At 44.3% G+C, this 57,671-nt stretch carries 45 protein-coding genes and 2 pseudogenes (2 of these 47 cut by a window edge); 10 read left to right on the forward strand and 37 right to left on the reverse strand.

Translation table 11 applies throughout. The features are described 5' to 3' along the window. From BLR82_RS09520 to BLR82_RS09535, 4 genes and pseudogenes are all read right to left on the reverse strand, one after another. A pseudogene (locus tag BLR82_RS09520) lies at positions 1-1,181 on the reverse strand (IS110 family RNA-guided transposase) (it extends 55 nt beyond the left edge of the window). A 147-nt stretch (positions 1,182-1,328) separates the two neighbouring features. Beyond that, positions 1,329-2,104 (reverse strand): annotated as a pseudogene (locus BLR82_RS09525) (recombinase family protein). Positions 2,105-2,166: 62 nt separating this feature from the next. Next, positions 2,167-2,991: an IS110 family transposase gene (locus BLR82_RS09530; protein WP_074598753.1), complete on the reverse strand. Its 825-nt coding sequence runs from the start codon at positions 2,989-2,991 to the stop codon at positions 2,167-2,169. 131 nt (positions 2,992-3,122) lie between these two features. Next, positions 3,123-3,899 carry a recombinase family protein gene (locus tag BLR82_RS09535; RefSeq protein ID WP_074598754.1) on the reverse strand — a complete coding sequence of 259 codons (777 nt, stop codon included), beginning with the start codon at positions 3,897-3,899 and terminating at the stop codon, positions 3,123-3,125. Positions 3,900-4,064: 165 nt separating this feature from the next. Here BLR82_RS09535 and BLR82_RS09540 point away from each other — a divergent pair, with 165 nt between their 5' ends. Continuing rightward, positions 4,065-4,265 carry a helix-turn-helix domain-containing protein gene (locus tag BLR82_RS09540; RefSeq protein ID WP_074598755.1) on the forward strand — a complete coding sequence of 67 codons (201 nt, stop codon included), beginning with the start codon at positions 4,065-4,067 and terminating at the stop codon, positions 4,263-4,265. 315 nt (positions 4,266-4,580) lie between these two features. On the opposite strand, the gene BLR82_RS09545 is transcribed toward BLR82_RS09540, so the two are convergent. From BLR82_RS09545 to BLR82_RS09600, 12 genes are all read right to left on the reverse strand, one after another. Next, positions 4,581-5,048 (reverse strand): DUF600 domain-containing protein, encoded by a 468-nt coding sequence (locus BLR82_RS09545; protein ID WP_083334784.1) that lies wholly within the window; start codon positions 5,046-5,048, stop codon positions 4,581-4,583. Positions 5,049-5,058: 10 nt separating this feature from the next. Continuing rightward, positions 5,059-6,771 (reverse strand): DNA/RNA non-specific endonuclease, encoded by a 1,713-nt coding sequence (locus tag BLR82_RS21305; protein WP_245693743.1) that lies wholly within the window; start codon positions 6,769-6,771, stop codon positions 5,059-5,061. A gap of 3 nt (positions 6,772-6,774) precedes the next feature. Next, positions 6,775-7,113: a DUF5344 family protein gene (locus BLR82_RS09555; protein ID WP_083334785.1), complete on the reverse strand. Its 339-nt coding sequence runs from the start codon at positions 7,111-7,113 to the stop codon at positions 6,775-6,777. Further along, a complete protein-coding gene (locus BLR82_RS09560) occupies positions 7,114-7,815 on the reverse strand; it encodes a DUF5081 family protein (protein WP_074598756.1) in 702 nt (233 codons plus the stop codon). Beyond that, positions 7,812-8,111, reverse strand: a complete 300-nt coding sequence (locus tag BLR82_RS09565; protein ID WP_026571204.1) for a WXG100 family type VII secretion target — start codon at positions 8,109-8,111, stop codon at positions 7,812-7,814. The genes BLR82_RS09560 and BLR82_RS09565 overlap by 4 nt, the downstream gene beginning before the upstream one ends. A gap of 30 nt (positions 8,112-8,141) precedes the next feature. Further along, the gene (locus BLR82_RS09570; RefSeq protein ID WP_037329432.1) at positions 8,142-8,477 is read right to left on the reverse strand and encodes a hypothetical protein; all 336 of its coding nucleotides are present in this window, start codon (positions 8,475-8,477) and stop codon (positions 8,142-8,144) included. After that, entirely contained in the window at positions 8,461-12,999 is a 4,539-nt protein-coding gene (gene essC, locus BLR82_RS09575; protein ID WP_074598757.1) for a type VII secretion protein EssC, read from the reverse strand. Before essC ends, BLR82_RS09570 begins: the two co-directional genes overlap by 17 nt. A gap of 45 nt (positions 13,000-13,044) precedes the next feature. Next, entirely contained in the window at positions 13,045-14,343 is a 1,299-nt protein-coding gene (essB, locus tag BLR82_RS09580) for a type VII secretion protein EssB (protein ID WP_074598758.1), read from the reverse strand. A gap of 29 nt (positions 14,344-14,372) precedes the next feature. After that, positions 14,373-14,630 carry an EsaB/YukD family protein gene (locus BLR82_RS09585; protein WP_074598759.1) on the reverse strand — a complete coding sequence of 86 codons (258 nt, stop codon included), beginning with the start codon at positions 14,628-14,630 and terminating at the stop codon, positions 14,373-14,375. Between the two features lie 11 nt (positions 14,631-14,641). Next, the gene (essA, locus tag BLR82_RS09590) at positions 14,642-15,142 is read right to left on the reverse strand and encodes a type VII secretion protein EssA (RefSeq protein WP_074598760.1); all 501 of its coding nucleotides are present in this window, start codon (positions 15,140-15,142) and stop codon (positions 14,642-14,644) included. Further along, a complete protein-coding gene (esaA, locus tag BLR82_RS09595; RefSeq protein WP_074598761.1) occupies positions 15,117-18,716 on the reverse strand; it encodes a type VII secretion protein EsaA in 3,600 nt (1,199 codons plus the stop codon). The genes essA and esaA overlap by 26 nt, the downstream gene beginning before the upstream one ends. A 246-nt stretch (positions 18,717-18,962) precedes the next feature. Further along, positions 18,963-19,259, reverse strand: a complete 297-nt coding sequence (locus BLR82_RS09600; RefSeq protein ID WP_026571199.1) for a WXG100 family type VII secretion target — start codon at positions 19,257-19,259, stop codon at positions 18,963-18,965. Between the two features lie 498 nt (positions 19,260-19,757). Here BLR82_RS09600 and BLR82_RS09605 point away from each other — a divergent pair, with 498 nt between their 5' ends. Next, positions 19,758-20,945, forward strand: coding sequence for an MFS transporter (locus BLR82_RS09605; protein WP_074598762.1), 1,188 nt, complete (start codon positions 19,758-19,760; stop codon positions 20,943-20,945). A gap of 331 nt (positions 20,946-21,276) precedes the next feature. On the opposite strand, the gene BLR82_RS09610 is transcribed toward BLR82_RS09605, so the two are convergent. From BLR82_RS09610 to BLR82_RS09675, 14 genes are all read right to left on the reverse strand, one after another. Beyond that, positions 21,277-23,046, reverse strand: a complete 1,770-nt coding sequence (locus tag BLR82_RS09610) for a glycoside hydrolase family 2 protein (protein ID WP_074598763.1) — start codon at positions 23,044-23,046, stop codon at positions 21,277-21,279. Positions 23,047-23,063: 17 nt separating this feature from the next. Next, on the reverse strand, positions 23,064-23,897 hold the full coding sequence (locus BLR82_RS09615; protein ID WP_074598764.1) for a carbohydrate ABC transporter permease: 834 nt from the start codon (positions 23,895-23,897) through the stop codon (positions 23,064-23,066). Continuing rightward, positions 23,894-24,829, reverse strand: coding sequence for a carbohydrate ABC transporter permease (locus BLR82_RS09620; protein WP_074598765.1), 936 nt, complete (start codon positions 24,827-24,829; stop codon positions 23,894-23,896). Before BLR82_RS09620 ends, BLR82_RS09615 begins: the two co-directional genes overlap by 4 nt. Positions 24,830-24,925: 96 nt before the next feature. After that, entirely contained in the window at positions 24,926-26,212 is a 1,287-nt protein-coding gene (locus BLR82_RS09625) for an ABC transporter substrate-binding protein (protein WP_074598766.1), read from the reverse strand. 57 nt (positions 26,213-26,269) lie between these two features. Beyond that, complete coding sequence (locus tag BLR82_RS09630; RefSeq protein ID WP_139186930.1) at positions 26,270-27,283, reverse strand: family 43 glycosylhydrolase; 1,014 nt, start codon at positions 27,281-27,283, stop codon at positions 26,270-26,272. A 222-nt stretch (positions 27,284-27,505) separates the two neighbouring features. Next, positions 27,506-28,429 carry an ArsR/SmtB family transcription factor gene (locus tag BLR82_RS09635; protein WP_074598768.1) on the reverse strand — a complete coding sequence of 308 codons (924 nt, stop codon included), beginning with the start codon at positions 28,427-28,429 and terminating at the stop codon, positions 27,506-27,508. Positions 28,430-28,755: 326 nt separating this feature from the next. Next, entirely contained in the window at positions 28,756-29,142 is a 387-nt protein-coding gene (locus tag BLR82_RS09640; protein WP_175486786.1) for a PH domain-containing protein, read from the reverse strand. A 210-nt stretch (positions 29,143-29,352) separates the two neighbouring features. Beyond that, positions 29,353-29,922 carry an isochorismatase family protein gene (locus BLR82_RS09645; protein ID WP_074598770.1) on the reverse strand — a complete coding sequence of 190 codons (570 nt, stop codon included), beginning with the start codon at positions 29,920-29,922 and terminating at the stop codon, positions 29,353-29,355. Beyond that, entirely contained in the window at positions 29,919-31,100 is a 1,182-nt protein-coding gene (locus BLR82_RS09650; RefSeq protein WP_074598771.1) for a hypothetical protein, read from the reverse strand. The genes BLR82_RS09645 and BLR82_RS09650 overlap by 4 nt, the downstream gene beginning before the upstream one ends. A 309-nt stretch (positions 31,101-31,409) precedes the next feature. Then, positions 31,410-32,189, reverse strand: coding sequence for an SDR family NAD(P)-dependent oxidoreductase (locus BLR82_RS09655; protein WP_074598772.1), 780 nt, complete (start codon positions 32,187-32,189; stop codon positions 31,410-31,412). A 37-nt stretch (positions 32,190-32,226) separates the two neighbouring features. Continuing rightward, on the reverse strand, positions 32,227-32,874 hold the full coding sequence (locus BLR82_RS09660; protein WP_074598773.1) for a YesL family protein: 648 nt from the start codon (positions 32,872-32,874) through the stop codon (positions 32,227-32,229). Positions 32,875-32,919: 45 nt separating this feature from the next. Then, entirely contained in the window at positions 32,920-33,228 is a 309-nt protein-coding gene (locus BLR82_RS09665) for a cupin domain-containing protein (RefSeq protein WP_074598774.1), read from the reverse strand. A 108-nt stretch (positions 33,229-33,336) separates the two neighbouring features. Further along, complete coding sequence (locus BLR82_RS09670) at positions 33,337-35,142, reverse strand: cache domain-containing sensor histidine kinase (RefSeq protein ID WP_074598775.1); 1,806 nt, start codon at positions 35,140-35,142, stop codon at positions 33,337-33,339. Beyond that, positions 35,142-36,182 (reverse strand): response regulator transcription factor, encoded by a 1,041-nt coding sequence (locus tag BLR82_RS09675; protein ID WP_074598776.1) that lies wholly within the window; start codon positions 36,180-36,182, stop codon positions 35,142-35,144. The genes BLR82_RS09670 and BLR82_RS09675 overlap by 1 nt, the downstream gene beginning before the upstream one ends. 230 nt (positions 36,183-36,412) lie before the next feature. Between BLR82_RS09675 and BLR82_RS09680 the strand changes: the two genes are divergently transcribed. The 5 genes from BLR82_RS09680 to BLR82_RS09700 all read left to right on the forward strand — a co-directional run bounded on the left by BLR82_RS09680 (position 36,413) and on the right by BLR82_RS09700 (position 44,941). Continuing rightward, positions 36,413-37,321, forward strand: coding sequence for an ABC transporter permease (locus BLR82_RS09680; protein WP_074598777.1), 909 nt, complete (start codon positions 36,413-36,415; stop codon positions 37,319-37,321). A 14-nt stretch (positions 37,322-37,335) separates the two neighbouring features. Continuing rightward, positions 37,336-38,217 carry a carbohydrate ABC transporter permease gene (locus tag BLR82_RS09685; protein ID WP_074598778.1) on the forward strand — a complete coding sequence of 294 codons (882 nt, stop codon included), beginning with the start codon at positions 37,336-37,338 and terminating at the stop codon, positions 38,215-38,217. Positions 38,218-38,364: 147 nt separating this feature from the next. Further along, positions 38,365-39,918, forward strand: coding sequence for an extracellular solute-binding protein (locus BLR82_RS09690; protein WP_074598779.1), 1,554 nt, complete (start codon positions 38,365-38,367; stop codon positions 39,916-39,918). A gap of 139 nt (positions 39,919-40,057) precedes the next feature. Further along, a complete protein-coding gene (locus BLR82_RS09695; RefSeq protein WP_074599109.1) occupies positions 40,058-42,352 on the forward strand; it encodes a DUF4962 domain-containing protein in 2,295 nt (764 codons plus the stop codon). Between the two features lie 93 nt (positions 42,353-42,445). Continuing rightward, positions 42,446-44,941: a CBM96 family carbohydrate-binding protein gene (locus tag BLR82_RS09700; protein WP_074598780.1), complete on the forward strand. Its 2,496-nt coding sequence runs from the start codon at positions 42,446-42,448 to the stop codon at positions 44,939-44,941. Positions 44,942-45,089: 148 nt separating this feature from the next. Here the strand turns inward: BLR82_RS09700 and BLR82_RS09705 are convergent, their stop codons facing one another. Further along, entirely contained in the window at positions 45,090-46,775 is a 1,686-nt protein-coding gene (locus tag BLR82_RS09705; protein WP_074598781.1) for a glycoside hydrolase family 13 protein, read from the reverse strand. A gap of 80 nt (positions 46,776-46,855) precedes the next feature. Beyond that, positions 46,856-47,866: a LacI family DNA-binding transcriptional regulator gene (locus BLR82_RS09710; RefSeq protein WP_074598782.1), complete on the reverse strand. Its 1,011-nt coding sequence runs from the start codon at positions 47,864-47,866 to the stop codon at positions 46,856-46,858. A gap of 303 nt (positions 47,867-48,169) precedes the next feature. Here BLR82_RS09710 and zwf point away from each other — a divergent pair, with 303 nt between their 5' ends. Next, a complete protein-coding gene (zwf, locus tag BLR82_RS09715; protein WP_074598783.1) occupies positions 48,170-49,645 on the forward strand; it encodes a glucose-6-phosphate dehydrogenase in 1,476 nt (491 codons plus the stop codon). A 255-nt stretch (positions 49,646-49,900) separates the two neighbouring features. On the opposite strand, the gene gndA is transcribed toward zwf, so the two are convergent. Beyond that, positions 49,901-51,319, reverse strand: a complete 1,419-nt coding sequence (gene gndA / locus BLR82_RS09720) for an NADP-dependent phosphogluconate dehydrogenase (RefSeq protein WP_074598784.1) — start codon at positions 51,317-51,319, stop codon at positions 49,901-49,903. A 416-nt stretch (positions 51,320-51,735) separates the two neighbouring features. On the opposite strand from gndA, the gene BLR82_RS09725 reads away from it, so the two are divergent. Next, positions 51,736-53,271, forward strand: coding sequence for an alkaline phosphatase (locus tag BLR82_RS09725; RefSeq protein WP_074598785.1), 1,536 nt, complete (start codon positions 51,736-51,738; stop codon positions 53,269-53,271). A 31-nt stretch (positions 53,272-53,302) separates the two neighbouring features. Then, a complete protein-coding gene (locus tag BLR82_RS09730) occupies positions 53,303-53,947 on the forward strand; it encodes a class D sortase (RefSeq protein WP_074598786.1) in 645 nt (214 codons plus the stop codon). Between the two features lie 440 nt (positions 53,948-54,387). On the opposite strand, the gene BLR82_RS09735 is transcribed toward BLR82_RS09730, so the two are convergent. The 4 genes from BLR82_RS09735 to BLR82_RS09750 all read right to left on the reverse strand — a co-directional run. Next, entirely contained in the window at positions 54,388-55,380 is a 993-nt protein-coding gene (locus BLR82_RS09735; RefSeq protein WP_074598787.1) for a LacI family DNA-binding transcriptional regulator, read from the reverse strand. Between the two features lie 84 nt (positions 55,381-55,464). Next, the gene (locus BLR82_RS09740; protein WP_074598788.1) at positions 55,465-56,226 is read right to left on the reverse strand and encodes an alpha/beta hydrolase; all 762 of its coding nucleotides are present in this window, start codon (positions 56,224-56,226) and stop codon (positions 55,465-55,467) included. Positions 56,227-56,250: 24 nt separating this feature from the next. Then, entirely contained in the window at positions 56,251-57,072 is an 822-nt protein-coding gene (locus BLR82_RS09745; RefSeq protein WP_074598789.1) for a carbohydrate ABC transporter permease, read from the reverse strand. Positions 57,073-57,090: 18 nt separating this feature from the next. Continuing rightward, on the reverse strand, positions 57,091-57,671 hold the 3' portion of the coding sequence (locus tag BLR82_RS09750; protein WP_074598790.1) for a carbohydrate ABC transporter permease. The gene runs 298 nt beyond the window's last position; only the last 581 of its 879 coding nucleotides appear in the window; its start codon lies off the right edge, out of view — the gene reads right to left on this strand; it ends in the stop codon at positions 57,091-57,093.

Here is a 57,671-nt window from a genome sequence, read left to right on the forward strand (position 1 = left end):
ATCATGCCATAGATAATATTCACAAGCCTTCTCATTATACAAACCAATGCTTGCCCCTTTGTTTTGCCTTCTCTAAGCTTCCGTTGGTAATATGCATAAAACACTGGGTTCCTTGGTAACTTACTTCCTTTAGCTACTTGCACTTGTTGTACTGCTAGGTTGTAAAATAAAGCGTGTAGCGCCCGATTTCCCTGTTTGCTTTTTTGTTCCTTACCTTTCCCACCAGACCCAAAGTAAACTGGCGCAATCCCCCCAAGTCGTGCTAATTTGTTGGCATTTGGAAAGCGTCTTACGTCACCTATCTCTGCAATTAAAGCCGAAGCTGTCACAAGGTCAATTCCTGGCATGGAGTTTAGTTGAAAGTCTAGTAAATTCATTAACTGTTTTAATTCGCCTTCCACATAGTTCATTTCCTTCTTTTTAAACGCAATGTCTCGGACGATGCTTCTTACTAGAAAGTCGCGTGTTTCTTGGTGTTCTTTCTGTGTATGTCCATCCTCTTTCACTAGCTTTAATATGTCATTCGCTTTTTTCACTGAACATGTATTGTTACTGGCTTCTAATAAAAAAGTAGTCAATTTCTCAACACTTACACCGTCTAAACTTGAAGGTGACGGGTATTGTTTCCAATATGCCAATGCCGTTTCTCCATCCACTTCTGAGAAAAACCTTTTATAGCTTGGATAGTGGTGGCTTAATTGAATGTGCAATTGGTTCTTTAAAGCACCTTGAGCTTTCACCAATGCATTTCTTCTAGTGACCAATTGTTGTATCGACCAAAATAAATCATGTGGTTTAGCGTCAGGCAATTGGCTAAGTTATCTTACCAATATTCTAGCCACACATTCTGCATCCCAGCTATCACTCTTTTGTGTGGTCATATGGCTTTTTCGTTCAGCGTACGAAAGTGCGGGGTTAACCTCTTTGACAACTTGTCCATGGTCCGTTAGATATTGTGCCAGTGCTCGACCGTGACCGCCCACATCTTCTAAACCAAATACAGGTTTCAACCCTTCTTCTGTCATTTTATCAATATCTAGTAAAAACGTAGAGAAAGCAGAAGGTTTATTTTCAAACTTTATTTCAACCAACTTCTCCTGCCAACAGTTAATAACCACAGCTACATGGTGTTGCTTATGCAAGTCAACTCCAACATATAAATATTTCTGTTTTTCATGCATGTTCTCATCCCCTATTCAATTAAATGAAAATGCCGGCAACCTTAGTTCGAGCGTTCACCATTCGGTGCGCATTGGTACGAAAGCCTATCCATTTTCAACCTTACAGAAGAACTTATAAGAAAATGAGTCCCTTTTTTAAGTAATCATTTAAATTATTGCTTGATGTTTGCCATTTGCTTGTATTTGTCCATATGTATAAATCCCTTGATAAAACTTTCTCGGTCTAATATTCGCTTCACTTGTACTTTCGTAAATGCTTTCCCATGCGTTGTTTGATACCCTTCTTCATTCAATGCTTCTGCCAACCTAGACAGTGACCATTTCCTATGTAGTTGTCTAAGCTCAAACAACCGTTTAACTACTTCTGCATGATTGTTATGTATCTTTAGTTCCTTTTCACCCTTTTGTTTCATATAGCCAAATGTTATCCTTCCTCCCGCATACCCACCTTCCTTCGCTTTTTTATTTCTCCCTTTCGTTAGCTTAAGGGCAATTTCAAGCCGTTGATATTGGTCTAATAACTCCATTAAGCCATTCACCAGAAAGTCATTCGGGTCTTTCTTATGGATACTGTAAAATGGCTGTTCAATGCTTTTAATGTCACATCCATATTTCTTTAACTCTCGTTGTATCAACACCTTTACTATATCCGACCTCCATAATCGGCTTGTGTTCAGTACTACCACATGATCAATTTGGACAGACGAAAGGTGAGCCAACATTTCCTGTAAGCCCACCCTGTCTATTTCCAATGCCTCTTCATTTAGTTTGGCACCACTAATTCCTTCATCTCTAAAAATATGTATCAAGTTCCAGCCTAGTTCCTTACAGTATGCTTTGATTTCATCTTCTTGATATCTCAAGCTGTAACCATCTTTTGCTTGCCCTTGAGTCGAGACTCGTATATACCCAACAACTTTCAACTTCTTACCCTCCCGTTACATAAATTTTAATTTTCGTAACGTTTTTTAACGAATAGCGAGTATTATACGACCCCTAGAGATTTCACTAGCCCTTTAAGTTCCTTTTCCACCCTCTTGATTTCCTCTTGCTTAAATCGGATGTCACGAACAAGACTTTGAATAATAAAGTCTCTTTGCGATTGATAGTCACGTTTCGTCTCACCATCAAATTCTACAAGAGAAAGAATAGCCTTTGCTTTTTTCATAGATAAGCTATTGTTACTTGCATTAAGCAAGAACAGTCGAAGTTCTTCCATTGTTATCCCCTCCAAATGGTGAGGTGAAGGATACTTCTCCCAAAAGGCTAATGCGGTTTTGCCCTCTACCTGTGAGAAGAATTGACGATAACTTGGATAGTGGTGAGAAAGCTGGAGGTGTAGCTGATTTTTCAACGAACTAAATGACTTTACAAGAGCATCTCTACGACCAACTAATGTAGAGATTGTCCAATAAACATCTGATGGGGCTGCATCAGGAAGTTGTGTAATCTTTCTTGCTAGAATTTCTGCAATACACTCGGCATCACAACTATCACTCTTTTTTGTCATGGCATGACTTTTTCTTTCTGCATAAGACAAAGAAGGGTTGACTGCTTTTACAGTATATCCTCTTTCTAACAAATAGACTGCTAGAGAACGACCATAGCCATTGACATCTTCTAATCCAAATACAGGAGTGATACCTTTTTCCGCTTGTTCTTCTACAAATCGTGTAAAATCAGGGAATAACGAAGGTTTGTTCATGAAGGTTGTTTCATTTAGCTTCTCCCCCCAACAATTTACAACCACCGCTGTATGTCGGAATTTATGCAAATCGACACCTACGTAAATAAATTCATCTCTTTTCAAAAGACCTCACTCCTATCTTGGATTATGTACGAGAGGAAGAAAAAGAGAATGTCGGCAACCTTAGTTCGAGCGTTAGTCTCTTAGAGACTCGCAAGGGTACAAAAGCCAATCCATTCTCTATTTCTTATCTCTTATAAAATCGCTTGATGCTTTCCATTAGCGATAATGTCACCATATTGATACTTACCTGAATAGAAATTCCTTCTATCCAATATTCGCTTTACTTGAACTTTCGTAAACAACTTTCCTTGTTTCGTTCGATGTCCTTCTTCATTCAATCGTTCTGCCAGTTGTGTTAATGTCCATAAAGGATACTGTTCCTTTAGGTCAAACACTCTTTGAACGGTTTTCGCTTGTCTATCATCTATGACAAGACTTTTCTTACCTTTTTCCACCTTGTAGCCTAATGCGACATTTCCTCCTGCATAGCCACCCTGTTGGGCTTTCTTGTTTCTCCCTCTCCCTAGCTTTAAAGAAATTTCTAATCGTTGATATTGGTCTAATAACTCCATTAAGCCATTGATTAAAAAGTCGCTAGGGTCTTTCTTGTAAATGCTATATTGAGGTTGCTCAATACTCCGAATGTCCACTCCATACTTTTTCAACTCACGATGAACCAACACTTTCACAATGTCTGACCGCCATAAACGGCTTGTGTTCAGTGTAACCACATAATCCACCTCATGGTGGGAGAGATACTCCAACATCTCCTGAAAGCCTAATCTGTCCACTTCTAACGCTTCTTCGTCTACTTTAGCCCCACTAATACCCTCGTCCTTAAACAAGCGTAAAAGCGTATATCCTTGAGCCTGACAATATGCCTTTATTTCATCTTCTTGGTAAGCAAGGCTGTATCCATCCCTTGCTTGACCTTGTGTAGATACTCGAATATATCCAATAACTTTCATGGTATTTTCCCCCTCCGTTACGCAAATCAGGATTAACGTAACGCTTAGACGCTACATTTAATATAAATTCATTGTATGCGGCTATAGCGATACAATCAACCCCTTTACCGATACAAATTTATTGTGTATCGTAAAAGTAACATGAAAAAGAGGAAGGGAACTATCATGCCAATTTCAATCAAACTAAAGGAAATCCTTAAAGAACGTAACCTTTCACAGCGTGAATTGGCACGTATGACTGGGCTTCGTCCTAATACAATCAGCCATTTGTGTTCAGACAATGTAGACAGGGTTTATCTATCAACATTAGAAACGGTATGCAAAGTGTTAGACATCGACATTCAGGAGTTAATCGAGGTGGAGTAGTCCTCTCGATAAAGTAATCGTTCTTTTGTGCGTAAAAGTTGCGAAAAATTTAAAAGGCAGGGAGAAAGCAAAGGGTAATTATTTGAGGATAAGTATGGTGGTATCTGATGATTTTAGGTTATTTCACAACAAAGGAAATTAACTAGATAGGGTACCCTTTTAAAGGTATTATACGTACTAAAGAATTTGTTAATACATCATAAAGGGATTACAAGGCTTATCTATACTCTGAAAATAATAAGTGTTTCATTCGGCACTAGGTAGCCCACAAAAAAACAAAACCTTGAAAGGCATATAGCCAATCAAGGTCTTGCTTTACAAATTATTTCCCTTAACTTCTTCGAACCATAAATCAAAAATATCATCCGGTAATAGTTCGTCATCAATCGAATAAACTAACTCATATCTATATTTTCCTTTTAAGCTATTTTGCTTTACATTATAATACAATTTCATTTCTGTTGGCATATCTTTATTGAACTCTTCACATTTTTTATGAATAAGCTTTAAATTTTGATTACCTATTCTTAGTACAGCCTTCTGTCTTTCTCTCGAAACATCGTAAACTTGATTGTGTGGACTATCCAATTCTTTTACAGCTTCATTTAGTTGATGTTTATGAACAACCTTTCCATTAATTTTATAGAAAAAATCAAAAACATACATTTTGGGTTCATATGAACAATACATAAAGATTTCATCTGCTTTATTATCGACATACTCTAAACAAATAGCCACCATGTCTGTTTGTAATTCTGAAAAATAATCCTCAAATACCTTCACATAATCACCTCTAGTTCTCTAGACTTGTAAACCTCATACGACCATCTATTTCATATTCTATATCAAAGCTGCTCGGTCTTAAACTATTTCCTTCGTAATTAACTTTAACATTAACTGAAACATCTTTTCCTTCTTTTATTGCTTTAGCCCATTGATTTTCTAACTTTTTGTATTTACTCAAGTTAACGCTACTTGATTGAGACACAAGATTATCCAAAACAGGAGAACCACCAAATCTATCAGCTGCTAGGTGTCCTGCGTGGTCTCCTTGTTCTTTTCCAGGTGTATTGGACTTATGAGATAATCTATTATCACGTTTTGTTAATTTTAAATCATCTGCATTAAAATCAGTTAGTCTTCCTAATTCATCTGTCTTATATTGATAATTATATTCACCTGATTGATATTTAATATTTGGTTTTAATGTACCATCTTTGTTCAAATGACTACCATCCCTAATGATATTATCCGATACCCGACTTGTACCATTATCTATACCCTTAGCCCCTGAACTAACACTAACCCCTTCTGCCTTACTCAACGTATCTTTCACTTTATTCTCAAGGAAGTGGGTGTTTTCTGCAGGCATATGGACCTTGCCCAATTCATCCATGGCGACTACATTTCGGGTAGAGGTGATATTTTTGGCAGAGGTGACCATGCTGTCTGCTGCTTTGCCCGCAGAAATAGCATCCCGTATGGCCCGGTCCTTCACGGCTGCCCCGGCGCTTTTCAGCCTCGCTGTCGATTGCCTTCCTGCCGTGGTGACCATATCTCCTACATGCTTCAGTTCCCGCTGTACACTGGTTTTGATTCCTGATCTCAGCCCAAATTGGCCCATATCTGCAGCCTGGTTGGCTACACGAACACCGCTGCTGAACTTCTTCAGACCGGCGACGCCGGGAACAATGTCCAGTGGGCTTAAAGCCCCTCGCAGCCACCGTTCGCCTGTGCCAAGCTCTCTTCCAGATATCCAGTCCTCTCCGGATATCGCAGATTTTAATTCCATGCTTCCATAGACAGCACCGAGTACCAAGCCGGCAGGCGGACAAATGACAGCAGCACTGACTATTACAACAAGGGCTCCCAGATTCGCCCAAAATTCCTCGCTATGCTGCTGATCCTTGATGGACTCATATTCAAAGGCGTTCATATTAACCGCAGCCATGCGGTATTCTTCCTGGGTAAAATCCTGATCAGGATGCTCCGCTTTCCACATGTCGTATTCCACCTGCAGCTGTTCCGCATAAAAATTATCGCCGCTGAGCAGGTCATCCAGACTGACTTCCGCCTTCGGGACTTCCCGGGTTTCCTGCATGCCGTACCGCTGGTAGATCACTTGCTGTTCCGTCGCGTCTATCCGGTTTTTCGTCGTATAGTTGGAAATGGTGGCGTCCCGCATGGTTGTTACAAATTTATCGATGTCCTCATGAAAAGGATCATCGATCGTGCGGTCTACAATATCGCCAACCTTTCCCGAAAAATCATGCAATACTTTAAAATCTTCGAATATGGATTGGTACTTTCCTTCCCGGTCGATATGGGAAAAAGAAATGACGCCATCCCGGTCATATTTGGCGATATCTGATTCTGCGTCCTCCAGGTTTTCCGTTATATCCTTTAAATCATCGATCATGCCTTTCCCCCAGCGACCAAGCCCAATCAGGTCGCCGAGACCGTCCTTCATTCTATCCCAGTCTGCCGGGATGTACTTTACATCCATTTATCAGACCTCCAATTTTGCAATGATTTGTTCGGCAATTGCCTGGTCTGTTTCAATCATGGTGTTAAGGACATCGATGACGAGAGTGGATGCTCTTACGTAATTATCATAAAGATCCATGAACTTCTCGTTAGCTTCATCGTAAGCTTCCACCGCTTCCTTTGCCTTTCCTGCTTTATAATAGTCCAGCTCCCCGAGCTTCTTGATATAAGGGGTTGCATTGCTTTCCAATTCGGAAATGATCGATTCAAGCTGATTGAAGATAGAGGTTATTTCATCGGGATTGACATTGATTTTCGCGCCTCCAACTCCGGTACTTCCCATCGCAGCCGCTTTATGCATCTACTTCGCCTCCTTGTATGGGAATTCCATTTCATCAAAGAGAACTTTCAAAAACCAATACTGACTAGCATGATAATATTTACGCTGAACTGTATCCACCATGATCAGCTTTTCTTCTTTAGGGAAAACGAGCCACTGTTGATAGTAAGCAGGATTGCTTGCTTCCCGGTGTTTCTCATTTAAATGAAACAACTCAAGGTTTACCATCGAATCTCCAGGCTCCAGTTGTTCCGTTTCCCTTCTCTCTTTATTTGTCAATTCCTGTTTTAAAAAGTTCTTTTCTTTTTCCTCCGGTTCACGCGTAATCATCGGAAATTTTTCACTAAGAAGCTGCAATACAATCGCTTTTGAAATGACAAATAACTTGTAGAGTGCTTGTTCTTCTGTCTCTACCATCATTACTAACTCATCCTCATTGTCGGAAGGAAATCCGAACATCAAGTTATTAATCCGGACATATTTCTCACTCTGATAATAGTATTCCAGTGCTTGAATAATGATGGCTCCGCTTTTTGTGATTTTCCCTTCCCCGTTAAGAATGCCTTTTTCGATTAAACGGTTATGTGCCTGTTCGAATACTTCTTCCCCTTTGAGCTGATAGATTTGTTTTTCAGGCAGGCCGAAAAGGACATTTCCGCCAAACGCAGAGGCAAGCAGGTAGAGTTCAGGTACGTTAAAAGTATCGGTTGAAACGTTGCTCATAAGCTTCTCACTTCTTTCACCGAACTGTCATTACGAAAGTCGTCAATATAACGATCCAAGTTATCCAATGCTTTGGTTTGTAATGCCGACGCCGATTTCAAATCTTTGTGATATTGTGAAATGATTTCTAAATAACTTAAAAAGCTGTCCCTTGATTTCCCGCTCCACTTTGCTGAGTGAACAAATGAAATGAGTTGCTCGCATTGTTCATAAGTGGAATCAATCGTACTTTCCAGCGTACGGGCCGCCGCTCTTGCCTCATTCAAGCGATTGCCATCGATTCTTACCTCTCCCAATGATTATCACTCCCGTCAATCTTTTTTGTACTAATCTTCTTCCGCTTCTTTTATAGCCAATTGTTTATAGTACTGGTAACGTTCATAAGCGCGGGAAGCCGCATGTACAATCTGGCTTCGTTTGTTTTTTTCATAGTTGAAGTACCGAAGCAGCTCTTGATTTAATTCCTCTCGTTTCGGGTCAAAGTCGTTAGACGGTATCTTGGAATTTGATAGATTAGGTACCGAACTGGTATAGCTGGAATAGGACGACTCTGCTTCGTTTACCAGTCTGTCATGATCCGCTTTTGCATCCTTCAGCTTATAGTATAACCTCAAATAGTCATCCCGCTTCTTTTCTGTTTCGGTTCTAAAAAACCATGACATCCTTTTCACTCCTTTTTATAAGAGGTGCCGCAACTTTTATTTTTTCCGACTTTCCTTGCTGGATATAGTAGGCTTCATAGGCCTCCAGGCTTGGCTCACGGTATGGCCTGTTGGCAACTTCCAATATATTCTGATCTGTTATTCTGCTAAGCAGCACACCGTTTTTTTGCTTTTTGATAGCTTGCGTAACATCGTCATATAAACGGTCGATGGCACTATGGACGGCACCGATGACAAAGTGTATTCCCATCCGCGGTCCGTTCTCCATGAGTTTTGCAATCGTCGTCTGAGTAGTGAGTGACATGGAATCGATGACGTGGGATGCATCTGTTACCAATACGATCATCGGGCGTATTTCTTCAAGAAAATCATTTACGGTTGCCTGGCCGCCTGTAGATGACTGGATTTCACGGAAAGCATCTTCTCTCGCTTCGAATAATTGCTGAAGCTGTCCAGCAATCTCTTCCATGGAGATTTCTCCGTCCGCATAAATATTCGTATGCTGTTTATGTGCTGCAAACCGAAGGGAAGCATTATCGATCAGTCCGATGTCAATATGCTCGTTCGCAGACATACTGGTCAGAATCGTAAGGAATGTCTGCTCAATACCATCCATATTGTCGCCCAGCACTAACGTGTTCTGATCTTTTTCCACATCCAGTGCAACAGGCTCGACCGCTTCAAAGTCCACTGCAAACGGTATACCGCCTTCGGAAATAAGCTTTTGTGTTTTTGAACGCTTGATAAAGTCTTCGTATGCAAGCCTTTCGGGAACCATCGGTATCTCCTCCGGCCGTTCGCCTTGCCAGTGTTCATCCATTTCCTTCGCCGTCTGCTGGATCGCATCGATTACCTCGAGGGTTTCTTCTCCCTCTGCCGGCAGCATGGTCTGGAACAGGGCAGGGTCTTCCAGTTTAATGAGGCCTCTGCCCGGGATTTCTTCTATCTCGATGTCGGTTTTGCCGACGATCGACCTAGCCTCTGTCGGTTCAATCAAGTACAGCGGAATCTGTGTTTTAATATTGGAAAGAAGCGGCATTTTCATGGCGCTTTGCCTTCCTGCACTGATGACGAGATGGATGCCGATACTCGCGCCTTCTCGGGCGATTTGTGTGACCAGTTTTTCAAATTCATCGGAAAAATCTGCTTCTCTGACCGAATCGTAGTTATCAATCACAATGACGGTGTTCGGGACGTTGTCGCCGCTGGCCTTTTCGTACATTTCCATGTTGGCGACGCCGTATTTGCTCAGTTTTTGTTTTCGTTCCTTCATGGACGCTGAAAGCAGGCGGACTAGTTTTCCTACTTTCTCTTCTTCATCGATAAGGATGGTGTCGGCGACGTGCGGAAGCTTTTTCAACGGAAGCAGGCCGTTTGTTCCGAAGTCAAGCAGGTATACGTGCAGCTGCTCCGGATTATGCTGCCGCACCAGATCCATGACGACGGTTTGCAAGAAGGTTGATTTTCCATAACCAGGACTGGAAAAAACGGCGGCATGGCCATCCTTGCCCAAGTTTAAGGTCAATGGAGACTGGGACTGCAGCTCCGGCTGGTCAAGCAAACCGATGGTAGCCTGCAATGCCGTCTTCGGCTTCTGCCATTCTTCTTCGTAATTCACCGGGTGCAGGTCCGCTGCTTTAATACTTTCCGGAAGCGGCGGCAGCCACGGTCTTGGCAGCTGTTCTATCTGCTGGGCTTCTGTATATTCGGCGATATAATCGATGACGGCATCCAGTTCGGTCGGTGTCTTCTCGATATCTTGTTTGTTGTCCAGCCCACTTAAATCCTCGGTCAAAATATCGTACTGGCCGAGCTCGTTGATTGCATAAATAGTCGTGTCCACAAACTCATGGTCCTCTTTATCCGGCACATAATCGGCACCGCTCCAGGCGCTTTGGAACAATTCATAAATTTCGTTGTTCCCCACCTGCAGGTAAGCGCGACCCGGCAGTGTGATTTCCGCGGCGTCCGGTGTTTTCAGGATCTCGTTCGAATCTCCTTCGTTCTGTACCTTCAGTGCAAGCTTGAATTTGGAGTTGGACCAAATTTGATCATCCACTACCCCACTCGGTTTTTGCGTGGCGAGAATCAAATGAATCCCGAGCGAACGCCCAATTCGCGCAGTAGATACCAGTTCCTTCATAAAATCGGGTTGTTCGGATTTCAATTCGGCAAATTCATCGGATATCAGGAATAGATGCGGCATGGGCTCGCTTGCCTCTCCCTGTTTAAATAGCTTCTGATACTGATTGATATGGTTGACATTATGCTCTCCGAACAAACGCTGCCGTTTCTGCAGTTCTGCCTTGATGGAAGCAAGCGCCCGCATCGACTGGGCCCGGTCCAGGTTGGTAATCGTCCCGACCAGATGCGGCAGATTCCGGAATAAATTCGCCATGCCGCCGCCTTTATAGTCAATCAGCAGAAAAGCGACTTCATGCGGGTGGAAATTGACACCCAGCGACAGAATGTACGATTGAATGATTTCCGACTTACCGGAACCGGTTGTACCAGCGACAAGTCCATGGGGACCGTGCGCTTTTTCATGCAGGTTCAGCTGGACGATGTCCTCTTTTCCGCGCAAACCTAACGGTACGACCAGACTCTTGTAGGTCTCGTTTTTTATCCAGCGTTGGGCAATTGCCAATTCGCTCACTTTGTCCACTCCATACATTTCCAGAAAGGTCACGCTTTCCGGGATGGAGTTTTTCAGATTTTGCAAATGGTTGATCGGTGCCAGCGCCCGTGATACTTCCTCTTTATCAAATCCTTGTGGAAAATGATCTGGAGAAAAGTGTTTGTTGACGAGCTCTCCTTCTTCCAGCACAATCGTTCCGTTGTTGGCATCCCGTATATCGATGACTGTTTTGACATGTTCGGGCAGCGCGTGCATCACGTCCTGGACAAACACTAACGAAACACCCAAATCACTCGGGTCTTCATTGAAGAATTCCATGATGGTATGATCAAGGATCATTTTTTCGTCCGTGATCAGGATGGTATAGTGCGGTGAAAAATAAATTTTTTCCCTGTTGTTGTTCCCTTTTTCATCGAGGGCCTGCTTGCGCTCCTTCAACACCTGATAAAGGGAATGGAGCACCTGGTCACGAGAGCGCTCATGATAGACAAATCCTCGTACATTGACATCGCGGACACTTGCATGGGGAAGCCAGCGCATCCAATCCCATTTTTCTTTTTCTTCTTCCGGAAAAATCGTGACAAACTGCAAATCATGGTAGCTGTGAAACAAGGAAAGCTGCATGACCATCAGCTGAAGCTGTTCCAGAACAAGCGGACGCTGCCCGATATAACCGACCGGACCTTTCATCAACGATGCCGGCACTGGGACGTCTTTCAATTTTTGGTATTGGGACAGCAAATGCCGGGCTTCATCGACCAGCTCATCTTTTTCCTGGGTGAATTCTTCTTCATTGAATTCAATCGAAAAGCTCGTATCTACTTCGCCGAGCCCCGTCCGGTAATTTAAGAAATCATGATGGTAAATCGTTTTTTCGTAAATGCGGGCCTTCACTCCGATGGCCATGTCGCGGATTTCTTCCACGCTTGGGTAATGGTAGGTCAAAGCATGGCGCTGCTCCTCCGTCGCAGCGTACAGCTCCTTCGTCTTTCGCTGCAAATAGGCTTTGTAGCTTGCTTCCCGTTCCTTCATGTCGGCATTGTACTTTTTCACATTCTTGATGTAGGATGTGACCGAGAAAATAATGGTGACGACCGTGACCGAAAGCATGACCATGATGTAAATGCCCCGTGGTTGAACCAGGGAAATCAGCACCAGAGCAACAACCATGACAAGCGGAGGCACAATCGTACGTGCCAGCTGTTCACTCGGCTTGGAAGGTTTGTTGGATGGCTTGGCGATGGTACGCTTTTCCTCTGGTTCCCTGTAGATAATCCGGGGAGAACGATGGTAGTCCGGATACTCTTCCGTATAAGGAGTGGCGACATGAACCAATTCCACCAATTTAGACGTGAAGCGCTGCCTGGGGGCAGTGATTTGGATTTCATTTTCATTGATGGAAAACAAAAAGCCGTCAATAAATAGCTGATCTCCCGGCAGGATAACCGCATGTTCGCTTCCGCCGGCAAAATTGTGATAAACATTCCCCGCGGAAACTTCCAAAGCAAATGCGCCATTCTCCGGTAATCTTTTTAGCACAAAATCGGTTTCCGATTGACACAGTGTGATGTCATCATAAGCATGGGGGCCGAAAGTAAGGGTATCCTTACCCGCTATGTCGAATACATGCACAGCATCCGTATCGAGAAGAAAAGCATCGAGCTGCTCGTCAGCAACTTGAATGGACACATGCTCATCAACTTTGTTTCCTTCAATGGTGCATCGGTTTCCATCCCATTCCACTGACAGGGATCGTTCCATCTCCGGAAATGCAAGCGCATCGGACCAATCCGGTCCGATTGTCACCTGTTTGGCTGCCGATTCGTGTAAATGGCATTTATGTAATTGTTGCTGATAGGTAACCATAAGTAGTTTTTCCGCCATCTTGTTTCTCCCTCTCTAACCCGTTTGCAATTGGAACACATTACATCATTCGTCTTTGTTTTCTGTTTGTTCTTGTGAAGTTTCGTTTTTCTTTTGTTCCTCTTGCTCACTTTCCGTATCGTTCGCTGGTTGTTCTTCTGATTCGGCATCTGTATTGTCCTGAATAGCGTCGCCGGCTTCATCCGCATCCAAATTGTACTCTTCACGATAGCGATTCAGCTCATCCTGCAATTCATTGACCAGTTCATCCCGTTCCGTTCCGGATAAATCGGGGTTGTTTTTTGCCTGTTCGATCTTTTTGATCAAGCCATACATGATTAGCTGCGGGTCATCGATATATTTTGCCGTTTCAAGCGCCTGGTCAAATTCTCCCCGTCCATTGTAAATCCAGTAAAGCAGATAATTCTCATCACTCTTCAAACTGACATTTTTGAGGATTACTTCCTTTTCAGAATCCGATAAGCTCTCGACATTGATATAGGCATTGGCCAGGATATATTTTGTCTGCTGCGGCAGCTTTTCGGGATCTGCATCTTCCAGCGTCGAAATCACTCCACTGTTGGAAGAGGCAAGGTATTCACCGTGGGCTGTCAGCAAGTCATCCTGAAAGGGGACTTTCATTAGCCCATAGTAGACAACCGGGACAGCCAACAGTGCAGCAGCAACAATCATCCCGATGGAAAGCTGCTTGAATAGCTTGAAACGCTTGGTCGGAACCACAGACATCGTCTTTTCCGTTTTATGCTGTTCTTCTTCATAACTTTCCAGCAGATAGGCATGAAGCTGTTCCAAATCATCTATCTCGCTCACTTTCCGTTGAAAATCGGTTTCTTTCACATCCTTCAAAGAACCGTTATACAGCTGGTTATAATCATATTTTTTGGAAAACAGGCCAATGATAAAGCACTTATATTGCTTCAAAAACGCACTTTCTTCCATTTCATACGGCGGTACCAATCCGCGGATTCCCCGGTAGACGACGACAGGCATAAGATTGTCATCAAATACCACATTGTCCGGATGCAGAAAAAATGTAATTCTAGTAGATAGATAACGTTCCAGTTTTCCTAGATTGCATAGAAGTCTTAATTTTTCGTTCCGCTGTAGCCTCAGAATTTTCTTCCACTGTTTTCTTCTGCTGTCCACTTGGAAATCAAACTGAAATGCATCCGCTTCTTCCTCGATTGTCAACGGACAAAAGTATTCGGAAGGCTGCAGCATCAAATCCATCTGCCGGATATCTTTTACATTTGTTTGGGATTTCGGCAGTTTCAAATGCCAGCTGTTCTTTTCTATCACAATGGGAAGTGAAAGCTGCTCAAATTGTAATGTCTTTTCCTTCATATCGACTGACTCCTTTTGTCTAGTAACCTTTATAATACAAGGAGGATATCTCCGTCCGTGACTGGATAATCACTTACCATATCATCATCAGCAATCAGGAAATCCTTGGTCACTACCTTGATGCTGCTGCAGGTGTTTTCCTCATACGCTAAATTCAACGTTTCCATCACATACTGGAGCAATTGTTTTACAGACAACTGAGAGGGGATACGAAGATCGTAAATCCCGCCCCCGTTGATTCGTTTGCTGAAATCCATCGTCACATTGATATGGGTGTCCTTTGCCATGCTTCAATCTCCTAACCAAGTGTTCTCTGCATCATGATGTAAAGTCCGCCGGATAACAACAGGCCCGCTCCGGTCAAAGCCATTAACACGGTATTACCAACGCCAGAACTCTCTTCATCTGCTTGTTTTTCATCAGCATCCGCCGTTGTGGATGCAGTCACAGAATAAGTCTCTTCGAATAAAACATCTCTGGTAGCATGCAGCGTTGTAACCGGCTCTTCCTCCATTGTGAATAGCTCTTCCTCTAATGCTTCCATCGATTGATTGCTTTCTTCTTCCACTTGCTTGATGGCTGTGAAGGTTTCTTCCTCAAACAGTTCAGGAAAAACTTTATCCAATTCTGTTTCCTTATTGGACTGATTCTCCTTTTTCTCCTGTTTAATCCGGTCAACCTTCATTTTTAAAGAGCCATCACTCTCCGCATATACTGCTGGTGCTGCGTACGTAGTCAGCACCAGCAGTGCGGCAGCTAAAAACAGAGAATGCTTACCCAGCTTCTGCGTCGCTTTCATCGTCCATGTCCCCTTCATTGTCTGCACGATGCAGGACAAATAAATTTGCTAAAGCTCCCAGCACAGCTATTCCGATAATGATAAACAATGACAATTGATAATTAGCTGTATCCTGCCAAACTTCCAGCAGCAGGGATTCAACGTAATGGAGCGGCGAGTAAGTTTTCAAATAGTCGATGCCCGCCACACCGGAACCAAAGGCATTTTTACCAAAAAGATACAGACTTAATACCATAAGAAGGAGGAACATCCCAATCATTTTCAACTGTCTTAACAAGTATGTCGCAAGCAGCAGCATGCCAGTTATCAGGAGAATAATGATTCCTGTGAGTAATAGTAGGGCTTTATCTGTCAATCCCATCGAGTAGCCGGAAACAACACCGATGACAAGTCCTTCCAGGACCCCAATTCCAGCGGTAACCAGTGTGATCGGGGCATTCAAGCCGGCCAGTGTTTTTTCTGCTTCAAATGCATTTGCTTCACGGCGTTTCTGGTTGATTGTCGAGATGACATAAGCAGTGAACAAAACGACGATAAAGCAAATCAACACAAGGTAATATGGTGTAAAGGTATTTTCCGTTGTTTCAGATCCTATCGACCTTGTCGTACCTTGGTTGCTTGTTTGGACCGGATTGGACAGAAACTCATACAACTCTTCATTCTGTCTGTCCCCGACTCTGCTGTTTGCCAGCACACCTTGGAAATTCTCGGAGAATTCCTGGTCCGCCAGCAGCTTATTTGTCATGTCGACGGACAAAGTCTCCGCCTGGCTCACCAAGTCCGTACCGCTTTCCTGAATCGTGTCCGCCTGCTCATCGATTTGATCGAATGTGTCATATACCGTTTCAGCGGAATTCAGGTTGCCCTGCGCCTGCTCGGAAAGGCTTTGACTAGCTGTAATCAGGGGCTGAAACTCTTGATCAAGTGCCATAATCGCTGTTTGTTCTTCTTCTTGATTGGTTTGCAGCTGCTTATTGGATTCCAGTAGCTGCAAGCTGTTTTCCCGCCATGCTTCAACGTCGGCCAATGTTGAAGCAAGATTCTTGTTAAGTCTCTCTGCCTCTTCAGCAGTCTGATTGATACGTTCAACTAGTTTGTCAGCGTTCTGTTTGGCCTGTTGAACTTGGGTCTGATAGGCAGTTATTCTGCTATGCAGGTTATCCCAAGGCTGCTGGATTTCTGCTGCGACATCGTCCACAATTTTTCCGACGATATAGTCTTTTAGCAGCGTTTTGATATCTTTTTCATTGAATAAATAATAAAGCGATCTGTCTTTGGCCTCCTCGGCCCATTCTGCCAGTGACTTGTCGTCCAGCTTATTTCTCAAGTCAGGAGCACCCATATTCAGACCGAAGTACGTCTCATAAGTAGCAAACAACCGCTGATACGGTTTGATGGAACTGTCGACAGCATTGATAAGATTTTGCGTGGCGCTGTCAGCCTCCTCGAGTGGTGTCATGACTTTATGAGAAACACGGTTGTTCGTGATGGTCACTTTTTCAACAGGCGGTTCTTCTATTGGTGGGTCTTCGTCTGTTGGTTCTTCTGGAGGTGTTCCCTCGTCATCTGAACCATCGCCACCTGGAGGGTCATCGCTACCATCACCACCTGGTTCTGCACCCCCTGTGTCTCCGCTTCCAGAGTCATCGTTATTTCCTCCGTCATCCGTACCTCCAGAACCGTCTGTGTCATCGGCTGTTCCATCTGCATTAGTAGAAGTTGGCTCATTTGTTTGTTCTGTTTGTTCCCCAGTCGCTTCTGGAGATGAATCAGGATTTTCTGTGCTGGTATTTGCAACCAGAGGTGTCTCTGGAATTTCAATCATTGCTGTATCTGTGGCCTCGATTTGTTCCTTTTTCGTATTTCGGTAGTGTAATTTCCAGCTCCAAGGAATTGGTTGGAAAATATCGATTTGGCTATTCTTGTCTTTCAATAGAAGCTTTACATTTACTGTAAACGTTCCTTCGTTTGGCTCAAGAGTAATTTCTTTGCCTTCCTGATAATCTTGAGTGAAATCTATATCCTCTACTACTAATCGATCCACAGAGTATTTATCCTGAACTTTGTCAGGAATATTCAGTTCAAACGTTGCAAGCTCCTCTTCATCGTAACTTTCTACGTTCTCAATCTCGACCGTATCCGTCATGGTCAAGCCATAGTAATACAGATTGTCCTTAAGAGCCCTCATTTTGTGAGACAATATGTCCCCTACGTTATTTTTCGGATCCGTATAATCGATTTCTTCGTTGTACTTTTTGGTCACAGCGATGACATTTTTTATATCCGTAACCGTCTGAGGTGGGAGTCCTTCCCCGCCAAAATCATCTTCAACAAGTGAAGGCAGCTGTGCTATTTGTTCGCTTATGTAATCTTTTGCCTTCTGATCCGGATTTTCGAAAAGTTTATTGATATTCAACTCCTCATCTTTTCTGAATGCAGATGCAAGAATACCGTCCAGCTGTGCTTTAACCTTTCCGGTAAAACCATTCTCATTTTCTGGATTTAGCCTGCTTTCGATTTCGAGCTGTGTCGCTTCGACCTTCGCCAGTGATTCCTTCAAATGCCTCTGCAGGGCAGCAGCTCCCAATTTGATATTATTTGTCGGCGCTTGTGGAACACTTTGCCGGCTGAGCATAAAAGTAGTGACCGGCGGTTCCTCTGTCTGACTGTTGTCCTGCTGTGCAAACTGGTTATTGATGTTGATATTGGCCTGCTTCAAATTATCTAACTGTTGCTCGACGTCATATTGGTTCAATGATTCGTCAAACTGATTGATAGATTGAGAGAAATCGAGCGTTTGTGAGCCGTTTTTTTCTGCCAACTGGAAGACATCCTGCATTCCTGATCGGTAATTCTCATCCAGTTCGGTGTTTTCTGCAAGCTGTGTTTCAAAATCCTTCACTAGATCCTGGAAACCTGTGAAACTTTCTTTTGAAATCTGGGTATTGTCTTTTATTGCCCCAAATTGATTCGTATAGTTTTCCAGCGGGGTGTGGATTTCCGTATTAAACGTTTGTGTATATACTGCCTGTTTCGAAATAATTTCTCCAATGTTATCTTGAGCATTTTGCAAGTTGCCGACGATGCTGGCAAAGTACACATCGATAATTCGGCGGTTGAAATCGTTCAGTATATTACTTGCCGTTTTTTCCGCTTCTGTTTTTATTTGTTCGTTGTCCGAGGCATTGATTTTATAATTCAGGACAACTTGTTCGGGGTTTTCCGACTCGATGGAAAGAGCTTTTTCGGAAAAATCATCCGGGATGACAATCATCATATCGTATGTATTGCGTTCCAGACCGCTTTCTGCCACTCCACGGCTGACAACAAACCAGTCGTGGTCTTCCCGGTTATTGATACTTTCCACAAACGCATCACCAAAAGCCAGTGCTTCTCCACTCAATGAAGCACCCTTGTCTTCATTGACCAGAGCAATGGCCATTCTTTGTGTATTCTCTGTTTCTTTTGTTTCCGACTCTGCCGTCTGCCTGTTCAATGCCAGGTAGGATAAGCTTGAACCGAGGATTAGGATTAAGAGTAAAAATAATAACCAGTGTTTATCGAGTTTTTTCATATGGGACATCTCCTACTAAACCATTTGTGATGGGCGTTCAAAAAGTCATCGAGTCACCGGAGTATTAAAAGCACTCCGATTTTCTGGAGGTTTCAACATAGAAGTATAATTCGCGGTATAGCCGGGAACCGGCCAAATCTACGTGGCTCTTTGAACAACTCTGCAATTTTCTTAGACTTATAGATACTGACAAGATTTGAGCTGCACAACAACCGCCGTGCAGCTCATCTCAGGGAGGTCAGAATCTTATCTAAGCCCGAAGTTTTGTGATAGGGCCTCATCTTGTTGCGCCACAGCCTCAGCCGTTTTGGTCAATTGCATCTCAATATCTTGCATTAATTGGGAAAAATCCTGCACCTTTGGTTTCAATTCTCTGAATTGATCGTCGAAGCGTTCAAAGGCACGGCCTTCCCATTCTCCCCGAAGCTCTTCCTGTAAATTCGTCAAATCTCTCAAGATTTGCTCGATTTGCTGTGAGCTTTGACCATATCTTTTTGCTCTTGCCTGCAGTTGATCAGGCGTCATACGAATTTGTCCTGCCATACATCTCATCTCCCTTTAAATTGTAGTTTCAGTCGAAGGGTTGAAAGTAAAAATTTGTTATGTGTCTGCTCCTTCTTACTTAAGGCTAATGAACCAATATTTTACTGTCAACTGACTGTCTGTCATTTTTTGAAAATTGATATTTTGGTACTACATTTTCCATGGAAAATGTAACCAATTTTATTTTTATAGGTAAAACTACCCTTGAAAAAATCAGGCTAAAATGCCCATTATAGGCATATTTAGTTATTAGCCTAACCTCTTGAATTAAAGAATTTTGACATCGAATAGTCCATTAGCCCAGACGTAAAATTTCCAGTTATTATTACCTGTATTTTTATGTCGTTAAAGAGATGGAGAATCGGGGATATTTGTTGATTGGAAGGAGTAAATATATTTTTGCCTTCGCTACTCTTCTAGGGCATAAGCATATCTATTCCCATATTGCCAAACTCGTGTATAATTATATTTCGAGTTTCGAAAGAAAGGGAGATCTGCATGGTAGAAAACACAACCGCCAATACCACTTCAAATGAAAAAATTTGGACAAAGGATTTTGCCCTGATTTGCATGGCAAACTTTTTTATTTTTCTTGGATTTCAAATGACGTTGCCAACCATACCGCTGTTTGTCCAGCATTTAGGGGGAAGCGATCAATTAATTGGAGTCATCACAGGTATTTTCACTTTTTCCGCTTTATTACTCCGCCCCTATGCCGGACACGCTTTAGAGTCGAGGGGAAGGCAGTTTGTCTATATGATCGGACTGGCTATTTTCGTCATCTCAGTTGGTTCTTATGCAATTATCGCTAGCATCGCATTTTTATTTGTCATGCGGGTCATTCAAGGTGTTGGATGGGGATTTTCCACGACAGCTACAGGGACAATTGCCACCGACCTGATTCCACCAAAACGAAGAGGCGAAGGGATGGGCTATTTTGGATTGTCTGGCAATCTTGCATTGGCTTTCGGTCCAGCCCTTGGGTTGACCTTGGCAGGAAAAATCTCATTTACGCAGCTATTCTTGATTTGTTCTGCCCTGGGGGTAGTGGCTCTCGTCCTGTCATCGCAGATCAGATATAAAAAAGTAGAACAATCCAGCCATAAGACGGTAACTGTAAAATTTGATATCTTTGAAAAAAGTGCTATCCAGCCTTCCGTTCTGTTGTTCTTTATTACTGTAACCTTCGGTGGGATTGCTTCCTTCTTACCTCTCTATACAGCAGAAGAAGGTATCGGAGGCATTGAAATCTACTTTCTTGTTTACGCGCTGTTTTTAATGGTATCACGCACCTTTGCCGGCAGACTGTATGATAAAAAAGGACACCTATTGGTCTTTCTACCGGGGACCTTGATGATTCTTAGTGCAATGATACTGCTCGTCTGGCTGCCGAATTCCCTGGTCCTGTATATCGCTGCGGCCTTGTACGGACTCGGTTTCGGCAGCGTACAGCCAGCCTTGCAGGCATGGTCGGTTGATAAAGCTCCTTCCAACCGCAAGGGCATGGCCAATGCCACCTTTTTCTCATTCTTCGATTTAGGAGTTGGAGTAGGAGCAATGGCATTCGGACAAATCGCCAGTGCATTCGGCTACAGTTTCATCTACCTGACTGCAGGCGCCTCCGTCTTCGTGTCCATGCTGTTGTACATTATCTTGGTAGTCAACAGCACCAGAAAAACAACCTAACACCTAAAAACCTCCATAGCCTGAATGGCCATGGAGGTTTTTGATTGACTAAGAGTTCACTTGAGTGTTGCGCTTGGGGGGGCGCGCTTGAGGGGGCGCGCTTGAGGGGTCAGTCCCCGATAAGGTAAATTATTGCCTTGGAACCGTATTTTCCGGCCGCCGGGGACTGACCCCAAAATAGACATATAGTTCCTAAGATTCTTTATATAAGGCAATTCCCTGGTAGGGATTGCAAAACATTCAGCCATTTCACCCCTTGGTGGGGTCAGTCCCCACCAACGCTTTCCGCTCCCAAAAAAAGAAATTTCTCTGCTTACGGGGACTGGCCCCGCTAATGTTTGCTTTGGTTGATTCGGCGGATTGCTTCGAGGTCACATTTTGGTTTGCGGTGATAAGTGAGCAAGCCGTTGATTTCCTGTTCGACGTCGGTCAATTGCGTGTAACAAAATCCTTGCAGGGCTGGTGCATGGAGCAATGCCTCGGTCATATGCCGGTACTGGTCGATCAACTCTTCTCCCGATTGAACGGCGGAATACCCCCATCCATCCGGCTGATTGGTTTCTTTGACATCGTACGCTATTCCGCCGTATTCGGTCACCAGAATTGGCGCTCCACTGTGGCTGAATCCGCGTGCATATATCGGCCGCTGTGCGGGTTCTGTTGTCACCGCAGTTTCTACTGTCTGATATGCTGCAGCCATTTCTTCCGCTGAGCGATAATTGTGAATCCCGCAGATATCGGAAATCGTATGCTCCCATCCTTCATTCGAAACAACCGGACGGGTTGGATCCAACGACTTCGTCATGTAATACATCGCCAAAGAATGGTGCTGCTGCTGTGTTTCCCTCGCTACACGAGAAATACCCCAGCTTTCATTGAGTGGAACCCAGGCAACGATACATGGATGATTGTAATCACGTCTCACCGCTTCTGCCCATTCCGCTGATATCCGCTCGACAGCCGCTTCACTGTATTCCGAGCAATTGGCCATTTCTCCCCAAACAAGGAAGCCCAACCGGTCGGCCCAATACAGGTAACGGGGATCTTCAACCTTTTGGTGTTTGCGCGCTCCGTTAAAACCCATTTCTTTTGCCAAAAGGATATCCTGTTTCAGGGCATCATCCGATTCCGCGGTCAACAAGCCTCCTGGAAAGTATCCTTGATCCAATACCAGCTTTTGATAATATGGTTTATTGTTCAGCATAAAAGTACCGTCTTCCACAGATACTTTACGCATTCCAAAATAGCTGTCTGCCTGGTCAATGATTTCCCCTCCATGTATCAACCGGAATGTGACATCGAATAAATTTGGATGCTCGGGACTCCAATACCAGCCAGGTCCATGAATATTGCTTCGATCGGTGAAACGACCGCGAATATCGAAGCTTCGTTTCAGGTGGGAATAAAACACACGTATACGCTCAGAAACAATTGATTCACCTTTAAAGGTGATATCAACCAACAATTCTGTCTCCTCACTAATATCACCGGCAATTTCTGTTTCCAACTCAACCACACCTGTATCGATATCGGGTGTCCAACGCACCTGTCCGATCGATGTTTCTGCCACCGGCTCCAGCCATACTGTCTGCCAGATCCCTGTCGTCCTTGTATAAAATATCGAAGCGGACTGTTCATGCCAATACTGCTTGCCGCGGGGAATCGTGGTGTCCTCGGATGGATCTTCAACTCGCACAACCAAATCGTTCTCCTTTTCTTTCAAGAACGGAGTAATTGCTGCGGCAAAAGGGACGTTTCCTCCCTGATGGTAGACGACTTGCTGACCGTTGACATACACCCATGCCCGGTAATCAACTGCACCGAAATGAAGGATGATTTCCTGACCATCCCATTCTTCCGGGACCGAAAATACGCGATGATACCAGACAACATCATGAAAAGAAGGATCTCCAATCCCACTGTTGGACGCCTGGTATGCAAAGGGAACTTGGATGGTCCGATTATTCGGGAACGCTTGGTACCATTTTTCCGTTAAACCAACTTGCTCATCATCGAAAGCGAAGTTCCACTCTCCATTTAAATTTAACCATTGTTTTCTCTGAAATTGAGGCCTTGGATATTCTGTTTGTAAGTTTGCCATATGCTACCTCCGATGAATTATTTGATGCCCGTTTGTGTAATACCTTTGATTAACTGCTTCTGTCCAATTAAAAACACAATTAGAATCGGAACGGTGGCAATTGTCGTCAATGCCATTAATTTTCCGTAAGAGGATACAAAACTGCCCTGCTGCATAATCGCAATTCCGGTGGTGATCGTCCGCATCTCCGGCGTGTTCGTCGCAACCAGCGGCCATAAAAAATCATTGTAAATCTGCATGAAGGAGAAGATGGCCAATGTCCACAAAATCGGCCTGGCGGAAGGGACCACTACGCGTAAAAAGATTTGCCATTTATTAGCACCGTCCAAGTGGGCCGCTTCTTCTAATTCCTTCGGGAACGACCGAAAAAATTGATAAAGCAAAAACACGCCGAACGCATTGGCTGTATAAGGAAAAATCAATACAGCATAGGTATTCAACAGCCCCAAGTTACTGAACTGCATATACATAGGAAGGAACGTGATCACAAAAGGAATCATCAACGTACTGATGAACAAAGGAAACAGATATTTTTTCAACGGAACGTCCAACCGTGCCAACCCATAGGCAGCCATCGCATCGATGCTAACGATGATGGCAGTACCGGCAATCCCGGCAAACAAAGAGTTGAACATCCACTTAAAGATCGGTACATCCACCCCTTCCCCAAGCAAGGTATACGTATAATTTTCAAAAGTGAAATCTTCCGGTATCCAGTTCAGCCCTCCGGCAATCGCCTCGAAGTCATTTTTAAAGGAAGTTGAAATCATCCAGGCAAGCGGAATCAGAAACAACAGTGCGAGGATGGCAGCAAGAATGATCAATGCCGTCTTTTTTCCCGTTCGTTTCATCTGGCTTTCCTCCCTTCCTGATTTCGATTGGATATTTTAAACTGGACAATCGATACCGCAATCATGATTAAGGACATAAGCAGTGCCATCGCCGATGCAATTCCCAGTTCACGCTGCTCGAACGCCAGGTCGACAATTCCCATCAGTAATACTTCTGTGGAATCACCGGGCCCGCCTCTTGTCATCAAATAGGGCTGGCCATATACATTAAAAGAAGCGATCGTCGAGGTGATCACAACAAACAACATGATTGGGCGTATCGACGGAAGCGTAATATGAATGAATTTTTGCCAGGCGGTAGCCCCGTCGATTGCACTTGCTTCGTACATATCTTCCGGCACCTCATTCAGTGCATTGATGAAGATGATCATGTTGAAGCCAAGCGTCCACCAGACGGTAGCTCCCACTAAGGAAATCCATGCAAATGGCTGCCTTGTCAGCCAAGGAACCGGATCAAAGCCAAGATTCATCAGAAAGTTGTTCAACAACCCCGAATTTGTATCGAGAATCCACAGAAATAAGATGGAAATAACCGAAACCGAAATCGCGTATGGTATAAAGTAAATCGTTCGAAACAATCCCCTGATTTTTCCCGGCAGGCTGTTCAATAGCAGCGCCAGGGCGAGACCGATAATCACGAGCAGCGGCACGGAGAAAACTACGAATTTAACCGTATTCCATAAGCCGTCGAAAAACAGGGTGAACATCGCGGAGTCGGGGTTGAAAATCCGGGCATAGTTGTCGAATCCAATAAATGGGTGGTCTTGTGCCAACAAGTTATAATCATTCAGACTAATGTAAATTCCGTAAATAAGCGGAAAAAATAAAAAGGCCAAAAACATAATTAAGTACGGCAGTACAAACAAAAAGGAAGTCAGCTTCGAACGCCGGTCCCTTTTCGCTTTACTGATTGGCTGTTTTACTTCGTCCATTGCCTTCACCTCGATTTCATGTAGCTTGTCATCCTACTGGAACTATCATTTCATAGAATAAGCAGGAGCTTCCGCCGCCTGCTTATTCCACTCTGGTTACTCTTCTAATGCTTGTGAAGCTTTTTGCTGCGCTTCTTCCAATGCTTCCTTTACATCTTTTTGCCCCAGCAACGCTACATTGACCGCCTCCATCAACGGGCTGGTTGCAAGACCCCAGTTATCTACATCAGGGGCAAAGCTGACATAATCAAACTGCTTGGCAACCTGAGAAGACTGTTCGTTCACTTCCTGGAATTCATCGCTTTCATACACGGCTTTCGATGCTGGTGCCTGGCCGGATTCTGCCCAGGAAATGGCATTGTCTCCTACATAACTAAGAAAATCTGTAATAGCGTCCAGCTTCGCATCATCGGTGTTTTGCGGGATGACAAAGTTATGCGAGTTGGCATAGACTCCCTCCTGTTCCGTTCCTAGCTGGGGAACCGGTGCCACACCATAATTGATTCCAGATTCTTCCCATTGTTCAAGCATCCATGGACCATTCAACTGCATAGCGCTCTTTCCTTGAAGGAACAAGGTGACTTCGCCGTCTTGCTGAACGTCTTTCGGTGATACCTCATATTCTTCAATCAGTGATTTTTCAAATTGCAATGCTTCGACCACCGCATCAGAGGTAAATTGCACCTCGCCGTCTTTATACAACTCACCGCCATTTTGATTGACGATTGTCGGAAAAATAAATTCCTGTGGCCATAAGGTAGGAACGGCATATCCCCATTGGTTGTTTTCTTTATCCGTCAGTTTCTGTGCATATTCAATGAACTCATCTCGGTTGGTTGGCGGCTGTTCCGGATCGAGACCGGCAGCTTCAAACATATCCTTGTTCCAATAGAACAACAATGGATGGATATCCAGTGGTACTCCGTATAACTCTCCATTCACTGAAGCGCCTTCAATCGCACTTGGGTGGTATTCTTCTTCACTGATTTGGTCCCCCATGATATCGTCCATATTACGGAGTACATCTTTTTCCGCATAAGTGAAAATTTGATCGCCATGCATGATCATCACGTCCGGCATATTCTTCTCGCCATTGATAGCCAAATCGACGTTTTTATAATATTCCGTTTGCGGCACAATCTGAAAGTCGACTGTATATTCCTCTTGGGAATCATTGTATCCATCAACAATTTCCTTCATATACGGACCATCTGGACCGGAGAATGGCGCCCATAGTGTAATTTCCGAGCTGTCACCAGACCCGCCCTCCTCTCCGCTGCCTCCATTGTTGTCTGCTACTCCACTGTTCCCGCTGCAAGCTGCAAGTACCAAGGCTAAAAATCCAACAAATAAGGTGCCCAACCATTTTTTCATCTGTTTCATCATGACACTCCCTTTTTTAATATAAGCGCTTACATTTAACTGGAAAATATAAGCCGTCTACTCAATGACGGGGGCTTCCTGCCGTTCCTCGCTTGGCCTGCCGTCTCTTACAACTGGCCAGCCATCTTCCCAGTTAATCGGATCAATCATCAACGGTCTTCTGGAAGCTCCTGACCATAATAATGGATCTTCTTTTTCAATCGCATGGTACACCATCCAGTCCTTTCCTGCTTCATCGGTGATGATGGCATTATGACCCGGACCGGCGAACTTACTTTCTGTGTCGGCGTCCAATATGGTCGTCCCGCCATTTTCCGTCAACAGTTTACCTTCCTGATCCACATAAGGACCGGTAAAACTGTCTGATCGTCCGACAGCAACATGATAGCTGCTATTTTCTCCTTCACAACAGGACCCTTTTGACCCGAAAAAGTAATACTGTGAATCACGTTTTACCATGTAAGGGGCCTCATAGTCTGTTCCGGCTATTTCGAAAGGCTCTCCCTGTACAGAAAGTCCGTCATCTGCCAGCTCGACTCCATAAATGCCATGAAAGCTTCCCCAAACCAGATAGGCCTGATCGTCTTCCTGATAGAAAAAAGGATCTATGGAATTATCCACGCCAATTTCTTCACTAGTGAACAATTTCCCCTTATCCTCGAACGGACCTTCGGGTGTGTCCGAAACGGCTACCCCGATGCCAGGATTGCTGTCGCCCCAGACAGATAAGGAATAATACAAATAATAGCTGTCCCGAAAATGATGGGTATCAGGTGCCCATATACTGCCGGATCCTTTCCAATCAGGTTTTTCCTTGAATGCCTCACCGATGTACTCCCATTCTGTCAGGTCTTTTGACCGGACGATCGGCACCAGTTTCGTTTCAGAGTCATCCCCCCACGCGTCCTCTGTGCCATAAGCGTAATAATAACCATCTTCAGCTTTTAAGATAGAAGGATCTGCTAAAACTGGTTCATACACTGGATTTTGATACATCTGTTGTGTTTCGCTTTGTCCATTCCCTGATGAACAACCGGCCAATGCCGCACAGATAGCTCCTAATAGGAGCATTTTTTTTATGACTCTTATTTGTTTTCTCCTCCCTCCCATGGATTGTAACCCTTTTCATAACACGATTATAATATATAAATATGTTATATTTCAACTATTATTGTTATAAAATACAAAAAATATAATAAGCGAACCAGAAGGAGAACAGTGGAACATTTCCCCGTAAAAAAAAACCTGTAGACCGCTGAATACTGGTCTACAGGTGTTTCTGAAGATAGTGCGTTAATTTTTTTCTTCCACTTTGAGTTTCATGACAATGCCCTGTTCGTAATTTCCGAACTTATTTCCAAACAAATTCAAGCCGCCCATATTCACAGCATCGCTTTTTATTCCAATTTTAAATGATATGAACGGTTTTTCTGCTATTTTTAATGTATCGATTGTGCAATCGCTGTTGACTTTCATTCCATCGAGAAAGCATCCCTCTTTTGTGATTCGCCAATTTTTCAATAAGCCGTACTGCGTATGGTTGGTCATCCACCAGTCCGGTGTGAGAAAACCACGCTCTCCGCCAAAATCACCAGGTGAAGTCCAAGTGGCAATTTCATGGCCGTTAACCCAGACGGTTATATCTGATGGCCAATCCAATTTATACAAAGGGGCTTCCGAGCATAATTCGGCACTAAATTCGATTTGTGTCGCTTTGTCTCCATAGGGAAGCCTGTTCGGAAATCGGTATTCGACATGACCTGCTTTAAAGAAAAGGAGCTGGGCCTCTGAACGTCCGGTTTCATAAAAAGAACGCGGATCATCCTGTATTCCAATATAGTCTGTTTCCCCGACCAGACCGCAGCTCGGTTCCACTTCGCAGTCACTGTACTCGCCGATCGGCATATCGTAAACGACGGCATGCTCCGGTTTTTTGGTTTCCTGCGGTCCGATATCGATGACAATCTGGTCATAATTCTTGGTATTGATTTTTTGGGTGCCCCGTCCGGGAAGCAATTCGGTAATGATTAAATTGACATCCTCCAGTTTTTTGACATTGACTGCTGTTGTCGAAAACGGCAAATCCAATCGCTCGGCCAGTTCGTTGACATTGTGCGGCCGCTCACTCAGGAGACGCAATATTGCCATTCTATGTTTGTTCGATATCGCTTTGCATATTTCGATTGCTTCTTCGAAGTTTAAATGTAACGTTCTCATTATGTTCCCCACTTTTATTCTAACTTTTGTTGTAATAATAAAAGTATAAACTAAAGCGTTCCCATTTTAAAGCACAAGCATCCAACAACCTTCGACAGGGGGGACTGACCCTCCCGTGTTGCAAAATCAAACCGGGGACTGACCCCAGTGACAATACAGCTGTTTTCCATTTGTGCTGTTACAATATTGCTCAAGAGACCGCTAATTTGATTTGCCCACTTGAAGCTTATCTCCACATTTTATCGCGACGCAGTGTTACTGTGTTGGGGGACTGACCCCAACACAGTAACACTCTCCTTACGATGTGGTGCTAAAAGAGGGGGAGGTTACTTTTGAGATATTTTTTCGATGATATCTTTAATTTGGTCGGCTGTCTGTTCCGGCACTTTGTTAATCGTGATGTTGCCTTTCGTGGTTGTGATGGTAAGCTCGGCAAGCCCATTATTGCTGTTTACATCACAGGAAGTCACTTCTTCATTTTGTACTTTTAAATCATTCGATTGATCGGAAGCTGCCATATGATAAAAACACATTTTTTTGTCCGTTACAAATAACAATTTAGTCGGTTTATCGCTTGGAGCAGCCACTCCTAACAGTTTCTCATCCTTTTCCAGATTATTATCGGAGAAAGTATTGATATACCTTTTCATAATCCCTTTACGACCAAAACCAGCATTTTCTATCGTATCTTTAATACTATCAAACATGTTCATCCCTGCCTTTCTCCTCTGATTATACAGCAAGGAAATTATTGCAACAAAAAAGAGCCCTGGACTGTCTTCCTTTAAGCCGAAGGCTCCCTGTATTTCACCCTTTAAATTGCCCTGTTTTCTACACAGAGAAACAATAGAAGGCTTCTGGAAACATATCATTCATCTTACGCCTACCGTCTTCCGAGAAAACAAGCACTTCCTCTTCAAAGCTCAATCGTCAGATTCTCTATATTTATTATGCTCTGGCTGGAATAGATCTTCATTCGCATTTCGCACGATGGAGAAATGGTCGACATTGTAATGCCCATGTAAAGTCTTATTATGATGAAGAATGATTTGATTCGCCGGCAGTATCTCTGTATCGCTAGTAGTGTGCCCGTCCCCGACCAACGTCACATCAAAGTGATTAATGGTCGCTGTCCTGACAGCTGTATCAATACAATGTTCTGTTTTACAGCCCATCACTACTAGATGCTCTACCTTATTTTTCACCAAATACTGTTGTAATGGAGTACCGTAAAAGGAGTTGGTAGCCTCTTTATCGAATATGGCAGCTTCAGATGGAACGTTAATATCCTCGTGAATTTGAAATCCAGCTCCCTTCCCATCGGCTACTTCCAAATCTCTCACAAAAACAATCAATGCACTATTGCTCTTAGCCTTTTCAATCACAAGATTGATATTTGCAATGATCTTCTCCTTTTCTACAACCCCTTCTTCCACTTTACTTCCTTCCATTAAATCCTGCTGGGTATCAATCACCAAAAGCGCTTGTTTCACTTGATCTCCCCCTGTTTATTTAAAGTTGCCGACGACTTATATACATACCGTATTGGCACTATCTGTTCCTCCTTACCTGGTACATACAAGGAAACCGAAGGGCCGACAATTTCGTGGTCAGAGACAGCAGGAAAGCTGCGTTCACCATTTTCATCCAGGTAAACAATCCCTTCCTGGTTGCTGCCCCAGTTTCTTATGCCCTTATAAAGCACACCGAAGTGGCTTTCGTTCCAATTTTTTGCTTCCTTTTCTATGTCGATATGATTCAACATATTGATCACGATGGAAAAATCATTGGCCGGATTATACGTTTCGTCCCCCTCTCCTTCCCAGTCCTGTTTATGGACGGTAAGCTTATCACCATCGGGTTCCTCAGAATAGATCAAGTACCCGGATTGTAATACATGTTTGTTGTCATACCCATAAAGATACATATAGATACTTGTGATCGTTCCGTCCCTGTCAAACTCGATTTCTAAATCATTAGTCATCAAATTCGGTTCCATGTCCATCTTCGCTTTTACATCTTCCATGATGCCTTTCAACTTATAACTAAAGAAGTCATCGTTATTCAGTTCGATTTTTGAATCGGTCTTAAGCTCGTGTAATTTCCAGGCCAGTGCCCCGTTGAAATTCATTGCATTTTTACCGACATTATATGCCCCGAAAGCTGTAATAAGTAACAGAAGAGCGGGAACTACCATCCAAGCAGAGAAAGGCAGAGACTTGGATTTTTCCAGTTTATTTAATGGAAGGTTGCTACTTTTCCTGATAGGAATAAACGTTTTATCTCGAAAGTATAAAAAATACCATTGCTTGTTTTCCTTCAGCCTTGCCCTCTTGCCCAGTAAAAAAGTGTGTTGTTCTCCTTTGTCCGGGGAGTAAATCACCAAGGAGGAATCATTGATTTCCCATTGATTATGCGGATTAAATAGATATTCTTTTTTCATTTGCTTTCTGTATATACTAATCTGATAGAGTAATAGAATTAACAGTGCTGTGCCAATTACAAAAAACAGAGGGATATTGGTTTTCAGTTGACCGATTTTTGTAATCGTAATCAACACTCTCCAAAGCAAGACGTATAGAATTAATAAAATCCAGCTATTCAGTCTGCCGAACAGCAAATCTCCGAGGAGCAATCTTCTATAAGTCTTTTTTGATAAAGGGGTACTCATCATCTGTCACTCTTTTCTATCAATTAGATAACTATATGTTAACATTATTTTCCTGACAGTTGGGGCAGCATCAAAAAATAGTTTTCGGCTCGCCCACAGTATCTCCTTTAATCCCAAAAAATGCACCCTGCCAAATGGCACGGTACATTCCCAACCTTTTAATTGATAGAGTAAGCAAATCTGTCTTTTCAAGCGGTTCCTCCTTCACCATAGGGTCTGGCCAGGGTCAGTCCCCCACCACTCTACCAAGACGCAGCGCTACCATGTTGGGGGACTGACCCCCGATACCCCAATCCCCCTCAAAAAAAATTAACGCATGTACATGCCTCCGTTTATTTCGATAGTTTCACCTGTGAGGAAGCCTGCCAAATCTGAAACGAGATAGAGTACGGCTCCGGCTACATCTTCTGGCTCGCCGCCGCGCTGCAAAGGGATCGTTTTAATCGTGTTGGTCCGTCCTTCTGCTGTGGAAAAAGTATTGTGAAACGGTGTATTACCTATATAGCCAGGTGATACGGCATTGACGGTAATATGGGAAGGGGCAAGCTCTTTGGCCAGGGCTTTTGAATAAGTCAGTACAGCAGCCTTTGATGCAGCATAGGCAGATGCCCCCGGCCCGCCTCCATTATGAGCAGCAACCGAAGTCATGTTGACCACCTTTCCATCTGACTTACCATCTTTGCTTACAGACTTAAGCAACGGCAGGGCAGCTTTGGTAACAAGAAATGTGCTGGTTACATTGACGTCGATCACCTTGTGCCACAGTTCCTCGCTCATTTCTTCGATTGTCGCCCGTTGTACCATGTGGCCTGCATTGTTCACCAGAATATCAAGCTCACCGTTAAAAAAAGCTGCTGTTTCAGCAGCCAACGATTCTATGTCACCACTTTTCAGTACATCGGCCTGAACAGCCCGGCCTTTGCGGCCAAGTTCATCGATCAGGCGGACTACATCCTCAGCGCCTTCCCTGTTTTTCCCATAATGGACGACTACATCGGCGCCGGCTTCAGCCAATGTCAGAGCGATACTTCTCCCGATTCCGGTTCCACCTCCTGTAACAAGCGCCTTTTTTCCATATAAATCAATCATTCTTTCACTCCTTTTCCAGTGCGTTTGTAGATAGATATCATTGACTTCCAGCATCCCCTAACCGCAGATAGCCACTTTGCTCCATCCTTCTGAAAGCATAAGAAGCAATTTTAGTACTAGCCGCAGCAAGGAAGCTGACTCCGCAAAACAGAAACAGCAACGGAACATAAACCAACACAAGTCCGCAACCTATTGTCAAAATGGTTAAGGCCAAGGAAACAAACGGAATTAAGATGGCAATTGTTCCGGATAAACGGACGCTGTTTAAAACGGTCAACCGATAGCGGACAGCTATTGGCAGGATAAGCAGGGAAGACAGAAGGTATATGAACAGCAAACTGACAAGAAGGCAGGCTCCTGCAAACGCCAGCACATTCGAATAGCTGAACAGCAGGCGGATGTCATAATAAAGAAACAAACCGAGTGCCAGCCAGACATAGCCATAGAGTTGGCATTTTAAAAAACTAGTTTTATAGACAGACCAAAAGACATTGCCTGCGTTTGTTTCCGTTTCCGGGTGGCGAAGGCGTGTCTCCATGACTGCGAATGTGGCATATAACGCCGGAAATATACCTAATACAATCCCGCCAGCCAACAGACCGGCCATGCCACGTACTTGTGATGCTACGAGGAAATAAACCTGCTCACAAAATAGACTGAACCTGCCCATCATTCCCTCTTCCATATGGACTGCCCCCTTTCCTCCTCCACTATCATTCCTTTACGTGGTTTACTTTAAAAGATCCTCGCGAAGCGGTGTGAATGTATCAAGCAAAATACCTTGTTCAAGAGCCAGTGCACCATGGATCCGATTGCCTGGAATCACTAATGTTTCTCCTGCTTGCAAAAAATGCTTTACGCCTTCGATGGTGAATTCAAAGCTGCCCTCCATGCAGTAGGTCAATTGTTCATGCGGATGACTGTGTGCCGATCCCTCTGCCCCTTTTTCGAAATGGACCTCCATCATCATCAATGATTCACCTGGCGTAAAAATTTTGCGTTTTACCCCTGGTTCTGCCTGTTCCCACTCTTCTGGCATATGATCGTACCCCTTTCTGGAATTGATACTATATATAGTAACAGAACAGCAAGCGCTTTCACTTTTGGTTTTTTTAGCTGGTACAGGGGTTTTTTTAGCAGCCAATCGTTAACCGACTTTGGTTCGTCTGTCTTTGCATGGTATTTCCATGGAGACTTTTGTACCCTCTCCTAGCTGCGATTGAATAGATAACCCGCACTTCTCACCGAATAATAATTGAATTCGACGGTGAACATTGCTGACCCCGATTCCCATCTTGTCGCTGACAACCTGATAATCTTCTCGTTGGAGGATTTTGCGGATATCCCGCAGTCGATCAGGCGGGATTCCAGCACCGTTATCGATTACTTCCACACGAAGTCTCCCCTCCTCGACAGTTGCCTGGATCGTAATCTCTCCCTTGTACCGGTTTTTGCGCAAGCCATGGTGGATGGCGTTTTCTACAAGCGGCTGTAAAGACAGCTTGACCACCTCTTCCTCGAAGAGATCTTCCTCTATCTCGAATGTTATCGGCAAGTGCTTTTGAAAACGGTGTTCTTCCACGATCATGAAATTTTTCACATGATTCATTTCATCCTCCAGGGTGACGATTTCCAAATTACGAACCGAATAGCGGAACATTTGCGATAAGGCGATAGCCATTTCAGAAATTTCTTCCGCATCGTTTAATATCGCATAAGAATTCATTGTTTCCAGTGTGTTATGGAGAAAATGAGGATTGATTTGTGATTGCAGGGCCTGAAGTTCGATTTTTTGCTTTTCGTATAACACTTTGTGGTTCTGCAATTCAGCGGCATATAAATCGTCGACTAATGTCGACAAGCGGTCGATCATTTTATTGTAGCTGCTGACCACACTGCTTATCTCATCGGTTCCTTGAAGCGGTTTAATCGGTTCCCATTCACCGATTTCCATTTTTTTCATACCTTTTTGTATTTTCCTTAAAGGCTTAACAATACTGTTTGCGAACCCAACGGAAACAACCAGCGCTACCATCAGAGACAAAGCAAGGACCAATACCACCTGCTTTTTCATTCCGGCAACTGGTTCATAAATCACCTCTTTCGGTGTCATGGCAACCAGCGTCCAATTGGTCTGGTCAGAGTGATCGGCATAAAAAATCATTTCTGTGCCGTTCCAATCCCCCATAAACGTTTTCTTGCCGGTTGTGGTCAATTGGTCCTCTAATTCTTTGCCAATAGGATTGCCGAGCCATTTTTGATCTGGATGATAGACAACCCGATGATTGTCGTCGAAAATCCAAAGGGATGTCCCATTTTCAAATTGGGCGATATTCCACAGTTCTTCCAATGCCGTTGCATTCAATTCCACCCCGAGTATCCCTTTCGGCACAAATGAAGACAATCCGCGCACCCTGCGGACAATACTGACGACATACTCCTGGTTGTACAGACTCCGGTCGGCAAGCAGCCGAATCCGGCCGTTTTCCGGCGTTGTTTTTAGCAAATTTTGATAGATTGATTTTGAAGGAAACGGTTCCTCTTCCAAGGAGGACTTATTTTTAGAAAGAACATACTGTCCGTTTTCGCCAAGAAGATAAATCAGGTTTAAATGCTGATTTTTCAAGTTAAGGTTATGCATTTGACTTTTAATCTCTTTTGAATAGTAATACTGCTCCAGTTTCTGACTCTCATCGATTTCCAGAAAGCCTTTCACGGTACGGTCCGTCAACAGCGGCAAGGTAGCCAATTCCAAGTCCCGGATAAATAAATCCGTTTGATAACTGGCATTTTCTACAATGTACTCCAAATAGCCCTCTGATTGCTTTTTGATTTCCAGTGTGGTCTGCCGATAAAACAACCAGGTAACCAGACTGACGGAGACAAGGATCACGATAATGAAATAGACAAGCAGCCGCTGTTGAATATTCAAACGGTATATCCAGCCCTTCATCAATCCACCCCCATCTTCCTCCGAAAGCCTGAAGGCGTCTGTCCCGTGTACTTTTTAAACGTCTTCGTAAAATGCGGATGATCGTTCAATCCAATCAGAAAAGGAATGTCGATCACTTTTATGTCCTTTTTCAACAAGAGTTCCTTGGCTTTTTCCATGCGTAGACTGCTCCGGTACTTCACAAATGTCTGTCCGGTTTCCTTTTTAAACAGTTGGCTGAAGTATGATGCATTTAACCCAAGCTTGCCCGCAACTTCTTCCAAGCTGATGTCTTCATCCAAATGGTCGAGGATATATATTTTGGCCATTTCAATCGGGTCGATCTCGTTCCCTTTACGTTTTTGCTCAAGCAGCTGGAGGATCTCAAGGCATTTTCCCAAAAATAACCGCTCTGCCTCTTTTTTGCTTGCAACTGCTATCTCCCAGTGAAAAGCATTCATCAATTGGCTGCCCTTGGTTGCAATTCGATGAAAAAGCACTTCCATCACGTGGGTCAAAATGTTGCAATAATAGTCAACGGAAAGCTGCTTTATTTCCATTTTGCCGGACCATTCCAGGAAGACCGTCTCAGCTTCCAGACGATTCAAGGACCAGATAGATTCTTCCAACGCTGTCAGCAGCTCATCAATCTCATCTGCTCCGATAAAATCATGCTGTCTGGTTTTCAATCCTTGCAAACACCGCTCGACGGTTTGAGAAAGCTTTTCCTTGGTAATTGGTTTGAGCAAGTATTCTTTGACCCCGCACAGTATCGCTTTTTGTGCGAAAGTAAAGCTGTCATACCCGGATACGATTACCCACTGCGTTCCTTGCTGCAGCTCCTTATAACCGGATATCAATTCCAAACCGTTCATTTCCCCGCCTTCTATGTCGGTGAAAACAATGTCAAACTTTTCCTCTTGTAAATAGGGAATTGCATCTTCGGCATAGGCAACCTCGGAAATGCTGTCCAGATTAAACCCTTCTACTCGAATCGTTTGCAGCAATTTTATCAGTCCACGCCTAGTCAACGGTTCATCTTCGATAATCAGGACCCGCAATTCAATACCCTCCCCCTTTATTAAAGCGCTTACATTTATGCCTATTATAAACGAATGGACGATGAATAGGTATGGGAAATCCATTTTTTTAAATGAATTTGTTAGTAAATCTATGTAACTTAATCCGCCGATATCCAAAAAAAACACAAATTGTACAAAATCGACTCCATAGATGAAAACCCTTTCAAAGACTAAGCTAATGACAGCATCTTAAAAAGGGAGGTAGCCAAATGACTTCACGGAAACTGGCACTAATCTGGAAGCATAAAGCACTTTATTTGATTGCATTGCCAGGCATTGCATACTTTATCATCTTTAAGTATATCCCGATTATGGGCTCGGTGATCGCCTTTCAGGATTACAACATTTTTCAAGGGATTACAGGAAGTGCTTGGGTAGGACTAGAACAATTCGAGCGGATGTTTCAATATCCGGAATTTTTACGGATTTTAAAAAATACCTTGCTCATCAATTTATATGATATTGTTTTCGGTTTTTCTGCTCCAATCATTCTTGCCTTGATGTTAAATGAAGTCCGAAAAATGCTTGCAAAAAGGATTATCCAAACAATCGTTTACATGCCCCATTTTCTGTCATGGGTGATTATTAGTGGCATATTTATTGGAATCTTATCTCCATCAACCGGCATGGTCAATCATTTTCTGAATCTATTTGGCATTGATTCGATTTATTTCCTTGGAGAGGACAGTTTCATCCGTACGATTATTGTCGGCTCCGGAATGTGGCGGGAAACCGGTTGGAGTACGATTATCTATTTAGCTGCTTTAGCAGGAATCAACCCACAGTTGTATGAAGCCGCGGATATTGACGGTGCCAATCGATGGCAGCAAACCTGGAAAATCACCATCCCCACCCTGATGCCGACGATTATGATGTTGTTCTTGTTGCAAATCGGTAATTTCTTAGACTTCGGTTTTGAACGAGTCGATGTCTTCCTGAACCCTTTTAACCGTGTCAACGGAGAAATTTTTGATACGTATATCTATGAGGCAGGTTTATTGCAAAACCAATATAGTTATACAACCGCCATCGGCATTTTTAAATCGGTAGTAGGTTTGATTTTGCTGGTCGGGGCCAACTTTGTCAGCCGTAAAACCACCGGCAACAGTTTATATTAGAAAGGAATGATCGTATGGCTATCAAAGAGAGTCGTGCTCGCAAAGCCTTCCTGAGAACCAACATGTTTATATTGGTTCTCGTCTCCATTATTATGATTCTTCCGTTTATTCACGTATTGGCTCAGTCATTCAGCAGTTCAGGAGCGATTGATCAGGGAAAGGTCAGTTTCCTCCCAGTTGAATTCACCCTCGATAATTACAACTTTGTCTTTCAGGACGGAAGTATTTGGCGATCCTTCGGGGTCACGATTTTCATCACGGTGTTCGGCACCCTATTCAATTTGATTGCGACCGCATCACTTGCCTATCCCCTATCGCGAAAGGAATTGTTGGGCCGTAAGTTCCTGCTGTTCATGGTATTGTTTACGATGATTTTTTCGGCACCCTTAATTCCGACCTTTTTGGTGGTCCAAAATCTTGGTTTGTTAAACACGATATGGGCATTGATTTTTCCGACAGCTATCAGTGCCTTTAACTTGTTCGTGATGCGTTCTTTCTTTATGCAGATTCCACAAGAACTGATTGAGTCCAGCCGTATGGATGGACTGGGCGAACTCCGCATCCTGTTTCAAATCGTGCTGCCACTTTCCAAGCCGGCAATGGCAACTCTCGGAATTTTTTACGCTGTTTTTCACTGGAACACTTACTTTAATGCGTTGATGTTTATCGAAGACCGAAGCTTGTATCCACTTCAAATCAAATTAAGGGAAATGATCGTCGATGAAAACTTCACCTCTGATCCGACTTCTGACTTTTACACGACGATGCTCTCGAGCTCTCCCGAAGGAATCAAAATGGCCACCATAATTGTAGCCACGGTCCCGATTCTGCTGATTTATCCTTTTTTGCAGCGTCACTTTATCAAAGGGTTTATGCTGGGCAGTTTAAAGGATTAAAACGAATATCACTCCAGTTGGCAATCCGGAATAGTTGTATAAAAAATTGACAACTGTATCTAAAAACAGACGAAAGCGCCCTTACAGGCAATGTGTTAAAGTTTTTGTAAGCACTTACATTTTCTTATTCAAAAAGGGGAGGAACAAATGAAAAAGCGAACGGTTTTACTTGGAGTCATGTTGGTCATTCTCATCGCAGTAATGGCGGGGTGCAAGGATTCAGAATCAAAAGCTTCGAACGAGCAGGGAGGAAGCGAAGGCGAAGGATCCGGTTTTTCGATTGCCATGCGTACGCTGGCAACACCATATGTAGAGAGCCATCCGGACATCAATGAAGATAAATACGTCAAAGAACTGGAAAAGTTGACGGGAACAGATATCAATATCCGACTCGTACCCCACAATGAATATGTGGAGCGGATGACATTGATGCTCGCCTCCAATGATATCCCCGATGTCATGCAGGCCGGTGGCGGGGTGCTAGGTCCGGAATTAGCCGGCGGGGTCGAAGCAGGCGCCTTCATGCCGCTGGATGATTTGTTAAAAAAACACGGCCAGCACCTTCTCGAAGCGATTCCCCAGGAAGCATGGGACCGGGTGACCTACGACGGAAAAATTTATGCCATTCCGGAATACTTATCCAATCCATCACGACGGGGAACGGCCATCCGTATGGATCTTCTGGAGAAAACGGGGTTGGATGTGCCAAAAACAACCGATGAGTTTCTCGAAGTCATGCGTGCTTTTAAAGAGTTAGGAGTAAAGAACCCATATCAGGGCCGGGAAGACTTCAAATATTCGGATACATTTTTCGGTGCCTTCGACGCCTTTCCATATCAGTGGGAGCTTTACAACGATGAAGTTGTACCGAAGTTCATGGCCGGAGACAAAATCAAGGATGCGCTGGAATACTACCGCACCATGTATGAAGAAGGGTTGATCCATCCAGAATTTTTGACTATCCAGCAGCCGGAATATCGCAGTAACATCATCGCCGGAAACACAGGGATGTGGTCGATGAATGCTGAAGAAGTCAATGCATGGGAACAGGAAATCCAAAACAACGTACCGGAAGCCGAAGTTGCCATTATTCCATCACCAGTCGGTCCTGATGGAAAGGGCGGCCACTACTTATACGGCCAGGTGACCCGCTCCTTCCTGATCAGCAGTGAAACGGAGGCCAATGTGGAAGACATCATCAAATTCTTCGACTGGCAAGTCACGGAGGAAGCAGAAAGATTTTTCACTTATGGAATAGAAGGCGATACGTACACACTTAACGACGATGGCTCCGTTAATTATGAGATGAAAGATGATACCAACTTCCTTAATGAGCAGCATTATCGCAACCGTTGGCTATGGATGATCCGTGATGCCACATACACAGAGGGTATCCTTGAGCTGACCGAGGAAGGGCAACAGCTGATGTCGGTATTCGATGAGATCCTTAGTAACGAAGGACGTGACAGTATATTGTACGATCCGCCATTAGAAGCCATGGAAAGCAACCCGGATATCCGTCCTGGCAGCGACACCCCTTCTGATGTTTGGATGACCGGGGCAGCCAAAATCATCCTTGGACAGGAACCGCTCGACTATCATGACACCATCGTCGAAGAATGGCTGAACAAGGGCGGAAGCCAGGCAATCGAAGAAGCAACCAAACGTTATAACGAGGACGACGGCGTGTTGTCCCGATAAATGATGATTTCCTGATATTTTTTCCATCCACTCCCGCTTTTCACTTCCGTTCGGTTCCCCCATGGCCCATAAGGTCGCCAGCGGATTTAGAAAAGCGGGAACCAATTTGATCAGAGGAGGTCTTTTTGTGAAAGAAACGTTGTTCAAATTATACCAGCCGGAAAGTGGTACATTGAATGTCCCTTATCAACCGGATGAACAGACCAGAATAATCGAGAACCCCCCACGGTTCACCTGGATGCCAGCGAAGCTCGAAGATGACTTTTATGTGCTGCAGATTTCCCCCGACACTGGTTTTACGCAGGAGAATACCTGGACCTACCAATCGATACCACACAACCTATTTACACCGGACCGTCCTTTGCCGTCCGGCACCTATTTTTGGCGTTATGCTCTGTTGGATAAGGAGCAAAACCAAGTCAGTGATTGGAGCAAAGTCCGCCGCTTTACGATATCGGAAGATCTTCCAGAGACACCTCTGCCGGCCCGTGAAATCCGATATAAAGAGGTGAGCACCGCCAGGCCCCGGCTCTGGTTGACGGAAGAAACATTGTCCGATTTCCGCTCTTGCTTGTCTGCCGATCCCGATTATTGTCATTGGAAAAATTTTTACCAACATTCCGTAGAACCGTTTCTAACTATGCCACTGATCCCGGAACCGGAACCTTACCCAAATCATCAGCGTACCGCAAAGCTTTGGCGGAAAATGTATATGGACTGTCAGCAAGTTCTGCATGCAATCCGCCATTTAAGTGTAGCAGGTGTGATTTTAAAAGATGAACAGATCCTGGCAAAAGCAAAAGAATGGCTGCTTCATACAGCGAATTGGAATCCGAATGGACCGACGTCCAGGGACTACAACGATGAAGCCGCTTTTCGTATTGTCGGTGCACTTAGCTGGGGCTATGACTGGCTGCTCCCATATCTGTCTGAGGATGAGACTGACTTTGTAAAGAAGCAGTTGTTCATCAGAACTGAGCAAGTTGCCTTTCATGTCATCGAACGATCGAAAATCCATCAGGTCCCATATGACAGTCATGCCGTCCGTGCTTTGTCATCAGTTCTCGTTCCGGCCGGGATTGCATTGTTCGACGACGTTCCCGAGGCAAGAGAGTGGCTTGATTACACCCTTGAGTACTATAGCGGCCTTTATACCCCTTGGGGCGGGGCAGATGGCGGCTGGGCTGAAGGTCCCCATTACTGGATGACCGGTATGGCTTACGTAATCGAAGCAATGAACCTGTTGAAAAACTTCAACGGTTATAATCTGTATCAACGACCCTTTTTTCAAAATACCGGCGACTTCCCTTTATATGTCTATCCACCCGATACAAACCGTGCCAGTTTCGGGGATCACGCCAATCTAGGCGACCTCCCAGGTTTAAAGGTGGGCTTCAATATCCGTCAATTTGCTGGAGTGACCGGGAATCCTTATTACCAATGGTATTACGAGCAGACAAGAAAGTATGACGCCGACCCATATGAAAAGTTTTACAACAAGGGCTGGTGGGATTTTCATTTTGACGAAATGATGTATCTACACGATTATCCGGAAGTTAAGGCCAAAGCCCCTTCCGATATCTCTCCCGTAAAATGGTTTAAAGATGTCGGCTGGGCTGCGGTGCACAGCCGGATGGATGATCCTGATGAACATATTATGTATCTAACGAAAAGCAGTCCTTATGGTTCGATCAGTCACAGCCATGGCGATCAAAACGCCTTTATCCTGCATGCCTTTGGTGATCCTTTGGCGATTCACAGCGGGTATTATGTCGCATTTAACAGCACGATGCATTCTAATTGGCGCAGGCAGACGATTTCCAAAAACGCCATTTTGATCGATGGGAAGGGCCAGTATGCAGGCAAAGATAAGTTCTTGGCCAAAGATGCCTGCGGACAAATCGAAACGGTCGAACAGAAGAAAAATTATGCTTATATACGCGGGGATGCAACTGCTGCTTATCAACACGATGTCCCTTACTTATTGCATTATATGCGGGAAACATATTTTGTCGATGACAGCTATTTCGTAATTGTGGACACCGTCAACCTGGAACAGGATGCGGAAATCGACTGGCTTCTTCATAGCCTTCAAGAAATGGAGCTTTCCCATCAGTCTTTTGTGGTAAAAGGAGAAAAAGCAGCGTTGGAGGGAAGATTTGTCCATTGCTCAAGCGGAGAATTAACGCTCAACCAGTACAATGACTTTCCCGGCGTCAATCTAGATGAATTGGAAGGAAGTCCGATCCACTGGCGGCTGCAGGCAAGAACCCGTCCGGCATCCCAGCACCGGATTGTCACGCTGCTTCATCCGATGAAGAAAATGGAACCGGCTTATGTCTCTTACTTCATTGATGATCAGGGCTTTAGTCAACAATACTATTTTACAAAAGACGGCAAGACGTTCCGGCTGGAACTGCCGAAAGATTTCTAATTACCAACTGGATATAACCGGCGAGTGTCTTTTCACCCAGGGAGATTCTCGCTGGTTTTTACAATGAGAAAATATAACGAAAGGCGGAGAAGTATGAAAAAAAGCATCGCTTTATTCAGCCTTATCTGTTTGTCACTATGGTTCTGTTTATCTGCCCGTCACGGAAGTCTCCAAGCTGAGGAATCGATTTTTCACTATCCTGTCATCGATGTCACCGCTAGTGTACACGACGGAAATGTTCCGGAAAATACCCTTGATGACAATCTATCAACGAGATGGTCCGCTCAAGGAATCGGCCAATGGATCCAATACGATTTGGGAAGCAGACAGCAGTTGGGCTATCTTGGGCTTGGCTTCTATAACGGCGATATTCGTTCCACCACCGTAGATATTGAACTGTCTATCGACGGGGAAGAATGGAACAAGGTTGTTGAACAGCAGGAAAGCAGCGGCACATCCATCAATCTGGAAGCCTTTGACTTTGCTGATCAGGAAGCGAGGTTTGTAAGGATTATCGGTTACGGGAATTCACGTAACGATTGGAACAGCATTACCGCTGCCCATATCTACCCACCCAATCCTGACGGCCCCATCGTGGAAGAATTAGAGGCTATTGATCCAGGTCCTGTGCCTGACGCCGATCCATTCACAAAGGCGGGGCTCTATTATCCCGACAAAACACCTTATACACCACCCTCTCCACATCCGGTGACCGGGAAGACCATCCATGTCACTGATTTCGGGGCTGATTTACGGGATAACAGCAATGATGATACCCTCGCCATCAATGCTGCTATACAAGCTGCTGAGCCCGGGGATGAGGTGTACTTTCCTAATGGAACTTACAACTTGAAGGGCACCATGGAAAATGATTTCACCTCCCACATTTACTTAAAGGATGAAGTAAACCTTCGAGGTGAAACAAAAACAGGTGTTTTATTGATATCTGACTTCGATATGAGAGAAGTTCCCAACAGTAAAGTCATGACTGCTTATGGAAAAAAGGATTTGACGATATCCAATCTGACCATCACTTCTACTTTTGATGGCAATTATTCTGAAAATCCAAGTGAAAATAATCCCGATCGCGGCGGACCTGCTTACGGAATTTTTATTGCCGATTCTGCCGGACAGCCCTCCCATCACATTACAGTAAGCAACATCACCATCGAAAAATTTCAGCGCATGGGAGTGAGGATTGAAAAAAGCAACCGGAACACCGTCGAACATGCGACTTTTAAAAATGCGACGGATGTCGGCGGGGGTGGTGCTGGCTATGGAGTCGGAATCCAGGGAATACAAGGCATCGACAGGCTCGGACACGCCAATGACACGTATTTTAATGTAGTTAAAAACAGCCATTTCGAAGGTCCCTACCTTCGGCACGGAACGTTGATCCAAAACTATGCCCACAACAACCTGGTTGAGCACAATACCTATCAGGGCGTCATCCATGATGCAGTCGACTTGCATGGCCAGCGGGAATATTTAAATGAGATACGCCATAACCACTTAGACGATATCCCGCGTGGGGGTATCGGTGTCGGCAATACCGGCGGGACACCGCCGAATTCCCATTCAGCCTCGGGTTCAGGAAATTATATCCACCATAATACGTTAAAAGATACGCGAGATGGCATTATTGTCATGATGGGGTCACCGGGAACAGTGATAGAGAACAACAAAATCATGCACACATCGACGCCGCCCAACGCGAAAGGTATCTATTTATTGAATGCGCCCGGTACCCTCGTTAAGAACAATAAAATAGTGAACAACAATGCCGAGGGGTTCTGGGGTATCTTTATTGCAGAAGATGATGGGGATACTCGTAACGGCGGCAAGGGGGCTGGAATACCGAAAAATATATTAGTAGAAAAAAATAAACTAATCGGAAATACCAACGGAATTCGTGTAGAAGCAGGAAAAGAGATTACAATTAAAGATAATATCATTCGGCGGACTGCTGGTGAGGATTATATCAATTTGATAGGAGATGAATCAATCAGCCAGGCTCTTGTGCCTTCTGATGACGCATTGATAGACTTTGAGAAGCCTGATGTGAATTACGGAGTCATGGATCAGGATTTGATCGATACGGGAGATCCTGACCGCAATTTTTATAAGTACTTCAATATCAAACAAAATTCAGCCGGCAGCAAAGGAAGAATGGCACTCTATCAGTTTGACTTGCATGACCTCGAAGAAATAGAGTCGGCTGAACTTCAATTGACAGGGAAGACCGGCAGCAATACTTCTTCCGTCACACTTGCAGTCTATGGAATTTTAAATAACGAATGGCAGGAAGACACCATAACCTGGCGAAGTGCTCCCAATGTTGGATCGGAAAAAGTAGAAATAACCGGAATTGGAGATTCAGCGTTTTACCTGGGTGCCATTACCGTCGACCAATCTGAACCGACCCTGCATGAATTAGATGTAACCGCATTTGTAGAGGAGTACGGTACAGAAGCGATCAGTTTTCTTGTCGCTGATATACAAGGACAGAACGGAAACGTCAACATCTATTCAAAAGAAGAAACCAACGAAACCCGCAGTCCAGCTCTGTACATCACCACCAAACCATAGAACATCCTAAAAAAGCAGTCTCCGGTCAGTTAAAAACCGGAGACTATTTTTATGGAGGCTTTTATGGGGTCAGTCCCCCACCACTCTACCAAGACGCAGCGCTACCATATTGGGGGACTGACCCCACTATTCTGACCCCACTATTAAATCAGGTCAGTTTATAGACAAATGTTTCATATGGTTGTATGGTTACTTCGGTAAGGTCGTCTTGATCGATTCGGTGCTGGTTGTTGGTGATCAATAATTGCTGTTGTTTGCCGCCTGTTATATCGGTGAATCTGCGCTTTTGCTTATTGCTGCTGAAATTGCAGACGACCAGCAATGTTTCCTTGTGAAGTGTCCTGGTGTAGGCAAAGATTTCTTCGTCCTCCTCCAGTAAAAGCTGGTAATCTCCATAGACAATCGCCTTCTCTTGCTTCCGAAGTTCAATCAGTTTTTGATAGAAATAGAAAATAGAATCTGGATCCGCCAAAGCCCTCTCCACATTGATTTCTTGATAATTCGGATTAACCTGCAGCCATGGCTCCCCTGTCGTGAATCCGGCATTCTCACTTGCGTCCCACTGGACTGGTGTCCGGGCATTATCACGGCTTCTTGCATAGATTGCTTCGAGCAAGTCGGCCGAATCAACCCCTTCTTCTTTCATTCGTTCTTCATACCAGTTCAACGTTTCGATATCCCGGCATTCTTCTATCGATGGAAACGGTACGTTTGTCATACCGATTTCTTCCCCCTGGTAAATATATGGTGTCCCCTTCATCAAATGCAGGCAAACAGCCAGCATTTTTGCCGATTGCTCACGATACTGCCCATCGTCTCCGAATCGGGATACAGCCCGTGGTTGGTCATGATTATTCCAGTACAGGCTGTTCCATCCCTTTTTCTCCAGTCCTTTTTGCCACTTGGTCATGATTTCCTTCAGATCTGTCAACCTCCAGGGCAAGTTGTCCCATTTTCCGTTCGGTCCATCACCTAAACCGACATGTTCAAAATGGAATACCATTTGTAACTCATTCCGATCTTCAGCAGTAAACTTCTTCGCTTCTTCTACCGTAACACCAGGCATTTCTCCTACTGTCAAAATGTCATACTGTGATAAAACCTTCTGATTCATTTCCTGTATAAATTGGTGGATTCTCGGTCCCTGTGCGAAGAATCTGCCTCCATCGGCAAAACGCTGCCCAGGTTCCGCTTCCCCATCCGGAAATCGTTGATCTTTAGATAGAAAGTTGATTACATCCATGCGGAATCCATCGACACCTTTATCGAGCCACCAGCGCATCATCTGATAGATATCTTCCCGTACTTCTGGATTTTCCCAATTCAAGTCCGGTTGCTTTTTACTAAAAAGATGCAGATAATATTCATCGGTTTTTTTATCGTACTCCCAAGCGGAACCGCTGAAAGCTGACACCCAATTGTTCGGCTCCCTGCCATCCCTGCCAGACCTCCAAATATAGTAGTCCCGTTTCGGATTATCTTTGGACGATTTGGACTCGACAAACCAGGCATGTTCATCGGAAGTATGATTGACAACCAGGTCCATAACCAGCTTCAAACCGCGTTTATGCATTTCGTGCAGCAGTTCATCAAAATCATCCATCGATCCGAATTCTTCCATAATTTCATGGTAGTTCCTGATATCATAGCCATTGTCATCGTTCGGGGAATCGTAAACCGGTGACAACCAAACCACGTCAACCCCTAGTTTCTTCAAATAATCAAGCTTTCCGGTGATTCCTTTAATATCACCGATCCCGTCACCATTACTGTCATGGAAGCTTCTTGGATAAATCTGATAAATAACGCTCTCTTTCCACCATTGTTCGCTCATCTCTTCTCCTCCTTGATTTACGTAAACGTTTACTCTTTATCGTGGACAAGAGGCTTGCTGATTCTCGCAAGCCATTCTGCTCATACCAATTGCTTCACGGATTGTCGCTCAATGATACGGTGCGGCATGATAATGCTTTTTCCGAGCATCCCCGTTTCCATTCCCTCGAACAGTAATTCTGCCGCCTTTTTCCCCATATCCCGCAATGGCTGTTCTACTGTCGTCAACGGTGGGATGGCCATTTCCGATATTTTCAAGTTGTCATAGCCGATAATCGACAGTTCATCCGGAATTCGGATGTTCATTTGGTAAGCCGTTGAAAGTGCCCCTACTGCCATTTCGTCACTCGCAGCAAACACGGCCGTTATATCCCTGCCCGCATCGTAAAGTTGAGTAAACAACGCTCTACCATCCTCGTAGGAGAAACCATCTGCAGTAAAAACAAAGGACCCTTCCCCATTCAATCCATGGTCAAGCAAAGCTTGCTTGTAGCCATCTATCCGTGGCTGTCCCGCTACACTATCATCCGGACTGCCACTTAACATGGCAATACGGCGGTGGCCCTTTTGGATGAGATATGCAGTAGCGGCATAAGCAGCATCCTTGTCGTCCACCTTTACATATGGAAGCGAATGCTTTTGTGACTTTGTCGATACCAAAACGGTAGGAACATTCATTGCAGTAATCGCATTGTAATATTCTTCCGTCAACAGAGAACTACCAAAGATGACTCCCTCGACCCGCTTTTCGGACAATAACTGAAGATAATCCAGCGTTTTTTTCCCACTGGACGAAGTATTGCAAAAGATTACGCTATGCCCAAGCCGATGCGCCACCTCTTCTACCCCGTAGAGCAATTCTGATGTCAACATACCGGACACATCGGGAAACAACACACCGATTGTTTGGGTCTTGTTATTGATCAATCCCCGTGCAACAGCGTTTGGCCGATAACCCAGTTCCTCTACTGCCCCCTTCACCAGTTTCTCCGTTTTGGCGGAATAACCAACGGAAGTATGATTTAAGATCCGTGACACAGTAGCAATCGATACATTGGCACGTTTGGCTACATCTTTGATGGTTGGTTTCATGGCATTCTCCCTTAGCTAATAAAGTAAACGTTTTCTTTTTCTTGTATTTGTAAAGTTTACTTAATCGTTATCAGGGTGTCAACGGGATTAGTAAGAATTCTCAAAAAAGAAAGCGAATTTGTAAACGTTTTCCTGAAAAGATGCACCAAATCAGGGTTCAATAATTTTGTCATTCGATACTTACATGGTATGGTAGAAAGAAACGTCTCCTTGTAACTTTTCATCGTGTAAAGACGTTTTTAATCATTCATCTATCACATACTAAAGCATAACCATAAACGATAAAGTGAGGTCAAGAACGTTATGAACGAGGAAAATCCAAAATCCATACTTGTAATATTTGGAGCAACTGGAGATTTGGCGAACCGTAAGTTGTTCCCTTCCATTTACCGGCTTTATAAAAACGGCAAACTGTCAGAGGATTTTGCTGTCGTTGGAGTCGCACGCCGACCGCATACTAATGAGTCATTCCGGGAAAATGTGGAACAGTCTGTAAAAGCATCAAGGCCGGATAACGAAGAAATCAACGATGGGTTCTTTTCTCATTTTTACTATCAGCCGTTCGATGTGACCGATTTGGCTTCCTATCAGGAGTTAAAAAACCTCCTTGAGCGCCTGGACGAAAAGCACCATACCGAAGAAAACAGGATATTCTATCTGGCCATGGCACCTAACTTCTTTGGAACCATTGCAGAAAATTTAAAAAATGAAGGACTGACAGATACAAAAGGATGGTCACGTCTCGTCATTGAGAAGCCTTTCGGACACGATTATCCTTCGGCAAAACAATTGAATGAACAAATCCGTCAAGCTTTTGACGAAGAGCAGATATACCGGATCGACCATTATCTTGGGAAAGAAATGGTGCAAAACATTGAAGTAATCCGCTTTGCCAATGCCATTTTTGAACCGCTGTGGAACAACCAGTACATCGACAATATTCAGATCACTTCCAGTGAAACGCTTGGAGTAGGTGAACGCGGCCGTTACTATGATAAATCCGGGGCGTTGCGGGATATGGTGCAAAATCACATGTTGCAAATGCTTGCCCTTTTGGCTATGGAACCGCCGATCAAACTGAACCCCGATGAAATACGGAGTGAAAAAATTAAAGTACTACGAGCGTTAAGGACCATGACACCCGATACTGTCGACGATTATTTTGTGCGCGGCCAGTATGGTGCAGGGCTGAACAATGGAGAACAAGTAGAAGGCTATCGTGATGAAACTGCGATTGACTCAGAATCAAATACCGAAACCTTTGTTGCCGGAAAACTGTTAATCGACAACTTCCGCTGGGCCGGGGTTCCATTCTACATACGTACTGGAAAAAGAATGGCTGCCAAGGCAACAGAAATTGTGGTACAGTTCAAAGAACTGCCAATGAACTTGTACTTTAATAAAGGAAAAGATATACAGCCGAACCTGCTTGTTATCCATATTCATCCGGATGAAGGGGTCACCCTCCACTTAAACGCCGAGAAGCGAGGTGTCGGTACTACTTCCACACCAGTCAAACTGAACTACTACAGTCATAACGGGGACAAAATCAACACACCAGAAGCTTACGAAGTCCTGTTATATGATTGCATGCTTGGGGATTCTACCAATTTCACCCATTGGGACGAGGTTGCATTGTCATGGAAGTTCGTCGACGTTATTTCACAGGCCTGGACTGCTAAGAAAGCAAATTTCCCTAACTACGAGTCGGGGTCGATGGGACCGAAAGCGGCGAATGAATTACTGGAAAACGATGGTTTCCATTGGTGGTCCATATAATCATTGAATAGCAAGAGAACCAAAAACCGGCTTCCATGAACTGGTTTTTGGTTCTTTTTTTGCTATAATAAGAAGCCCTGCCGATTAACCGGTCAGGGCTTCTTATTGCTTATATTCCATTGACTCGATGATGCAGTACTTTTCTGCGGTTTTATCGCCTCGTTTTGACCTTCATGGAACAACAGCAACGCCGAACCACCCCCGTTGCCGGGCGCAGCTCATACGTCGCAAATCAAGGCGACTTCACTTTTCTTCCTACTTCATCCATTCTGTATGGAAAATGCCTTCTTTGTCCAAGCGTTGGTAGGTGTGTGCCCCGAAGTAATCGCGTTGGGCCTGCAGCAGGTTGGCAGGCAGTTTTTCGGTACGATAACTGTCGTAATAAGCCAGTGCACTGGAGAAGGCCGGTACCGGGATTCCACGCTTAATAGCAATTGCCAATACTTCGCGTAAGGATGACTGATAATTTTCAACAATATCCTTGAAATATGGATCAAGCAGCAGATTGGTCAAACCTGGCTCGCGATCATACGCCTCTTTGATTTTTTGCAAGAATTGAGCACGGATGATGCAGCCGCCGCGGAAAATCATGGCAATATCGCCATAGCGAAGGTTCCAGTCATATTCCTCTGAAGCGGAACGCATTTGAGCAAATCCTTGGGCATACGAGCAAATTTTACTCATGTAAAGGGCTTTACGGACTGCCTCAATCAATTCCTTCTTGTCTCCGTCGAAGGACTCCTTGGCCATTTCCGGTCCGCTAAGGACTTTGCTTGCCTTGACCCGTTCTTCTTTCATCGCGGAGATAAAGCGGGAGAATACACTTTCCGTAATTATTGGAAGCGGTACGCCAAGGTCTAGCGCACTTTGGCTTGTCCATTTTCCGGTTCCCTTCTGACCTGCAGTATCAAGAATCATATCCACAAGCGGTTTACCGGTTTCCTCGTCCATTTTGGTAAAGATGTCTGCGGTGATTTCGATTAGGTAGCTGTCCAGCTCTCCTTTGTTCCAATCCGCAAACACTTCATGTAATTCTTCCGCACTTAGTCCTAATACATGCTTTAAAATAAAGTAAGCCTCAGAGATTAACTGCATGTCACCATATTCAATACCGTTATGGACCATTTTCACATAATGGCCGGCTCCGTCCGGGCCGATATATGTCGTACAAGGTTCACCATCCACTTTGGCTGCAATTGCCTCCAGAATTGGCTGCACTTTATCAAATGCTTCTTTTTGTCCGCCCGGCATGATGGACGGGCCTTTCAAGGCACCTTCTTCGCCTCCGGAAACGCCGGTACCGATGAAATGAAGGCCGGATTCAGCCAATTCTTTGTTTCTGCGAATCGTATCCTTAAAGAACGTATTTCCACCGTCAATTAATATATCCCCATCATCTAAGTGCGGCTTTAATGACTCGATGGTTGCGTCGGTGGCAGCACCAGCTTTGACCATCAATAATATTTTTCTTGGCTTTTCCAATGAAGCGACAAACTCTTCAATCGTTTCAGAACCAACAAAGTTCTTTCCTTTCGCTTCATTGTTTAAAAAGTCCTCTGTTTTCTCATAAGAACGATTGAAAACAGAAACGGAATAACCTCTGCTCTCTATATTCAATGCAAGGTTTTTACCCATTACCGCTAAACCAATGACACCTATTTGTTGCTTTGCCATACGAATTCGATCCTTTCTTCCTGCATTTTTTTACTTTGTTTCCCTAGTGTGGCTGTCCTGAACGCTGTCTATGTAGAAAGCCCGACATGATACCTTGATATCTCTACTATACGGAATTCAAAAATTGCTTGCAAACAATCCCTTTTCCCTTCAGCTTTTGACACCTTGCTAAGTGAAACACTACTTTATAAGTATACCATGCTTCCAACGTCGGAGTGAATTGGGAAGAATCGTGTCGATAAAGCTCCGGGAGTTGCACTTACCTTTCCGGGGACAGTCCCTCCTTCCTATACAACCTGAAAAAGTACCTTTCTGACGCTTGGTAAATTTGTTTCTTTTTCCCCAGTTTGTTTCAAGTTAAACCGGGAATCTCCTATGTAAGCGTTGTCATTATTCTTATTAGGAGGGGACTGAATGTGAAAAAACAGAACCGAACAAAAAAATGGGTGATTGCTTCGGCATTAGCGGCTCTTGCTTATGGTACATCTATGACTCCTACATACAATGTAAGTGCTGAAGCGAACAAAGAGCCTGAAGTGAAAAACGTCATTTTTATGATTGGAGACGGGATGGGGCCAGCTTACCAGACTGCATACCGCTACTTCAAGGACGACCCGGATACACAGCAAATGGAGGATACCTTTTTTGATCCTTATTTGACCGGTATGCAGACTACCTATTCTGCCGATGCTTATTTTGACGGCGGTGAAGAAGACGAAAAAGAAAACATTCCGGACTCTGCCGCCACCGCGACAGCAATGTCTTCTGGCGTGAAAACATACAATGGAGCGATTGCGGTCGACTTGGAAAAACACGACACCAAAACTGTCCTCGAAGCCGCCAAGCAACACGGTAAAGCTACCGGTCTGGTTGCTACTTCCCAAATCAACCATGCCACCCCAGCAGCATTCGGCACCCATGATGAATCGCGTAACAATTATGATCAAATTGCGGATGATTATTTCGACAATTTCGTAAACGGGGAACATGCAGTGGATGTACTCCTGGGTGGCGGAACGGACTTCTTCATTCGTGATGATCGTGATTTGACCAAAGAATTTAAAAAAGATGGCTACAGCTATATCGATACCAGAAAAAAACTGCTTCAAAATAATGATGAACAGGTACTCGGATTATTCGCCCCTGTCGGACTCGACAAAGCGATTGATCGCACAGAGGATCAGCCGTCCCTGGCGGAAATGACGATGTCCGCTCTGAATCGCCTTAAAAATGATGAAGACGGGTTTTTCCTGATGGTAGAAGGAAGCCAGATTGACTGGGCCGGGCATGACAATGACATAGTTGCAGCCATGAGTGAAATGGAAGATTTTGAACAAGCCTTCGCCAAAGCGATCGATTTTGCCGAACAAGACGGAGAAACATTGGTGGTGGCAACTGCTGACCACTCCACTGGCGGTCTGTCCGTTGGACGTGATGGGAAGTACCAGTGGCATCCTGAAGTTTTACAAGCAGCAGAGAAAACTCCTGACTATATGGCAGAACAAATTGCCGGTGGGGCGGAAATCGAAACAACCTTGGCCGAAAACATTCAGTTTGATTTAACTGATGATGAAGTCGAAGCTGTCCGGGCAGCTTACGAAGAAGCGAAGGGTCAAGAAGAGGAAGACCTCATCCTGGCTGTCGATGCCGCAATCGAAAATATATTCGATATGCGCTCTGGAACCGGTTGGACGACCGAGGGACATACCGGGGTGGACGTCCCGGTATATGCGTTCGGACCGGGAGCTGAATACTTTTCCGGTCACATAGATAATACCGATAACGCAGATAATATTTTCCGTTTAATGGGAATAGAAGATAAAGAGACAGGTGACCAGCTTGCAGATACGGCCTCCAACCATCCGACTGGTATCTTAATTGGTTCTATGCTTAGCATTTTAGGAGCTATGCTGTTTATCAGAAAGAAGACACCTGAAGAACGAAACAGCTGAGGTCAACCGGGATATGAGGGAGTGGTTCCTTATGAGGTATAGGCTCGGGATCATACTGTTTGTCATCGGTATGTTGATGGCTGGCTGGCACGGATATATGTGGTGGGAAGAAGCAACAGCTGTGACAGTTGATCGTACGGAAGCCAGATCCGTCTCCCTGCACTGGGAGGATACAACCATCCAAGAAACGGTAACGCGTAAAACAATTTCTGAAGACCGAATCAGGGTAAGCTCAGCGCAACTCTTCAGGAAAGGAGAAAAAATCGGGCAGCTGACTATCCCTAAGCTGGACAGAATATATCCAGTTTTTTGGGGAACTGACAAGGGGACGCTCCAACAAGGGATCGGCATGTATGACTCCCCTTCCATGGTACAGCCCGACCAGCTTGGCCATACGGGTTTGGCCGGTCATCGGGATACCATGTTTGTCGGATTGGATGATTTGCAATCAGGCGATAGGATATACCTTGATTTTCAAGAAACAACGTATGAATACCAAATACGTAAAACCTGGATTACCGACGCAAATGACCGCTCTGTTCTCACGGAAAAACAAGCACCGACTTTGACGCTGACGACCTGCTATCCATTTGACTATATCGGACCTGCGCCAGATCGATATGTCATCCAGGCGGAATTGATAGGAAAACATGCTGTAGACGAATCAACAACATAACAAAACGTTAACCGGTTCCAACCTGGCCAGCTCTGGCATCGCCACGAAAAATTTTCCCAAAATGAAACGAGGCCGGGACAAAAGCATGGCATGGATTGCTTTTTTTCTATTCAAAAAACCGAACAAATAGTTTGGTTTTTATATTGGTCACGATGCTTTTGCCCCAGTCTCATTTATTTTCGTTAAAGTAAGTTCGCATGAATGGTCGCTTTTTATCAAAGCTGACTGATTGCGACTTCCTCCCATTTAAATGCTCGAACAGGTTTCAACAGACATTTTCTTTCCGCTGACAAAACCAAAGGTGCCCACTGGAAAGATGAATAAAATCTTAAGCTCCGCAGAGGCAAACCGCCTCGGTGAGGCACCATAGAGCGGAGCTCGCCAGCCGCCCACAGAAGCGAAGAGTATTTCCCATAGCGTAATTCGGAAATTTACCTCAATTAGGAATGGTTTTTAACAGAGTTTCGTTCAATCAATTCTGTGGACAAGTTATAATGGTCCTCCACTTTATCGCCAGCTAATACTTGAAAAATCAAGTGAACTGCCAATGCCCCAGCCTCATACTTCGGCTGCCGGATGGTAGTTAGCGGCGGCGAAACATACTCAGAAAGCTGAATATCATCAAAACCGATTACCGAAATATCATCAGGAACCCGGATTCCCTTTTCAGCAAAAGCCTGCAGACCACCTATCGCCATTTCATCATTGGCAAAAAAGACAGCTTCCGGCAGATTCTGCTGGGCTATCAGCATTTTTGTGGAAAAGTAACCACTATCTCTGGTGAAATCACCGGAAATTTTCAATCGCGAGGAAAAAGGTACTCGCTGCTTTTCCAACGCCTCCCGATAGCCGGAAAATCTCCGTTCATTATCGTGCGAGTTATTCGGTCCGCTAATATAGGCAATTTCTTTTATCCCCTTATCCAGGAGATAATTCGTCGCCATACGGGCCCCCTCCGTATTATCCACTTCTACTTGAATGACATGGTCGTGTTGAAGGTTGCGGTCGAGCACCACAATCGGAAAGTCAGGGCGTGCGGATTCCAAAATCACTTCATCGGTAATATTGTGCGCCAGAACCACCACACCATCCGCCCGTTTTTCTTTTAAAAATTTGACTGCCGTTGACTGCTGACCGCCAATGGAACTGCAGGCAATCAAATCGTACCCATTTGCTGCAGTGACTTCCTGAACCCCTTTAATTAATTCCGAATAATAAGGCCCGGACAGATCACTTAGAATCAGCACAATCGTTTTTGTTTTAGTCCTTTTCAAATCAGAAGCAAACCCGTTTTTCTGATAGTTCAATGAACGGGCAGCTTCCTCAACTTTTTTTCTTGTGGCGGCACTTATTTTCGCACTGTTATTCAATGCATAGGAAGCAGTCGAGATCGCCACACCAGCAAGTTTTGCTACATCTTTAATCGTCGCCATAAGCTATAGCCTCCATACCATTATCTATTTCTAGTTTAACAAATGGAAGCCCTTTATTTATCCCCCACTGTAAAAGAATTGGTATTATTTTATCGGCAGCCAGCGCAATACCCGCTGAATGACTTGATCCCAATACTGCCACTCATGATCGCCTGGACCAAAATCTGTCGTCAACTCAAACGAAGTCTCTTTACAAGCATGTAAAAAACGGCGATTATGTTCATATAAAAAATCTTCTGTTCCGCAGGCTTGATAAAGTGCGGGTTTCTCTGCCGCGCTTCCATCCAAGTACCTGAGCTGATACAACAAATCATCTATCGTTCCCGAAATATCTTTATCGCCAAAAACCAAGGATAAATACCTGGATTTGTCAGAATTCTCACGACGCACATTTTGCAAATGATACACCATATCCGTTACACCGGACAAGCTTGCTGCAGCCGCAAAGCAGTCAGGATGGTTGAGCGCCCATTTCAACGCACCGAACCCCCCCATTGACTGGCCGGCTACAAAATTATTCTCCCTTTTTGCGGATAGCGGAAACATGGAGCGGGCGGTTTTCGGCAGTTCCTCTGTCAAAAACGTCCAATAGCTGCCGCCGTATCTCATATCTGCATAATAGCTGTTATCCACCGCTGGCATCACTACAGCAAGGTTCTTTTCTTCTGCATAGCGCTCCAGTGATGTACACCTCGTCCACGCTGTATGGTTATCGCTGAAACCGTGCAATAAATACAGGGTTGGATGCCCCTCGCCATCTGAACGCCTTTCTTGCGGCAGAATGACCTTCATGGACATATTTTTAGATAACACTTCTGAACCAAATTGGCATTCAAGCAGAGCCATATAATCGCTCCTCTCGCTTACTTTTTACTTAATTCCTGATACATTGAAGCCTTCCACAATATATTTCTGGAAAATCATGAATATCACGACAATCGGTACAACCATAAAGGCAGATCCGGCCATTTGCAACCCATAATTGGTTACATTTTCATCCTGTAACAAGGCCAACCCGACAGATAAGGTATATAGTGATTCATCGTTCGCCACGATTAAAGGCCACAAGAAACTGTTCCAGGAAGCGATAAAGGTAAGGATGACCTGAACAGCCAATATCGGCTTGGCAAGCGGGATGATCAGCTTGAAGAAAATATAAAATTCGCCGGCACCGTCCAGCCGGGCAGCTTCAATCAAGTCATCCGGGACCGTGACCATGAACTGACGAATTAAAAATATATTAAAGGCAGCAATCAAACCTGGCAGAATAATTCCCGCCATGGTATTGGTCAGTCCCATTTCATTAAGAATCAGATAGGTCGGGATCATGGTGACCTGGCCGGGGATCATCATTGTGATTAAGACAATCATGAACCAGCCTTCTTTGAAACGGAAATCGAATTTACCAAATCCATAACCGGCCATCGTGTTTAATAACAATCCAAACATAGAGAAAAGCACAATGATTAAGGTATTGATCAAGTAAACACCAAAGTTTAGATTTTGGAATAACTCGATGTAATGCTGGAAGGTCGGATTTTCCGGAAACAGTGTCGGCGGGATGCTCAATACCTCTCTGTCGTTTTTAAAAGAACTGAGAATCATCCAGATAAACGGCAAAGAAACGAGTAAACCACCCGCGAACAGGATAAAAAGCACAACTGCTCTCTCAAATTTATTTTTTAATTCCATAGCGGCACCTCACTAGGTTTAGTCTGTTTTCCTCAGTTTAAATTGAACGAGTGTTGCTACAATGACAATAGCGAACAGAACAAAGGACGCTGCAGCCCCATAACCGAACTGGCTATACTGGAAGCCTTCCTGATAAATGAACAAAGCCATCGAATTCGTTCCGTTCAACGGTCCACCGTTAGTCATGACAAAAGGTTCTTCAAAAAATTGCAGCCAGCCAATCAATGTTGTTACGGTAACGAAGAAAGTGGCAAAGCTCATCGACGGCAAGGTGATCTTGAAAAACTTATGCCATCTGTTCGCCCCATCGATGTCTGCTGCTTCATAGTAAATTTTCGGTATCGATTGTAAAGCTGCCAAGAATATCAGCATGCTTACCCCGTTACTCTTCCACACTGCCAACAAGATCAAGGACAGCCTGGCAACAACCGGCTCCTCCAACCATGGCACGGAATCGACATTGATCAAGGAAAGTAAGTAATTAAACAAACCATATTCCTGATTGTACAGGAAACTCCACACCACGGCGATTGCTACAATATTGGTGATGGACGGAACGTAATAAACAACCCGGAATGTGGAGGATACCCAGTTGTTAA

The sequence above is a fragment of the Sediminibacillus halophilus genome, from assembly GCF_900103695.1.
Taxonomy (GTDB): domain Bacteria; phylum Bacillota; class Bacilli; order Bacillales; family Amphibacillaceae; genus Sediminibacillus; species Sediminibacillus halophilus.

Bases quoted from the DNA above. Each gene is read 5' to 3' on its own strand.
- BLR82_RS09680 (WP_074598777.1), top strand. From the start codon at position 36,413: ATGACTTCACGGAAACTGGCACTAATCTGGAAGCATAAAGCACTTTAT.
- BLR82_RS09735 (WP_074598787.1), bottom strand. From the start codon at position 55,380: ATGGCGACGATTAAAGATGTAGCAAAACTTGCTGGTGTGGCGATCTCG.
- BLR82_RS09625 (WP_074598766.1), bottom strand. From the start codon at position 26,212: ATGAAACAGATGAAAAAATGGTTGGGCACCTTATTTGTTGGATTTTTA.
- BLR82_RS09600 (WP_026571199.1), bottom strand. From the start codon at position 19,259: ATGGCAGGACAAATTCGTATGACGCCTGATCAACTGCAGGCAAGAGCA.
- BLR82_RS09730 (WP_074598786.1), top strand. From the start codon at position 53,303: ATGAGGTATAGGCTCGGGATCATACTGTTTGTCATCGGTATGTTGATG.
- essB (WP_074598758.1), bottom strand. From the start codon at position 14,343: ATGAAGGAAAAGACATTACAATTTGAGCAGCTTTCACTTCCCATTGTG.
- BLR82_RS09540 (WP_074598755.1), top strand. From the start codon at position 4,065: ATGCCAATTTCAATCAAACTAAAGGAAATCCTTAAAGAACGTAACCTT.
- BLR82_RS09585 (WP_074598759.1), bottom strand. From the start codon at position 14,630: ATGGCAAAGGACACCCATATCAATGTGACGATGGATTTCAGCAAACGA.
- BLR82_RS09660 (WP_074598773.1), bottom strand. From the start codon at position 32,874: ATGGAAGAGGGAATGATGGGCAGGTTCAGTCTATTTTGTGAGCAGGTT.
- BLR82_RS09740 (WP_074598788.1), bottom strand. From the start codon at position 56,226: ATGGCTCTGCTTGAATGCCAATTTGGTTCAGAAGTGTTATCTAAAAAT.
- BLR82_RS09535 (WP_074598754.1), bottom strand. From the start codon at position 3,899: ATGAAAGTTATTGGATATATTCGAGTATCTACACAAGGTCAAGCAAGG.
- BLR82_RS09650 (WP_074598771.1), bottom strand. From the start codon at position 31,100: ATGAGTACCCCTTTATCAAAAAAGACTTATAGAAGATTGCTCCTCGGA.
- BLR82_RS09635 (WP_074598768.1), bottom strand. From the start codon at position 28,429: ATGAGAACGTTACATTTAAACTTCGAAGAAGCAATCGAAATATGCAAA.
- BLR82_RS09685 (WP_074598778.1), top strand. From the start codon at position 37,336: ATGGCTATCAAAGAGAGTCGTGCTCGCAAAGCCTTCCTGAGAACCAAC.
- BLR82_RS09700 (WP_074598780.1), top strand. From the start codon at position 42,446: ATGAAAAAAAGCATCGCTTTATTCAGCCTTATCTGTTTGTCACTATGG.
- BLR82_RS09670 (WP_074598775.1), bottom strand. From the start codon at position 35,142: ATGAAGGGCTGGATATACCGTTTGAATATTCAACAGCGGCTGCTTGTC.
- BLR82_RS09570 (WP_037329432.1), bottom strand. From the start codon at position 8,477: ATGTCATGGTTTTTTAGAACCGAAACAGAAAAGAAGCGGGATGACTAT.
- BLR82_RS09560 (WP_074598756.1), bottom strand. From the start codon at position 7,815: ATGAGCAACGTTTCAACCGATACTTTTAACGTACCTGAACTCTACCTG.
- zwf (WP_074598783.1), top strand. From the start codon at position 48,170: ATGAACGAGGAAAATCCAAAATCCATACTTGTAATATTTGGAGCAACT.
- BLR82_RS09640 (WP_175486786.1), bottom strand. From the start codon at position 29,142: ATGAACATGTTTGATAGTATTAAAGATACGATAGAAAATGCTGGTTTT.
- BLR82_RS09690 (WP_074598779.1), top strand. From the start codon at position 38,365: ATGAAAAAGCGAACGGTTTTACTTGGAGTCATGTTGGTCATTCTCATC.
- essC (WP_074598757.1), bottom strand. From the start codon at position 12,999: ATGGCGGAAAAACTACTTATGGTTACCTATCAGCAACAATTACATAAA.
- BLR82_RS09555 (WP_083334785.1), bottom strand. From the start codon at position 7,113: ATGCATAAAGCGGCTGCGATGGGAAGTACCGGAGTTGGAGGCGCGAAA.
- BLR82_RS09630 (WP_139186930.1), bottom strand. From the start codon at position 27,283: ATGCTCCTATTAGGAGCTATCTGTGCGGCATTGGCCGGTTGTTCATCA.
- BLR82_RS09710 (WP_074598782.1), bottom strand. From the start codon at position 47,866: ATGAAACCAACCATCAAAGATGTAGCCAAACGTGCCAATGTATCGATT.
- BLR82_RS09610 (WP_074598763.1), bottom strand. From the start codon at position 23,046: ATGGCAAACTTACAAACAGAATATCCAAGGCCTCAATTTCAGAGAAAA.
- BLR82_RS09745 (WP_074598789.1), bottom strand. From the start codon at position 57,072: ATGGAATTAAAAAATAAATTTGAGAGAGCAGTTGTGCTTTTTATCCTG.
- BLR82_RS09655 (WP_074598772.1), bottom strand. From the start codon at position 32,189: ATGATTGATTTATATGGAAAAAAGGCGCTTGTTACAGGAGGTGGAACC.
- BLR82_RS09620 (WP_074598765.1), bottom strand. From the start codon at position 24,829: ATGGACGAAGTAAAACAGCCAATCAGTAAAGCGAAAAGGGACCGGCGT.
- esaA (WP_074598761.1), bottom strand. From the start codon at position 18,716: ATGAAAAAACTCGATAAACACTGGTTATTATTTTTACTCTTAATCCTA.
- BLR82_RS21305 (WP_245693743.1), bottom strand. From the start codon at position 6,771: ATGGATGTAAAGTACATCCCGGCAGACTGGGATAGAATGAAGGACGGT.
- BLR82_RS09605 (WP_074598762.1), top strand. From the start codon at position 19,758: ATGGTAGAAAACACAACCGCCAATACCACTTCAAATGAAAAAATTTGG.
- BLR82_RS09615 (WP_074598764.1), bottom strand. From the start codon at position 23,897: ATGAAACGAACGGGAAAAAAGACGGCATTGATCATTCTTGCTGCCATC.
- essA (WP_074598760.1), bottom strand. From the start codon at position 15,142: ATGAAAGCGACGCAGAAGCTGGGTAAGCATTCTCTGTTTTTAGCTGCC.
- gndA (WP_074598784.1), bottom strand. From the start codon at position 51,319: ATGGCAAAGCAACAAATAGGTGTCATTGGTTTAGCGGTAATGGGTAAA.
- BLR82_RS09705 (WP_074598781.1), bottom strand. From the start codon at position 46,775: ATGAGCGAACAATGGTGGAAAGAGAGCGTTATTTATCAGATTTATCCA.
- BLR82_RS09665 (WP_074598774.1), bottom strand. From the start codon at position 33,228: ATGCCAGAAGAGTGGGAACAGGCAGAACCAGGGGTAAAACGCAAAATT.